50 protein-coding genes and 1 tRNA gene (1 of these 51 only partly in view) are annotated in these 57,205 nt (G+C 64.4%); 35 read left to right on the top strand and 16 right to left on the bottom strand.

The window, feature by feature from the left end; all coding sequences use genetic code 11:
- From E8E91_RS05220 to E8E91_RS05170, 11 genes are all read left to right on the top strand, one after another.
- On the top strand, positions 1-1,241 hold the 3' portion of the coding sequence (locus E8E91_RS05220) for a peptidylprolyl isomerase (RefSeq protein WP_280365848.1). The gene continues 52 nt to the left of window position 1, outside the view; the window shows 1,241 of its 1,293 coding nt (coding positions 53-1,293); its start codon lies off the left edge, out of view; it ends in the stop codon at positions 1,239-1,241.
- 73 nt (positions 1,242-1,314) lie between these two features.
- Positions 1,315-2,313, top strand: a complete 999-nt coding sequence (pdxA, locus tag E8E91_RS05215) for a 4-hydroxythreonine-4-phosphate dehydrogenase PdxA (RefSeq protein ID WP_280374891.1) — start codon at positions 1,315-1,317, stop codon at positions 2,311-2,313.
- A gap of 123 nt (positions 2,314-2,436) precedes the next feature.
- Entirely contained in the window at positions 2,437-3,243 is an 807-nt protein-coding gene (gene rsmA / locus E8E91_RS05210) for a 16S rRNA (adenine(1518)-N(6)/adenine(1519)-N(6))-dimethyltransferase RsmA (RefSeq protein ID WP_280365844.1), read from the top strand.
- Between the two features lie 31 nt (positions 3,244-3,274).
- A complete protein-coding gene (apaG, locus tag E8E91_RS05205; RefSeq protein ID WP_280374890.1) occupies positions 3,275-3,655 on the top strand; it encodes a Co2+/Mg2+ efflux protein ApaG in 381 nt (126 codons plus the stop codon).
- Between the two features lie 10 nt (positions 3,656-3,665).
- Positions 3,666-4,493, top strand: a complete 828-nt coding sequence (locus E8E91_RS05200) for a symmetrical bis(5'-nucleosyl)-tetraphosphatase (protein ID WP_280365840.1) — start codon at positions 3,666-3,668, stop codon at positions 4,491-4,493.
- Entirely contained in the window at positions 4,486-4,815 is a 330-nt protein-coding gene (gene glpE, locus E8E91_RS05195) for a thiosulfate sulfurtransferase GlpE (RefSeq protein ID WP_280374889.1), read from the top strand. Before E8E91_RS05200 ends, glpE begins: the two co-directional genes overlap by 8 nt.
- Before the next feature lie 287 nt (positions 4,816-5,102).
- Positions 5,103-7,025 carry a PrkA family serine protein kinase gene (locus E8E91_RS05190; RefSeq protein WP_280374888.1) on the top strand — a complete coding sequence of 641 codons (1,923 nt, stop codon included), beginning with the start codon at positions 5,103-5,105 and terminating at the stop codon, positions 7,023-7,025.
- A 98-nt stretch (positions 7,026-7,123) separates the two neighbouring features.
- Complete coding sequence (locus E8E91_RS05185) at positions 7,124-8,395, top strand: YeaH/YhbH family protein (protein WP_151131523.1); 1,272 nt, start codon at positions 7,124-7,126, stop codon at positions 8,393-8,395.
- A 13-nt stretch (positions 8,396-8,408) separates the two neighbouring features.
- Entirely contained in the window at positions 8,409-9,974 is a 1,566-nt protein-coding gene (locus E8E91_RS05180) for a SpoVR family protein (RefSeq protein ID WP_280374887.1), read from the top strand.
- 63 nt (positions 9,975-10,037) lie between these two features.
- Positions 10,038-10,547, top strand: a complete 510-nt coding sequence (locus tag E8E91_RS05175) for a DUF4136 domain-containing protein (RefSeq protein ID WP_280374886.1) — start codon at positions 10,038-10,040, stop codon at positions 10,545-10,547.
- 32 nt (positions 10,548-10,579) lie between these two features.
- Positions 10,580-11,812 (top strand): multifunctional CCA addition/repair protein, encoded by a 1,233-nt coding sequence (locus E8E91_RS05170; RefSeq protein ID WP_280374885.1) that lies wholly within the window; start codon positions 10,580-10,582, stop codon positions 11,810-11,812.
- Here E8E91_RS05170 and folK read toward each other — a convergent pair.
- Both folK and folB read right to left on the bottom strand, forming a co-directional pair.
- Positions 11,785-12,327 (bottom strand): 2-amino-4-hydroxy-6-hydroxymethyldihydropteridine diphosphokinase, encoded by a 543-nt coding sequence (gene folK / locus E8E91_RS05165; protein ID WP_190834502.1) that lies wholly within the window; start codon positions 12,325-12,327, stop codon positions 11,785-11,787. The genes E8E91_RS05170 and folK overlap by 28 nt on opposite strands.
- Positions 12,318-12,671, bottom strand: a complete 354-nt coding sequence (gene folB / locus E8E91_RS05160; protein ID WP_151131518.1) for a dihydroneopterin aldolase — start codon at positions 12,669-12,671, stop codon at positions 12,318-12,320. Before folB ends, folK begins: the two co-directional genes overlap by 10 nt.
- 51 nt (positions 12,672-12,722) lie before the next feature.
- Between folB and plsY the strand changes: the two genes are divergently transcribed.
- Positions 12,723-13,292, top strand: coding sequence for a glycerol-3-phosphate 1-O-acyltransferase PlsY (gene plsY, locus E8E91_RS05155; protein WP_280374884.1), 570 nt, complete (start codon positions 12,723-12,725; stop codon positions 13,290-13,292).
- Positions 13,293-13,322: 30 nt separating this feature from the next.
- Here the strand turns inward: plsY and tsaD are convergent, their stop codons facing one another.
- Positions 13,323-14,348 (bottom strand): tRNA (adenosine(37)-N6)-threonylcarbamoyltransferase complex transferase subunit TsaD, encoded by a 1,026-nt coding sequence (gene tsaD / locus E8E91_RS05150; protein WP_280365826.1) that lies wholly within the window; start codon positions 14,346-14,348, stop codon positions 13,323-13,325.
- Between the two features lie 206 nt (positions 14,349-14,554).
- Here tsaD and rpsU point away from each other — a divergent pair, with 206 nt between their 5' ends.
- From rpsU to E8E91_RS05115, 7 genes are all read left to right on the top strand, one after another.
- Positions 14,555-14,770 (top strand): 30S ribosomal protein S21, encoded by a 216-nt coding sequence (rpsU, locus tag E8E91_RS05145; protein WP_003085057.1) that lies wholly within the window; start codon positions 14,555-14,557, stop codon positions 14,768-14,770.
- 178 nt (positions 14,771-14,948) lie between these two features.
- On the top strand, positions 14,949-16,943 hold the full coding sequence (dnaG, locus tag E8E91_RS05140; protein ID WP_280374883.1) for a DNA primase: 1,995 nt from the start codon (positions 14,949-14,951) through the stop codon (positions 16,941-16,943).
- Between the two features lie 67 nt (positions 16,944-17,010).
- Positions 17,011-18,861, top strand: coding sequence for an RNA polymerase sigma factor RpoD (rpoD, locus tag E8E91_RS05135; protein WP_280374882.1), 1,851 nt, complete (start codon positions 17,011-17,013; stop codon positions 18,859-18,861).
- Positions 18,862-19,002: 141 nt separating this feature from the next.
- Positions 19,003-22,740: an EAL domain-containing protein gene (locus E8E91_RS05130; protein ID WP_280374881.1), complete on the top strand. Its 3,738-nt coding sequence runs from the start codon at positions 19,003-19,005 to the stop codon at positions 22,738-22,740.
- A gap of 15 nt (positions 22,741-22,755) precedes the next feature.
- Positions 22,756-22,832: transfer RNA gene (locus E8E91_RS05125), tRNA-Ile, on the top strand.
- 168 nt (positions 22,833-23,000) lie between these two features.
- Positions 23,001-24,176: a Fic family protein gene (locus E8E91_RS05120; RefSeq protein ID WP_280374880.1), complete on the top strand. Its 1,176-nt coding sequence runs from the start codon at positions 23,001-23,003 to the stop codon at positions 24,174-24,176.
- A gap of 435 nt (positions 24,177-24,611) precedes the next feature.
- The gene (locus tag E8E91_RS05115; RefSeq protein WP_280374879.1) at positions 24,612-25,082 is read left to right on the top strand and encodes a phage antirepressor; all 471 of its coding nucleotides are present in this window, start codon (positions 24,612-24,614) and stop codon (positions 25,080-25,082) included.
- Positions 25,083-25,208: 126 nt separating this feature from the next.
- Here E8E91_RS05115 and E8E91_RS05110 read toward each other — a convergent pair whose 3' ends face one another.
- On the bottom strand, positions 25,209-25,946 hold the full coding sequence (locus E8E91_RS05110) for an aspartate/glutamate racemase family protein (protein ID WP_280365808.1): 738 nt from the start codon (positions 25,944-25,946) through the stop codon (positions 25,209-25,211).
- A gap of 8 nt (positions 25,947-25,954) precedes the next feature.
- Positions 25,955-26,644 carry a GntR family transcriptional regulator gene (locus E8E91_RS05105; protein WP_179058096.1) on the bottom strand — a complete coding sequence of 230 codons (690 nt, stop codon included), beginning with the start codon at positions 26,642-26,644 and terminating at the stop codon, positions 25,955-25,957.
- Between the two features lie 142 nt (positions 26,645-26,786).
- On the opposite strand from E8E91_RS05105, the gene E8E91_RS05100 reads away from it, so the two are divergent.
- The 9 genes from E8E91_RS05100 (at position 26,787) to E8E91_RS05060 (ending at position 36,164) form a co-directional block, all read left to right on the top strand.
- Positions 26,787-27,875: an ABC transporter ATP-binding protein gene (locus E8E91_RS05100; protein WP_280365804.1), complete on the top strand. Its 1,089-nt coding sequence runs from the start codon at positions 26,787-26,789 to the stop codon at positions 27,873-27,875.
- Position 27,876: 1 nt separating this feature from the next.
- Positions 27,877-28,791, top strand: coding sequence for an ABC transporter permease (locus tag E8E91_RS05095; protein ID WP_179058094.1), 915 nt, complete (start codon positions 27,877-27,879; stop codon positions 28,789-28,791).
- A complete protein-coding gene (locus E8E91_RS05090; RefSeq protein WP_179058093.1) occupies positions 28,791-29,582 on the top strand; it encodes an ABC transporter permease in 792 nt (263 codons plus the stop codon). Before E8E91_RS05095 ends, E8E91_RS05090 begins: the two co-directional genes overlap by 1 nt.
- 48 nt (positions 29,583-29,630) lie before the next feature.
- Positions 29,631-30,683, top strand: a complete 1,053-nt coding sequence (locus E8E91_RS05085; protein WP_280374878.1) for an extracellular solute-binding protein — start codon at positions 29,631-29,633, stop codon at positions 30,681-30,683.
- Between the two features lie 100 nt (positions 30,684-30,783).
- Entirely contained in the window at positions 30,784-31,980 is a 1,197-nt protein-coding gene (locus tag E8E91_RS05080; RefSeq protein WP_280374877.1) for an amidohydrolase family protein, read from the top strand.
- Entirely contained in the window at positions 31,977-33,482 is a 1,506-nt protein-coding gene (locus E8E91_RS05075) for an amidohydrolase family protein (RefSeq protein ID WP_280374876.1), read from the top strand. Before E8E91_RS05080 ends, E8E91_RS05075 begins: the two co-directional genes overlap by 4 nt.
- Positions 33,483-33,486: 4 nt before the next feature.
- Positions 33,487-34,149 carry a flavin reductase family protein gene (locus tag E8E91_RS05070; protein WP_280365796.1) on the top strand — a complete coding sequence of 221 codons (663 nt, stop codon included), beginning with the start codon at positions 33,487-33,489 and terminating at the stop codon, positions 34,147-34,149.
- A 23-nt stretch (positions 34,150-34,172) separates the two neighbouring features.
- Positions 34,173-35,360, top strand: coding sequence for an amidohydrolase family protein (locus E8E91_RS05065; protein ID WP_280374875.1), 1,188 nt, complete (start codon positions 34,173-34,175; stop codon positions 35,358-35,360).
- Positions 35,361-35,384: 24 nt separating this feature from the next.
- Positions 35,385-36,164, top strand: a complete 780-nt coding sequence (locus tag E8E91_RS05060; RefSeq protein WP_280374874.1) for a lysine/arginine/ornithine ABC transporter substrate-binding protein — start codon at positions 35,385-35,387, stop codon at positions 36,162-36,164.
- A gap of 148 nt (positions 36,165-36,312) precedes the next feature.
- Here E8E91_RS05060 and E8E91_RS05055 read toward each other — a convergent pair whose 3' ends face one another.
- On the bottom strand, positions 36,313-37,191 hold the full coding sequence (locus E8E91_RS05055; RefSeq protein WP_280374873.1) for a LysR substrate-binding domain-containing protein: 879 nt from the start codon (positions 37,189-37,191) through the stop codon (positions 36,313-36,315).
- A 117-nt stretch (positions 37,192-37,308) separates the two neighbouring features.
- On the opposite strand from E8E91_RS05055, the gene E8E91_RS05050 reads away from it, so the two are divergent.
- Positions 37,309-38,157: an EamA family transporter gene (locus E8E91_RS05050; RefSeq protein WP_348532167.1), complete on the top strand. Its 849-nt coding sequence runs from the start codon at positions 37,309-37,311 to the stop codon at positions 38,155-38,157.
- 114 nt (positions 38,158-38,271) lie between these two features.
- Here the strand turns inward: E8E91_RS05050 and E8E91_RS05045 are convergent, their stop codons facing one another.
- Positions 38,272-38,430: a YqaE/Pmp3 family membrane protein gene (locus tag E8E91_RS05045; protein WP_003084988.1), complete on the bottom strand. Its 159-nt coding sequence runs from the start codon at positions 38,428-38,430 to the stop codon at positions 38,272-38,274.
- 117 nt (positions 38,431-38,547) lie between these two features.
- Here E8E91_RS05045 and E8E91_RS05040 point away from each other — a divergent pair, with 117 nt between their 5' ends.
- The 3 genes from E8E91_RS05040 to E8E91_RS05030 all read left to right on the top strand — a co-directional run bounded on the left by E8E91_RS05040 (position 38,548) and on the right by E8E91_RS05030 (position 43,456).
- On the top strand, positions 38,548-39,999 hold the full coding sequence (locus E8E91_RS05040) for a sigma 54-interacting transcriptional regulator (protein ID WP_280374872.1): 1,452 nt from the start codon (positions 38,548-38,550) through the stop codon (positions 39,997-39,999).
- Between the two features lie 347 nt (positions 40,000-40,346).
- Positions 40,347-41,735 (top strand): GntP family permease, encoded by a 1,389-nt coding sequence (locus E8E91_RS05035; protein WP_280374871.1) that lies wholly within the window; start codon positions 40,347-40,349, stop codon positions 41,733-41,735.
- Between the two features lie 164 nt (positions 41,736-41,899).
- The gene (locus E8E91_RS05030; RefSeq protein ID WP_280374870.1) at positions 41,900-43,456 is read left to right on the top strand and encodes an acyl CoA:acetate/3-ketoacid CoA transferase; all 1,557 of its coding nucleotides are present in this window, start codon (positions 41,900-41,902) and stop codon (positions 43,454-43,456) included.
- A 204-nt stretch (positions 43,457-43,660) separates the two neighbouring features.
- On the opposite strand, the gene speB is transcribed toward E8E91_RS05030, so the two are convergent.
- Both speB and E8E91_RS05020 read right to left on the bottom strand, forming a co-directional pair.
- Positions 43,661-44,623 (bottom strand): agmatinase, encoded by a 963-nt coding sequence (gene speB, locus E8E91_RS05025; RefSeq protein ID WP_280374869.1) that lies wholly within the window; start codon positions 44,621-44,623, stop codon positions 43,661-43,663.
- Between the two features lie 76 nt (positions 44,624-44,699).
- Positions 44,700-45,782 (bottom strand): polyamine ABC transporter substrate-binding protein, encoded by a 1,083-nt coding sequence (locus E8E91_RS05020; RefSeq protein WP_280374868.1) that lies wholly within the window; start codon positions 45,780-45,782, stop codon positions 44,700-44,702.
- 110 nt (positions 45,783-45,892) lie between these two features.
- Here E8E91_RS05020 and E8E91_RS05015 point away from each other — a divergent pair, with 110 nt between their 5' ends.
- Positions 45,893-46,792 (top strand): LysR family transcriptional regulator, encoded by a 900-nt coding sequence (locus E8E91_RS05015; protein ID WP_280374867.1) that lies wholly within the window; start codon positions 45,893-45,895, stop codon positions 46,790-46,792.
- 306 nt (positions 46,793-47,098) lie between these two features.
- Here the strand turns inward: E8E91_RS05015 and E8E91_RS05010 are convergent, their stop codons facing one another.
- The 4 genes from E8E91_RS05010 to E8E91_RS04995 form a co-directional block, all read right to left on the bottom strand.
- Positions 47,099-48,451, bottom strand: a complete 1,353-nt coding sequence (locus E8E91_RS05010; protein ID WP_280374866.1) for a glutamine synthetase family protein — start codon at positions 48,449-48,451, stop codon at positions 47,099-47,101.
- A 25-nt stretch (positions 48,452-48,476) separates the two neighbouring features.
- A complete protein-coding gene (locus E8E91_RS05005; RefSeq protein WP_280374865.1) occupies positions 48,477-49,034 on the bottom strand; it encodes an XRE family transcriptional regulator in 558 nt (185 codons plus the stop codon).
- A gap of 37 nt (positions 49,035-49,071) precedes the next feature.
- Positions 49,072-50,361 (bottom strand): FAD-binding oxidoreductase, encoded by a 1,290-nt coding sequence (locus E8E91_RS05000; RefSeq protein ID WP_280374864.1) that lies wholly within the window; start codon positions 50,359-50,361, stop codon positions 49,072-49,074.
- A gap of 252 nt (positions 50,362-50,613) precedes the next feature.
- Positions 50,614-51,522 (bottom strand): LysR family transcriptional regulator, encoded by a 909-nt coding sequence (locus E8E91_RS04995; protein WP_280374863.1) that lies wholly within the window; start codon positions 51,520-51,522, stop codon positions 50,614-50,616.
- Positions 51,523-51,728: 206 nt separating this feature from the next.
- On the opposite strand from E8E91_RS04995, the gene E8E91_RS04990 reads away from it, so the two are divergent.
- Entirely contained in the window at positions 51,729-52,298 is a 570-nt protein-coding gene (locus tag E8E91_RS04990; RefSeq protein WP_280374862.1) for a sel1 repeat family protein, read from the top strand.
- A 166-nt stretch (positions 52,299-52,464) separates the two neighbouring features.
- Here the strand turns inward: E8E91_RS04990 and E8E91_RS04985 are convergent, their stop codons facing one another.
- Together E8E91_RS04985 and E8E91_RS04980 are read right to left on the bottom strand one after the other, a co-directional pair.
- Complete coding sequence (locus E8E91_RS04985) at positions 52,465-54,636, bottom strand: TonB-dependent siderophore receptor (protein ID WP_280374861.1); 2,172 nt, start codon at positions 54,634-54,636, stop codon at positions 52,465-52,467.
- Between the two features lie 81 nt (positions 54,637-54,717).
- A complete protein-coding gene (locus tag E8E91_RS04980; RefSeq protein WP_280374860.1) occupies positions 54,718-55,743 on the bottom strand; it encodes an AraC family transcriptional regulator in 1,026 nt (341 codons plus the stop codon).
- Between the two features lie 103 nt (positions 55,744-55,846).
- On the opposite strand from E8E91_RS04980, the gene E8E91_RS04975 reads away from it, so the two are divergent.
- Positions 55,847-56,719: an NmrA family NAD(P)-binding protein gene (locus E8E91_RS04975; protein WP_280374859.1), complete on the top strand. Its 873-nt coding sequence runs from the start codon at positions 55,847-55,849 to the stop codon at positions 56,717-56,719.
- A 224-nt stretch (positions 56,720-56,943) separates the two neighbouring features.
- On the opposite strand, the gene E8E91_RS04970 is transcribed toward E8E91_RS04975, so the two are convergent.
- Positions 56,944-57,201, bottom strand: a complete 258-nt coding sequence (locus tag E8E91_RS04970; protein ID WP_280365771.1) for a DUF2790 domain-containing protein — start codon at positions 57,199-57,201, stop codon at positions 56,944-56,946.
- Between the last annotated feature and the right edge of the window lie 4 nt (positions 57,202-57,205).

The raw sequence follows: 57,205 nt of genomic DNA, 5'->3' as shown, positions 1-57,205 counted from the left end.
TCCTCGGCGGCCTCGCGCACGCCGAGGTCCGCTCCATCGACCGCGTGGTCGCCATTGTCGATAACGATGTGATCATGCAGAGCCAGCTGGACCAGCGTCTGCGTGAAGTGCAGCAGACCATCGCCAAGCGCGGTGCCTCGCTGCCGCCCGAGCATGTGCTGAGCCAGCAGGTGCTGGAACGCCTGATCATCGAGAACATTCAGCTGCAGATCGGCGACCGCTCCGGCATCCGTATCGCCGACGAAGAACTGAACCAGGCCATCGAAGCCATCGCCCAGCGCAATGGCATGACGGTCGACCAGTTCCGCAGCGCCCTTTCCCGCGATGGCCTGTCCTATGACGACGCCCGCGATCAGGTTCGCCGCGAAATGGTCATCAGCCGCGTCCGTCAGCGTCGTGTGGCCGAGCGTATCCAGGTCACCGACCAGGAAGTGCAGAACTTCCTCGCTTCCGACATGGGCAAGATCCAGCTGTCCGAGGAATTCCGCCTGGCCAACATCCTGATCCCGGTACCGGAAGGCTCCTCGCCGAGCACCATCCAGGCCGCCGAGCGCCAGGCCCAGGAGCTGTACCAGCAGCTGCAGCAAGGCGCCGACTTCGCCCAGCTGGCGATTTCCCGCTCCGCTGGCGAAACCGCGCTGGAAGGCGGCGAGATCGGCTGGCGCAAAGCCGCCCAGCTGCCGCCGCCCTTCGACGCCATGATCGGCGCCCTGCAGCCTGGACAGGTAACCGAACCGGTCCGCACCCCGGGCGGTTTCATCATCCTCAAGCTGATGGAAAAGCGCGGTGGCGACACCCTGGTTCGCGACGAAGTGCATGTCCGCCACATCCTGCTCAAGCCCAGCGAAATTCGCAGCGAAGCGGATACCCAGCGTCTGGCCGAGCGTCTGTACGAGCGCATCCAGGCCGGCGAAGACTTCGGCGAACTGGCCAAGAGCTTCTCGGAAGACCCGGGTTCGGCCCTCAACGGCGGCGACCTGAACTGGATCGACCCCAACGCCCTGGTTCCGGAATTCCGCGCGGTCATGGCCAAGACCCCTGCCGGCGAGCTCTCCAAGCCGTTCAAGAGCCCCTACGGCTGGCATGTCCTGGAAGTGCTGGGCCGCCGCGCCACCGACAGCAGCGAGAAATTCCGCGAACAGCAGGCCATCAACATCCTGCGCAACCGCAAGTACGACGAAGAACTGCAGGCCTGGCTGCGCCAGATCCGCGACGAAGCCTACGTCGAAACCAAGCTGTAAGTCGCTGGGTCCAGTCCAGCGCGCTGGCGGTACAATCACCGCCAACGCGCTGGACACCACGCAAGGACCCGCAATGAAACCTCTCCGCTTCGCCCTCACCCCAGGTGAACCCGCTGGCATCGGCCCCGACCTTTGCCTGCTACTCTCCCGCTCCGCCCAGCCCCACGCCCTGATTGCCATCGCCAGCCGCGACCTGCTCGAGCAGCGCGCCGCCGAACTGGGCCTGTCGGTCCAGTTGATCGAGACCGATCCATCCCGCCTGCCGGATACCCCGGCCCCCGCTGGCAGTCTCTACGTCTGGGACACGCCCCTGCGAATCATGGCCAAGCCAGGCCAACTGGAGACCGAGAACGCCGACTATGTGCTGGAAACCCTGACCCGCGCCGGCCAGGGCTGCCTTGACGGGCTGTTCGCCGGGATGATCACAGCCCCTGTGCACAAGGGCGTGATCAACGAGGCCGGCATTGCCTTCTCTGGCCACACCGAATTTCTCGCCGACCTGACCGCCACCCGGCAAGTGGTGATGATGCTGGCCACTCGTGGCCTGCGCGTGGCCCTGGTGACCACTCACCTGCCCCTCAAGGATGTCGCCGCCGCCATTACGCCCGACCGGCTCCAGCGCGTCAGCCGCATCCTTCATGCAGACCTGGTGAACAAGTTCGGCATCGCCCAACCGCGCATCCTGGTGTGCGGCCTCAATCCCCACGCCGGCGAAGGCGGCCACCTGGGCCGGGAGGAACTGGAAATCATTGAGCCGACGCTCGAAGGTCTGCGCGAAGAGGGGCTGAACCTGATCGGCCCGCTGCCCGCCGACACCCTGTTCACCCCCAAGCATCTGGAGCATTGCGATGCCGTGCTCGCCATGTACCACGACCAGGGGCTGCCCGTGCTCAAGTACAAGGGTTTCGGCGCGGCGGTGAACGTCACCCTGGGTCTGCCGATCATCCGCACCTCGGTGGATCATGGCACCGCCCTGGATCTGGCTGGCACCGGGCGCATCGACTGCGGCAGCCTGGAAGTCGCCCTGGAAACCGCCTATCAGATGGCCGCGGCGCAACAAGCCCTTCGATAAAGCGACCATCCCGCGCCGCTTTCGCGGCCAAGCCTTAGGCGGCGCGGGCTGGCGCCTGATAAACTGCGCGACTCAAGTTTCCACGCCAGGCTCCCAGCCTGGCCCCAAGGCCTGGAGCCTTCGATGTCCGAACACTACCAACACCGCGCGCGCAAGCGTTTCGGCCAGAACTTCCTGCATGACGCCGGCATCATCCACCGCATCCTGCGCAGCATTCATGCCCGCGCGGGCGAGCGCCTGCTGGAGATCGGGCCGGGCCAGGGCGCACTCACCGAAGGTCTGCTGGCCAGCGGCGCCCAGCTCGACGTCGTCGAGCTGGACCTGGACCTGATCCCCATCCTGAAGCACAAGTTCGGACTTCTGCCGAACTTCCGCCTCAACCAGGGCGATGCGCTGAAGTTCGACTTCCGCCAACTCGACGCCGAACCCCACAGCCTGCGGGTGGTGGGCAACCTGCCGTACAACATCTCCACGCCGCTGATCTTCCACCTGCTGAGCCATGCGGACCTGATCCGCGATATGCACTTCATGCTGCAGAAGGAAGTAGTGGAGCGCCTGGCCGCCGAACCCGGCGGCGGCGACTGGGGCCGGCTGTCGATCATGGTTCAGTACCACTGCCGCGTGGAACACCTGTTCAACGTCGGCCCGGGCGCCTTCAATCCGCCGCCCAAGGTAGATTCGGCCATCGTGCGCCTGGTCCCCCACGAAGTCCTGCCGCACCCGGCCAAGGATCCCGCCCTGCTGGAGCGCGTAGTCCGCGAGGCGTTCAACCAGCGCCGCAAGACCCTGCGCAATACGCTGAAGGGCCTGCTGGACGCTTCCGCCATCGAAGCCGCAGGCGTCGACGGCGGGCTGCGTCCCGAGCAACTCGACCTGGCTGCCTTTGTCCGCCTGGCCGATCAACTGGCTGCCTCCAGCGCGACCCCCTAGACTCCAATTCCAGCAATTCGAGAACTTTCGCGTGTCCGATCCCCGTTACAAGGTCGACGTCAGCGTCGCCACCCGCTTCCTCCCGGAACAATCGCAGCCGGACGAGAACCGCTTTGCCTTCGCCTACACCGTGACCATCCAGAACAATGGCGAGCTGCCAGCCCAACTGCTCACCCGCCACTGGGTGATCACCGATGGCGATGGCCATGTGCAGGAAGTACGCGGAGCCGGCGTGGTCGGACAGCAACCGCGAATCGACCCGGGCGCCAGCCACACCTACACCAGCGGTACCGTGATGGCCACGCGCGTCGGCAGCATGCAGGGCAGCTACCAGATGCTCGCTGACGACGGCAAACGCTTCGACGCCATCATCGCCCCCTTCCGCCTTGCCGTTCCCGGCTCGCTGCACTGAGGACACCGGCATGACGGCTTATGCGGTCGGCGACCTCCAGGGATGCCTCGATCAACTGAAGTGCCTGCTGGAACAGGTCCGCTTCGATCCGGCCAAGGATGAACTCTGGCTGGTGGGCGACCTGGTCAACCGGGGCCCCAAGTCCCTGGAGACCCTGCGCTTCCTTTATTCCATCCGCGAATCGGTGGTCTGCGTTCTCGGTAACCACGACCTGCACCTGCTGGCCGCGGCGAACAACATCGAACGACTGCGCAAGGCCGATACCCTGCGCGAGATCCTCGAAGCGCCGGACCGCGCCGAGTTGCTGGACTGGCTCCGCCGACAGAAGCTGCTGCACTACGACGAGCAGCGGGACATTGCCCTGGTCCACGCCGGGATTCCGCCCCAGTGGTCTCTGAAGAAGGCCCTCAAGCGCGCCGCCGAAGTCGAGGAAGCCCTGCAGGACGACGCCCGCCTGCCGCTGTTCCTCGATGGCATGTACGGCAACGAACCGGCCAAGTGGGACGGCGACCTGCACGGCGTCACGCGCCTGCGGGTCATCACCAACTACTTCACCCGCATGCGCTTCTGCCGCGCCGACGGCACCCTGGACCTCAAGTCCAAGGAGGGCCTGGATACCGCGCCCCCCGGTTTCGCCCCCTGGTTCAGCTACCCCGAGCGCAAGACCCGTGGGCAGAAGATCATCTTCGGCCACTGGGCGGCGCTGGAAGGCAATTGCAATGAACCCGGCCTATACGCCCTCGACACCGGCTGTGTCTGGGGCGGCACCATGACCCTACTGAATATCGACAGCGGCGAGCGCATCAGCTGCAGCTGTGAGGAGAACCGCCATGAGTGAATTCCAGCGCATCGCCCCCGAACAGGCCCAGCCCCTGCGCGAACAGGGCGCCGTGGTGGTGGACATCCGCGACCCGCAGAGCTTTGCCCTTGGGCACATCAGCGGAGCGCACCACCTGGACAACCACTCCCTGGCCGACTTCATCGCCAAAGCCGACTTCGACAAACCGCTGATCGTCGCCTGCTACCACGGCAACTCCAGCCAAGGCGCGGCCGCCTATCTCGCCCATCAGGGCTTCTCCGAGGTCTATAGCCTCGACGGCGGATTCGAACTGTGGCGCAGCGTCTATCCCGGGGAAGTCGCCCAGGGCAACGTCGAGTAAAATTTTTTCGGCGAGGCGCAACGCCGCGCTATCTCTGGCTTGGCGCCACTTCCCCGACGGACGGTAATCCCCTGTTATCGTTCCGTCACGCTTGACGTTGCCGATAACGAACTACTCTTAGCTCAGGCCATCCAAAAAAGGGGAGAGCCGGTACACCGGTTCCGGGCCATCGGCAGCGACCATTCAGGTGTTCTGGGGGACTTTCATCAGCCGGCCTTCTTCGGCTGACTGCCCGCACCCGCACAACCGACCCCGCGCCGGCTTCCTGATCCCAGCGAGGTGACGTCATGAGCATTTTCAGCCACTTCCAACAACGCTTCGAAGCGACTCGCCAGGAGGAATATTCCCTTCAGGAATACCTGGACCTGTGCAAGCAGGACCGCAGCGCCTACGCCACCGCCGCCGAACGTATGCTCATGGCCATCGGTGACCCGGAACTGCTCGACACCTCGGTCGACCCGAGGCTGTCGCGGATCTTCTCCAACAAGGTAATCCGCCGCTATCCGGCCTTCGCCGACTTCCACGGCATGGAAGAGTGCATCGACCAGATCGTGTCCTACTTCCGCCATGCTGCGCAGGGCCTGGAAGAGAAGAAACAGATCCTCTATCTGCTAGGCCCGGTGGGTGGCGGTAAATCGTCCCTGGCGGAAAAGCTGAAGCAGTTGATGGAGCGTGTGCCCTTCTATGCGATCAAGGGATCGCCGGTGTTCGAATCGCCCCTGGGGCTGTTCAACGCCGATGAGGATGGCGCCATTCTTGAAGAGGAATACGGCATTCCGCGGCGCTACCTGCGTACCGTGATGTCGCCCTGGGCCACCAAGCGTCTGAACGAACTGGGCGGGGACATCAGCAAGTTTCGTGTGGTGAAGCTGTATCCGTCGATCCTCAACCAGGTCGCCATTGCCAAGACCGAGCCGGGCGACGAGAACAACCAGGACATCTCCGCGCTGGTGGGCAAGGTGGATATCCGCAAGCTGGAGGAGTTCCCGCAGAACGACGCCGATGCCTACAGCTATTCGGGCGCTCTGTGCCGGTCCAACCAGGGCCTGATGGAATTCGTCGAGATGTTCAAGGCGCCGATCAAGGTCCTGCACCCGTTGCTGACCGCCACCCAGGAAGGCAACTACAACAGCACCGAGGGCCTGGGCGGACTGCCGTTCAACGGCATCATCCTGGCCCACTCCAACGAATCGGAATGGCACAGCTTCCGTAACAACAAGAACAACGAGGCCTTCATCGACCGGATCTACATCGTCAAGGTGCCCTACTGCCTGCGCGTCACCGACGAAATCAAGATCTACGACAAACTGCTGGTCAGCAGCTCCCTGGCCCACGCCCACTGCGCCCCGGACACCCTGCGCATGCTGGCGCAGTTCTCCGTACTGTCCCGCTTGAAGGAGCCGGAGAACTCCAACATCTACTCGAAGATGCGCGTCTACGACGGCGAAAACCTCAAGGACACCGATCCGAAGGCCAAGTCGATCCAGGAGTATCGCGACGCGGCAGGCGTGGACGAGGGCATGAACGGCCTGTCGACCCGCTTCGCCTTCAAGATCCTCTCCAAGGTGTTCAACTTCGACCCCCACGAAATCGCGGCCAACCCGGTGCACCTGCTCTATGTGCTGGAGCAGCAGATCGAGCAGGAACAGTTCCCCGCGGAAATGCGCGAGCGCTACCTGCGCTACATCAAGGAATACCTGGCGCCGCGCTACATCGAGTTCATCGGCAAGGAAATCCAGACCGCCTATCTGGAGTCCTACAGCGAATACGGCCAGAACATCTTCGACCGCTACGTGCTCTACGCGGACTTCTGGATCCAGGACCAGGAATACCGCGACCCGGAAACCGGCGAGATCCTCAACCGTGTGGCCCTGAACGAGGAACTGGAGAAGATCGAGAAACCGGCCGGCATCAGCAACCCGAAGGACTTCCGCAACGAGATCGTCAACTTCGTGCTGCGCGCCCGGGCCAACAACAACGGCAAGAACCCGAGCTGGCTCAGCTACGAGAAGCTGCGCGTGGTCATCGAGAAGAAGATGTTCTCCAACACCGAGGACCTTCTGCCGGTCATCAGCTTCAATGCCAAGGGCAGCAAGGAGGAGCAACAGAAACACAACGACTTCGTCAAACGCATGGTCGAGCGCGGCTATACGGAGAAACAGGTACGCCTGCTGTCCGAATGGTACCTGCGGGTACGCAAGTCGCAGTAAAACAGTCTCAAGCTGCAAGCCTGGAACATGCACGCCGGAGGCGCCGTTACACGCGGCGTCCTCCGTGCCTTGCAGCCTGAAGCTCCCCGGAGGGGTATATGAGCTACGTCATCGACAGGCGTTTGAACGGCAAGAACAAGAGCACGGTGAACCGCCAGCGGTTCCTGCGCCGCTACCGCGACCACATCAAGAAGGCCGTGGAGGAGGCCGTCAGTCGCCGATCCATCACCGACATGGAGCATGGCGAACAGATCAGCATCCCCGGCCGCGATATCGACGAACCCGTCCTGCACCATGGTCGTGGTGGCCGGCAGACCATCGTCCACCCCGGCAACAAGGAATTCACCACCGGTGACCGCATCCCCCGTCCCCAGGGCGGCGGCGGTGGACGTGGTGGCGGCAAGGCCAGCAACCAGGGCGAGGGGATGGACGACTTCGTCTTCCAGATCACGCAGGAAGAATTCCTCGACTTCATGTTCGAGGACCTGGAACTGCCCAACCTGGTCAAACGTCACCTCACCGGCGCCGACACCTTCAAGACCGTGCGCGCCGGCATCAGTAACGAAGGCAACCCGTCGCGGATCAATATCGTCCGCACCCTGCGCTCGGCCCATGCGCGGCGCATCGCCCTGTCGGGCAGCAGCCGCGGCAAGCTGAAGGAAGCGAAGGAGGAACTGGAGCGCCTGAAGCGCGAGGAGCCGGACAATTTCGGCGATATCCAGGAACTTGAAGCGGAAATCGCGAGGCTTCGCGCCAGAATCGAACGCGTTCCTTTCCTCGACACCTTCGACCTCAAGTACAACCTGCTGGTCAAGCAACCCAATCCGTCCTCCAAGGCGGTGATGTTCTGCCTGATGGACGTCTCCGGCTCCATGACCCAGGCCACCAAGGACATCGCCAAGCGCTTCTTCATCCTCCTGTACCTGTTCCTCAAGCGGAACTACGACAAGATCGAGGTCGTGTTCATCCGCCACCACACCAGCGCACGCGAAGTGGACGAGGAGGAATTCTTCTACTCCCGGGAAACCGGCGGCACCATCGTCTCCAGCGCGCTGAAGCTGATGCAGGAGATCATGGCCGAGCGCTACCCCATCAACGAATGGAACATCTACGCCGCCCAGGCCTCGGACGGCGACAACTGGAACGACGATTCACCCATCTGCCGGGATATCCTGATCAAGCAGATCATGCCGTTCGTGCAGTACTACACCTACGTCGAGATCACCCCGCGCGAGCACCAGGCGCTGTGGTACGAGTACGAACAGGTCTGCGATACGTTCGCCGACACCTTCGCCCAGCAGCAGATCGTCTCGGCGGCGGATATCTACCCGGTGTTCCGCGAGCTGTTCCAGCGCAGGCTCGTGACCTGAGGGGAGGCGTGAAATGACTGCCAGCAAGAAGGAACGCAAGCCCATTTCAACAGGGTCGGAATGGACCTTCGACCTGATCCGCACCTATGACCGCGAGATCAGCCGGATCGCCGAGCGCTACGCGCTGGACACCTACCCGAACCAGATCGAAGTGATCAGCGCCGAGCAGATGATGGATGCCTACGCTTCGGTCGGCATGCCCATCGGCTATCACCATTGGTCCTACGGCAAGCACTTCCTCGCCACCGAAAAGGGCTATTCGCGGGGTCAGATGGGCCTGGCCTACGAGATCGTGATCAACTCCGATCCCTGCATCGCCTACCTGATGGAGGAAAACACCATCACCATGCAGGCGCTGGTGATCGCCCACGCCTGCTACGGCCATAACAGCTTCTTCAAGGGCAACTACCTGTTCCGCACCTGGACCGACGCCAGCTCGATCATCGACTACCTGGTGTTCGCCAAGCAGTACATCGCCCAGTGCGAGGAGCGCCATGGCATCGACGCCGTGGAAGACTTGCTGGACTCCTGCCACGCCCTGATGAACTACGGCGTGGACCGCTACAAGCGCCCCTACCCCATTTCAGCCGAGGAAGAGCGGCGCCGGCAGAAGGAACGCGAGGAGCATCTGCAGAAACAGATCAACGACCTCTGGCGCACCATTCCCAAGGGCAGCGGCAAGGGCGGCGAGAAAGACAACCAGCGCTTCCCCGCCGAACCGCAGGAAAACATCCTCTACTTCATCGAGAAGCACGCGCCGCTGCTGGAACCCTGGCAACGGGAAGTGGTGCGCATCGTGCGCAAGATCGCCCAGTACTTCTACCCACAGCGCCAGACCCAGGTGATGAACGAAGGCTGGGCCACCTTCTGGCACTACACCATCCTCAACGACCTGTACAACGAGGGCCTGGTCACCGACGGCTTCATGATGGAGTTCCTGCAGTCGCACACCAGCGTGGTCTACCAGCCGCCCTTCGACAGCCCCTATTACAGCGGCATCAACCCCTACGCCCTGGGTTTTGCCATGTACCGCGACATCCGCCGCATCTGCGAGGAGCCCACGGATGAGGATCGGTACTGGTTCCCGGACATCGCCGGCAGCGACTGGCTGTCCACCCTCAAGTTCGCCATGAACAGCTTCAAGGATGAGAGCTTCATCCTGCAGTTCCTCTCGCCCAAGGTGATCCGCGACTTCAAGCTGTTCAGCATCCTCGACGACGACCAGAAGGACGAGCTGTACGTCCCGGCCATCCATGACGAACAGGGCTACCGGTTGATCCGCGAGACCCTGGCGGCCCAGTACAACCTCGGCAACCGCGAACCCAACGTGCAGATCTGGAGCGTAGACCGCCGCGGCGACCGCTCGTTGACCCTGCGTCACCAGCAGCACGACCGCAAGCCACTGGGTGAGTCGACCGATGAAGTGCTCAAGCACCTGCATCGCCTCTGGGGCTTCGATATCCACCTGGAAACCCGCTACGGCGAGCAGATAACAGGGAGCCATCATGTCCCCCCAAAGGGGGAGCGCACTGAGGACGGGGAATACCCGCGCCTGGACCTGATCATTCCACCCATTTGATCGGTTGACCGCATGCCCGGCCCGCGCCGAGCATGCGGTTCCCCCAATGGGAGCCGCCCTCAGATGCGCCTGTTCCTCGTCCTGCTGCTGTGCCTGGCCCTGGCCACCTGCTCCACGCCCATTCCGCAGGTCCGCATCCTGCAACCCGCCACGGCCGAACTGGCAGGGCGCAACAGCTTCCAGCTGGTCTCGCCGGAACAGGCGGTAGATGGCCAACTACCCTACCCGGAGCGCTACGCCCAGCTCGGCCCACTGATCCGCCAGGCCTTGGAAGGACGCGGATATCGCGACTCCAATGACGCCCAGGTGCGCGTCTACTACTGGCTGGCGGTGAATGACCAGCCGCTGGAATTCAAGGTCAACCAGGCGCCGCCCAGCCCCCTCGGCCCGTACCAGGCCATCCACCGGCTGCACGACGAAACCGGCACCTTGCGCCTGCGCCTGACCGACCCCGCCGGCCAAGTACTCTGGGAAGGCCTGGCCAGCACCGGCCTCAGCCCCTCCTGGGACAGCGCCGAGCTGCTGGAAAGCGCCGTGCGCGCGCTGGTCGCCCAGGTCCCTGCCGCTCGCTAGGCTGCTATCCTCCGCAGCCACGGAGGCAAGCCATGCAGATATACAGAGTGGGCGGTGCGGTACGCGACCGTCTGTTGGGCCGCGAGGCGATCGAAAACGACTGGGTAGTGGTCGGCGCCACGGCCGAAGAAATGCTGGAGCAGGGTTACCGCCCGGTGGGTGCGGACTTCCCGGTGTTCCTGCACCCCCAGAGCGGCGAGGAATATGCCCTCGCGCGCACCGAGCGCAAGAGCGGCCGCGGCTACGGTGGCTTCACCTTCTACGCCAGCCCGGATGTGACCCTGGAACAGGACCTGATCCGCCGCGACCTCACCGTCAACGCCATGGCCGAGGACGACCACGGCAACCTGATCGACCCCTACGGCGGCCGGAAGGACCTCGCAGCCCGCGTGCTGCGCCATGTCTCCCCCGCGTTCGCTGAAGACCCCCTGCGCGTACTGCGCGTGGCGCGCTTCGCCGCGCGTTATGCGCCGCTGGGCTTCACGGTCGCCGAGGAAACCATGGTGTTGATGCGACAGATTGCCGAATCTGGCGAACTGGACGCCCTGACACCTGAACGCAGTTGGAAGGAAGTTTCCCGCGCCCTGATGGAACCGCGCCCGGATGTGTTCATCCAGGTGCTGCGCGACTGCGGCGCCCTCGCCGCCTGGTTGCCCGAGGTGGACCGTCTGTTCGGCGTGCCACAGCCGGAGAAACACCATCCCGAGGTGGATTCCGGCATCCATGTGCTGGCGGTGCTACGCCAATGTGCGGAACACCAGCAGCCGCTCGCCGTGCGCTGGGCCTGTCTGCTGCATGACCTGGGCAAGGGCCTGACCCCGGAAGATGAGTGGCCGCAGCACATCGCCCACGAAAAGCGCGGCCTGAAGCTGATCAAGGCGGTGAACGAGCGCTGCAAGGTACCCCGGGATTGCCAGGAACTGGCACTGCTGGTGGGCGAGTACCACACCCATGCCCATCGCGCGCTGGAACTCCGTCCGACCACCCTGCTGGAGTTGCTGCAGAGCTTCGATGTTTACCGCCGGCCGCAGCGCTTCGAAGAGTTCGTCGCCGCCAGCGAAATGGATGCCCGCGGCCGCACCGGCCTGGAACAGCGCGACTATCCCCAGGCCGCGTACCTGCTAGGCGCAGCTGCGGCCGCCCGCGCGGTGACGGTGCAGCCGCTGCTGGAGAAGGGATTGAAGGGCGCCGAACTGGGCGAAGCGCTCAAGGGTGAGCGCCTCAAGGCCCTGAAGGCTTACAAGGAAGGCTGCGGGAAGGCCTGAATCAGCTCGGCGGGCGTCAAATCGGCGCCCCGCCACGAGAACGAAGCCGGCCAGAGCATTTGCTGGATGGAGGCACCCTGCCACAGCTCAGCGAAGGAGCGGTGCTCTCCCGGATGCAGCACCTCGGGAGCCAGAAGCGCCAGGGGCCAGAGCACGAAGGCGTTCTTCAACACCTCGGGACGCGGCAGGATCAGGCCATCGAAATTGCCCACGCGGTCGCCATACAGCAGCACATCGATGTCCAGCGGCAGGCCCTTGCGGCCCGGCGCGTAGCGGCCGTTGTCAGCCTCGATTTCCTTGAGCCGGCGATCCAGCTCGTGGAGCGACAGGTCAGTGCGGGCGACCACCACGAAATTGAAGAAATTCCCGCTCTTGATACCAACGGGCAGGCTCTCGAACACCGCCGAACAGCGTATGTCCTGAAGGAAGCCGGCCAGGGCTTCGAGCCCGGCGGTGAGATTGCGCTCGCGCTCGATGTTGCTGCCGAGGCCGAGGTAGATAGTAGTCAGCGACATCCGCGCTCGATCTCCACGCCAACGCTGCTGGCCGCGGCGACTGCGCCAGGCTTGTGCAACTTCAGGCGGACCCAGGGGATGTTGAATTCGGCCATCAGTACGGCCACCAGGCGCTCAGCGAAGGTTTCCACCAGGAGGAACTGTGCTTCGGCAGCGAAGGCCTGAATGCGCTGGGATACGGCGGCGTAATCGAGCGCCTTGTCCAGGTCATCGCCCTCGGCGGCCGGGCGGTTGTCCCAGCCCAGTTGCAGGTCCAGGCGCAGGCACTGGCGAATGCTGCGCTCCCAGTCATAGGCACCGATTACGGTGTCGACTTCCAGACCCTCGATGAAAACCGTGTCCACGTCAGTGCTGCCCCGCTAGAATCGGGACTTCCTCGCCCCGGAATGGATACCATGTTTTGGCTGCTGGCGACTCTCGCCTACCTGCTCGGATCGTTGTCCTTCGCCATTCTGCTCAGCCGTCTGTTCGGCACGGGCGACCCGCGTGCCCAGGGCTCCGGCAACCCTGGCGCCACCAACATGCTGCGGGTGGCAGGAAAGAAGCTGGCGATCCTGACCTTGCTCGGCGACCTGTTCAAAGGCCTGCTGCCGGTGCTGGTCGCCCGCTACTGCGGCTTCGACATCCAGCAACAGGCCTGGATCGGCCTTGCCGCGGTGCTCGGGCACCTCTATCCCCTGTACTTCCGCTTCCGTGGCGGCAAGGGCGTCGCCACCGCCGCCGGCATGCTGCTGGGGCTCTATCCCCCGGCCGCGCTGCTGGCCATCTGCGTCTGGCTGCTGACCTTCCACCTGACCCGCACCAGCTCACTGGCAGCGCTGATTGCCACGCCGCTGACCCTGCCACTACTGGCCTGGCAGCAACCCGGCGCGCTCCTGCCGATGACCGTGCTGACCGGGCTCATCGTCTGGCGCCATCGCGGCAATCTACGCGACCTTTTCGCTGGACGCGAACGGCATTTCTGATCGACTGAATGAAATCGGCCCAACCCGCCGTCAGACAGCGGGAAGCTGCTCCATCGGCCAGCGCGCCTGCACACCAATCGCCGGACCATCCTGCTGCCCCGCCAGCAAACGCTGGCAGCCGGCATAAGCGATCATCGCGCCGTTATCGGTGCAGAAACGCGGCCGCGCATAGAACACATCGCCGTTCATATCGCCGAGCATCTTGCCCAACGACTGGCGCAGCGACTGATTGGCACTGACGCCGCCGGCGATCACCAGACGCTTCAGGCCGGTCTGCTTGAGGGCGCGCTTGCACTTGATGGTGAGAGTGTCCACGACCGCCTGTTCGAAGGCCAGAGCGATGTCGCAACGGGTTTGCTCGCCGTCGTCCCCAGCATTGCGGCACTGCTGCCAGGTGTTGAGGGCAAAGGTCTTGAGGCCGCTGAAGGAGAAATCCAGACCGGGACGATCAGTCATCGGCCGCGGGAAGGTGAAGCGACCGGGCGTGCCGCTCTGGGCCAGGCGGGCGATCTCCGGACCACCGGGGTAGCCGAGGCCGATCAGCTTGGCGGTCTTGTCGAAGGCTTCGCCAGCGGCGTCGTCCACCGACTCACCAAGCAACTGGTAACGACCGATGCCATCCACCCGCACCAACTGGGTGTGGCCGCCGGACACCAACAAGGCGACGAACGGGAACTGCGGCGGCTGCTCTTCCAGCATGGGGGCCAGCAAGTGGCCTTCCATATGGTGCACGCCGAGTGCCGGCACACCCCAGGCGAAGGCCAGGGCCTGGGCGCAGGAAGCCCCCACCAGCAGCGCGCCTACCAGGCCGGGGCCGGCGGTATAGGCGATGCCATCGATGTCTTCGGGTTTGCGACCGGCCTCTTCCAGCACCTCGCGCAGCAGCGGCAGCAGGCGCTTGACGTGATCGCGGGAGGCCAACTCGGGTACGACGCCGCCGTAGACCCGGTGCAGGTCGATCTGACTGAACAGCGCGTCGGCCAACAGGCCACGCTCACTGTCGTAAAGGGCGACGCCGGTTTCGTCGCAGGAAGTTTCCAACCCCAGCACTAGCATGGGTACGAGCCTTTCTGGCCTGGTAAAAGAAGAAGGCGCGAATCATAATCGCCGCCCCTTGTGCCGACTAGCGGTTTTCGACTGAAGGCTTTGCATTCCGTGCCTTGAGGCGTTAATATCCGCAGCCCTTGAAATCCGACGCGCCACCGAGCCAACTTTTGCCGGAATGCGTCGACCATTCGGTAATTGATGAAGGTACGACCTGGATGCCAGCCGTCAAAGTTAAAGAGAACGAACCCTTCGACGTAGCTCTGCGTCGTTTCAAGCGCTCCTGCGAAAAAGCCGGCGTACTGGCCGAAGTTCGCAGCCGTGAGTTCTACGAGAAGCCCACTGCTGAGCGCAAGCGCAAAGCCGCCGCCGCGGTCAAGCGTCACGCCAAGAAAGTGCAGCGCGAGCAGCGCCGCCGCGAGCGCCTGTACTGAGTTAACAGGCTCCGCAGCACGCTCAAGCGTCGCCCGGCTCCGGCCGGGCGAGTGCATGTTGGGCACACAAGAGACTCCGCTTCGCCTAGGCGAATGGCGGAGTTTTTTGCTTTCCAGCTCAAGACTCTCGCCTCTGGGCGCGAGTATGCTTTGAGCCTCCCTGCGTCCCGAGCACCCTATGGCTGGCCTGATCCCCCAAGGCTTCATCGACGACCTGCTGAACCGCACCGACATTGTCGAAGTGGTCGGCGCGCGCGTGCAGCTGAAAAAGGCCGGCAAGAACTTCAGCGCACGCTGCCCCTTCCATAACGAAAAGACCCCCTCCTTCAGCGTCAGTCCGGACAAGCAGTTCTATTACTGCTTCGGCTGCGGCGCCGGTGGCAACGCCCTCGGCTTCATCATGGACCACGACCACCTGGACTTTCCCCAGGCGGTCGAGGAACTGGCCAAACGCGCCGGCCTGGATGTTCCGAGAGAAGAAGGTGGACGCAGCAGCGGCCCTCGCCAGCCAACTGACTCCCCGCTCTACGCACTGCTCACCGCCGCTTCGGATTACTACCGCCACGCGCTGAAACAGCACCCGACCCGCAAGGCCGCCGTCGAATACCTGAAAGGACGCGGCCTGACCGGCGAAATCGCTCGCGACTTCGGCCTCGGCTTCGCCCCGCCCGGCTGGGACAACCTGCTCAAGCACATGGGCGGCGACAGCCTGCAGCAAAAGCACATGATCGATGCTGGCCTGCTGATCGAAAACAGCGATTCCGGCAAGCGCTACGACCGCTTCCGCGACCGGGTGATGTTCCCTATCCGCGACAGCCGCGGACGCATCATCGCCTTTGGCGGCCGCGTGCTCGGCGACGACAAGCCGAAGTACCTGAACTCCCCGGAGACCCCGGTTTTCCACAAGGGCCAGGAACTCTACGGACTGTTCGAGGCGCGCAAACACAACCGAAACCTCGACGAAATCATGGTGGTCGAGGGCTATATGGACGTCATCGCCCTGGCCCAGCAAGGCCTGCGCAATGCCGTCGCCACCCTGGGCACCGCCACCAGCGAAGAGCACATCCGCCGCCTGTTCCGCCTGGTGCCGAACATTCTCTTCTGTTTCGACGGCGACCAGGCTGGACGCAAGGCCGCCTGGCGCGCCCTGGAAGCCACCCTGCCGGGGCTGGAAGACGGCCGCCGCGCGCGCTTCCTCTTCCTGCCCGAAGGCGAAGACCCGGATAGTCTGGTCCGCAAGGAAGGCACTGACGCCTTCCGCGCCCGCATTACCCAGCACGCCCAGCCGCTGGCCGATTACTTCTTCCAGCAATTGACCCAGGAAGCCGATCCGACCTCCCTGGAAGGCAAGGCCCACCTGGCCACCCTGGCCGCACCGCTGATCGAGCGAATCCCAGGTGCCAACCTGAAGGTGCTGATGCGCCAGCGACTGGCCGAAATCACCGGCCTCAACGGCGAAGCCCTCGGCCAGTTCGCCCGCAGCGCCGCCCCGAGCGTCAGCCACGATAACCAAGGCTACCCGGAAGATTCCTACTACGAAGGCTTCTCCGGCTACGACGACCAGCAGTACGAGCCTGACCACTCGCAATACTTCGCACAGCCGGCCGCGCAGCAAGGCAACTGGCAGAAGGACGAGAAGCGCAAGGAAGGCTGGAAAAAGGAAAACTGGAAGAAAGACGGCAAAAAGTGGAACAAGCAGGGGCGCGATGATTTCAATCGCCCGCCTCGCACCGAAGTGAAGGTGGAATCCCCCACGCTCACCGCGCTACGGACCTTGCTCCACCATCCTTCACTTGCGCAGAAAGTGGAAGATGCCAGCCATTTCGCCGCTGAAGACGACACCTACGCGCAGCTCATGGTGTCGCTGGTGGAAGCCGTGCAGAAGAATCCGAAACTGCGTTCGCTGCAGTTGATCGCCCGCTGGCACGGCACCGATCAGGGCCGTCTGCTACGAGCTCTGGCGGAGAAGGAATGGCTGATTTCCGATGACAACCTTGAACAACAGTTTTTCGACACTATAACTAGGTTGTCGGCTCGCCAGCGGGAACGCCGCCTGGAAAATCTGCTGCGGAAAGCACGGCAAAGCGAACTCAGCGCAGAGGAAAAAGATCAGCTGCGCGACCTTCTCAGCCGCAACACGTCTCCACTGACTCCGACCTCAACTGGCGCGTGAGGCCCCGGATCAGGTATAATCCTCGGCTTGTTTTCAGCCCGCCAAGACCTTAAGTGGATAGGGTGCTATGTCCGGAAAAGCGCAACAGCAGTCTCGCCTCAAAGAGTTGATCGCCCGTGGCCGTGAGCAGGGATACCTGACTTACGCGGAGGTCAACGACCACCTGCCGGAGGATATTTCCGATCCGGAACAGGTGGAAGACATCATCCGCATGATCAACGACATGGGGATCAACGTATTCGAGAGTGCCCCGGATGCGGATGCCCTGTTGCTGGCCGAAGCCGACACCGACGAAGCCGCAGCTGAAGAAGCCGCCGCCGCTCTGGCTGCCGTGGAAACCGATATCGGCCGCACCACCGACCCTGTGCGCATGTACATGCGTGAAATGGGTACCGTGGAGCTGCTGACCCGCGAAGGCGAAATCGAAATCGCCAAGCGTATCGAGGAAGGCATCCGCGAAGTGATGAGCGCCATCGCCCACTTCCCCGGCGCTGTCGACGGCATCCTCGCCGAATACCAGCGGATCACCAGCGAAGGTGGCCGCCTGTCCGACGTTCTCAGCGGTTACATCGACCCGGATGACGGCACCCTGCCGGCCGAGGAAGTCGAACCCGTTGAGCTGAAGGACGATTCCGCTTCGGCCAAGGACAAGGACGAAGACGAGGACGAAGAAAGCGAAAGCGACGAAGAGGAAGAAGGCGACGGCGGTCCGGATCCGGAAGAGGCACTGCGCCGCTTCACCGCGGTTTCCGATCAGCTCGACAAGGCCAAGAAGGCCCTGAAGAAGCACGGCCGCGACAGCAAGCAGGCTACCGAGGAGCTGCTGGCCCTGGCCGAGCTCTTCATGCCGATCAAGCTGGTGCCGAAGCAGTTCGACGTCCTCGTGGAAAAAGTTCGCAGCGCCCTGGACCGCGTCCGCGGCCAGGAACGCGCCATCATGCAGCTCTGCGTGCGTGACGCCCGCATGCCGCGTGCCGACTTCCTGCGCCTGTTCCCGGGCAACGAAGTCGACCTCGACTGGGCCGACGGCCTGGCCAAGGGCAAGGCGAAGTACGCCGAAGCCATCGGCAAGCTGGTGGACGACATCAAGCGCAACCAGCAGAAGCTGGTGGATCTCGAGAACGAGGTCGAACTGACCGTCAACGAGATCAAGGACGTCAACCGCCGCATGTCCATCGGTGAAGCCAAGGCTCGCCGGGCGAAGAAAGAGATGGTCGAGGCCAACCTGCGTCTCGTGATCTCCATCGCCAAGAAGTACACCAACCGCGGTCTGCAGTTCCTCGACCTGATCCAGGAAGGCAACATCGGCCTGATGAAGGCGGTGGACAAGTTCGAATACCGTCGCGGCTACAAGTTCTCGACCTACGCCACCTGGTGGATCCGTCAGGCGATCACTCGCTCGATCGCCGACCAGGCACGCACCATCCGTATTCCGGTGCACATGATCGAGACCATCAACAAGCTCAACCGCATCTCCCGTCAGATGCTGCAGGAAATGGGCCGCGAGCCCACTCCGGAAGAGCTTGGCGAGCGCATGGAAATGCCTGAGGACAAGATCCGCAAGGTACTGAAGATCGCCAAAGAGCCGATCTCCATGGAAACCCCGATCGGCGACGACGAAGACTCGCATCTGGGCGACTTCATCGAGGACAGCACCATGCAGTCCCCGATCGACGTGGCCACCGTGGAAAGCCTCAAGGAAGCCACCCGCGAAGTCCTGGCCGGCCTCACTGCCCGTGAAGCCAAGGTCCTGCGCATGCGCTTCGGCATCGACATGAATACCGACCACACCCTCGAGGAAGTCGGCAAACAGTTCGATGTGACCCGCGAGCGTATCCGCCAGATCGAAGCCAAGGCGCTGCGCAAGCTGCGTCACCCGTCGCGAAGCGAGCACCTGCGCTCCTTCCTCGACGAGTAAAGCGATACGAGAACCCCCGGCCAGCCCGGGGGTTTTCTTTTGTCCGCGAACCAGATCGCAGCTGCGTTCTTTCCCCTTCCAGATGCCAACCGGCCACGTCTACACTTCCGTCTGACATCCCATCAAGGAATGAGGCCGCCAATGGCGCGAGTGCGGGCCCTACTGATGTTCTGGCTGGCACTCTGGACCATTCCGGCCGGAGCCTTGACGCTCACCCCGGACGAACAGGCCTGGCTCGACCAGCATGGCGAACTGCAGCTGGGCATAGATGCCTCTTGGCCCCCCTTCGAATTCCGGGATGCCCAGGGCCGCCATCAGGGCCTGGCCGCCGACTACGTCGAGCTGATCCGCCGGCGACTGAACGTGAAGGTCACCCCCATCGAGTCCAGCAATTGGGGGGATGTGCTCAAGCGGGCCCGCGCAGGCGAGCTGGATATCCTGCCGGGCATCATGTCCACCCCCGAACGCCAGCAGTACCTGAACTTCACGCGGCCCTACCTCGATTTCCCCATCGTCATCCTTTCCCAGACCAAGGGCCACCAACCTTCGAATATCCAGGGTCTCTACGGCCTGCGCGTCGGCATCGTGTCCGACTACGCCCCCCATGAGCTGCTGCGTAACCAGCACCCCGACCTCAGCCTGCAGGGCTACCCCACCGTCGCAGCCGCACTCCAGGCATTGGCTACCGGCGAAGTAGATGCCTTCGTCGGCGACCTCGCCTCCAGCGTCTGGAGCCTGCGCCAGCTCAAGCTCAACGGCATCAGCATCAGCGGCGAAACGCCTTATCGTTACCAACTGGCCATGGCGACACCAAAGATCCACCCGCTGCTGGCCGGTATCCTCGACAGGGTCTTCGCCGAGATCACCCCGGAAGAAACCGCGACCATCCAGGAGCGTTGGGTGGGCGACGCCCTCTACCAGCGGACCGACTGGAAGCGCATCCTCCTCTACGGACTTCCTGCGCTATTGCTGGTGGCCGGCGCCCTGACCTTCGTCCTGCGCGTCAACCGCCGCCTGAGCAACGAAATGGCCGGTCGCGCTGCTCTTCAGGACGAACTGCGCAGCAGCGAGCAGCACTACCGCGGCCTGGTAGAAAGCCTGAACGCCATCGCCTGGGAAATGCGCGTCGACGACTACTGCTACACCTACGTCTCGCCCCACGCCGAACGCCTGCTGGGCTACCCCTTGAGCACCTGGCTGGAACCCGGTTTCTGGCGTCGCACCTTGCACCCCGACGATGCAGGATGGGCCAACACCTTCTGTGGAACCGAAACCGCCGCGGGCCGCGACCACAGCCTCGACTACCGCATGATCGCAGCCGACGGCCGGGTACTCTGGGTACGCGACATCATCACCCTCATCCCCCACGGTGAGACCCAGATGATGCGCGGGCTGATGATCGACATCACCGAGGCCAAGCAGACCGAGCAAGCCCTGCGCCTGTCCGAACAGAAGTTCGCCTCGGTGTTCCACAACTGCCCCGACATCATCGTCATCGCCCGTCGTACCGACGGCAGCCTGCTGGCCATCAACCACACCTTCGAGCAGCAGATCGGCCTCAAAGCCAGCGAAGTCCTCGGTCGCACCGCCACCGAACTCGACATCTGGGGCATCCCCGGCATTGGCCCGAAACTCCTCCAGCGCCTGCAACAGGGCAACCCGCTGCACAACCTGGAAATGCCCTTCCGTCGCGCCAACGGCGAAACCTTCATCGGCCTGATCTCCGCCCAGGCCATTGACCTTGACGACACCCCCGCCCTGGTGGTCGTGGTGCGTGATATCACCCAGGTAAAGGAAACCCAGCGCTTACTGCAGGTTTCCGAAGAGAAGTTCGCCAGCGCCTTCCATGCCTCCCCCGACGGCCTGCTCATCACCCGCATCAGCGATGGCCTGCTACTGGAGGCGAACGACGGTTTCAGCCGCATTACCGGCTACAGCCCGCAGGAGATCGCCGAACGCTCCACCCTGGACCTTGGTCTCTGGGCCGACCCGACGGAGCGCGAGCGCATGATCCAGCTCGTCCGCGAGCAGGGCAGCCTGCACAACTTCAGCACCGCCGTGCGCACCAAGCGCGGCCAGGTGCGCATCTGCGAACTCTCCGCCCAGCCGATTCCCATCGGCGGCGAGCCCTGCATGCTGACCATTGCCCGCGACATCACCGAGCGCCAGCAAATGCAGGAAAAACTGCTGCAGGCCGCCACCGTCTTCGAAAGCACCGCCGAAGGCGTGATGATCACCGACACCAAACAGCGCATCACCGCGGTCAACCGCGCCTTCAGCGAAATCACCGGCTACAGCGAAGCAGAAGCCCTCGGCCAATCACCGCACATGCTCGCCTCCGGTCAGCACGACAGCGCCTTCTACGCCGCCATGTGGCACCAGTTGGAACGTGAAGGACACTGGCAAGGCGAGATCTGGAACCGCCGCAAGAACGGCGAACCCTACCCCGAATGGCTCACCATCAGCGCCGTACGCGACCGCCACCAGCAGGTTACCCACTACGTCGGCGTGTTCGCCGACATCTCGCCGCTCAAGCACGCCCAGGCGCGGCTCGACTACCAGGCCCACCATGACCCGCTCACCGGCCTGCCCAACCGCCTGCTGTTCGAGAGCCGCCTGCAACTGGCCCTGGTCGAGGCTGCCAACGACGACCTCCACGGCGCCGTCCTCTTCATCGACCTCGACCGCTTCAAGCACATCAACGACAGCCTCGGCCACCCGGTGGGCGACCTGCTGCTCAAGGGAATCGCCCATCGCCTGCGCGAACAGCTGCGCGACATCGACACCGTGGCCCGCCTGGGCGGCGACGAATTCATCATCCTGCTGCCCGGCCTGCACGGCCCCGATGACGCCCAAGCCGTCGCCCACAAGCTGCTGGCCTGTTTCGAAGCGCCACTCCCCGCCGGCCAGCACGAGTTCTTCATGAGCGCCAGCATCGGCATCAGCCTGTTCCCGGAGCACGGGCTGGACGTCGCCACCCTGGTGAAGAATGCCGATGCCGCCATGTACCGGGCCAAGGCCCGTGGCCGCAACCGCATCGAGTTCTACACCCGCGACCTCACCAGCCAGGCCACCGAACGTATGGCGTTGGAAACCGAACTGCGCCGCGCTCTGGAACGCAACGAGCTGTCCGTCTCCTACCAGCCCAAGCTCAGCCTGCAGAACCAGGCCCTGGTGGGCGCCGAAGCCCTGGTGCGCTGGTACCACCCGAAGCTCGGCGAGATTCCACCAGAGCGCTTCATCCCGCTCGCGGAAGAAAGTGGCCTCATCCTCCCGCTGGGCGACTGGGTGCTGGACCACGCCTGCCGGCAGATGCAGCGCTGGCAGGAAGCCCACGCACCGTTCGGCCCACTTTCCATCAACCTCGCCGGTGCCCAACTGCGCCAACCGCTGCTGGTGGAACGCCTGCAACGCCTCATCGACAGCCTTGGCCTGGAACCCCAGCGCCTGCAGTTGGAGATCACCGAAGGCTTCATCATGAGCCAGGCCGAAGAAGCCCTCAGCGTGCTCCACAACCTCAAGGCCCTCGGCGTACAGCTGGCCATCGACGACTTCGGCACCGGCTATTCCTCCCTCAGCTACCTCAAGCGCCTGCCGCTGGATGTGCTGAAGATCGACAAGTCCTTCGTGCGCGGCCTGCCCGACGATCCCAACGACGCCGCCATCAGCCGCGCCATCATCGCCCTCGGCCGCAGCATGCAACTCACCGTGATCGCCGAAGGCGTCGAAACCAAGGCCCAGGAATACTTCCTCGCCGCCGAAGGATGCCAACAGATTCAAGGCTTTATCGTCAGCACTCCCCTGCCGCCGGAGGCCTTCGAGCACAAATTCCTGAGCCCCCTCCCCACGATTGGCACCCAGCAAAAGGCGCCTGTATAATCCGCCGGCCTTCTGGGGCCTATAGCTCAGTCGGTTAGAGCAGAGGACTCATAATCCTTTGGTCCACGGTTCGAGTCCGTGTGGGCCCACCAAATCAAAAGCCGCGCATTGCGCGGCTTTTGCGTTTCTGACTCGCCAATTTCTGCATCTCCCTCACACGCCTCCAACGCGACAATGAGCCAAATGGCGCGCATAATCGGCTCGCCAAATGAGCCGAATAAGCCAACCTATTCGGCTCGCACCTTTACGAGGACAGGTGAGTGCCCCCAATCCACTGGATCTGGCAGCAGCCGGACTGGCCCGAATTCCGCTGGCAAGCTGACAAGCTCGCACCATTGATTCGCCAATGCGTGCGGGAACAGGGGCGGCTACTGGGCAGATTGGGGACCATTGATGACCAGGCGGGCCGAGAGGACGTCCTGGATACGCTGTTGCAGAACATCGTCACGTCTTCGGCTATCGAAGGTGAGCGGCTCAATGTCGGCTCGGTGCGATCCTCCCTGGCGCGCCGACTGGGTCTGGCCACCGAAGGCAAACCCAGTCCACGCAGTGAAGGCCTGGCCGAACTCCAACTGGATGCCACCGGCCGCCACGATCAGCCGCTGACCGTCGAGCGTCTGTTTACCTGGCACCGCTGGCTTTTCCCCCAGGACGATTTCCCCCTCACTACCCGCATTCGAGTTGGCGCGCTGCGCGGCGAAGAACCCATGCAGGTTGTCTCCGGCCGCCTGGATCGGCCCACCGTGCATTTCGAAGCGCCGCCGCGCCTGGGGTTGGAATCGCAGCTCGATACGTTTCTCAGCTGGTTTGAACGCAGCCTCACGGATGCCGGCATCGACCCACTGCTGCGCGCCGGCATCGCCCATTTCTGGTTCGTGACCCTGCACCCCTTCGACGATGGCAATGGCCGTCTGACCCGGGCCATCACCGACCTCGCCCTGACCCAGGCCGAACAGCAGTCCATTCGTTTCTACGCCTTGTCGGCGAGCATCCTCGACGACCGCGCGAGCTACTACCGCATCCTCGAAACCAGCCAGAAAGACGGCCTCGACATCACCGCCTGGCTAGAGTGGTTCCTCACGACCCTGCTGCGCAGCCTGGATCAGGCCCTGGCAAGAATCGACCGCGTGCTTGCCAAGGCAAGCTTCTGGCAGGCCCACCGCGCAGCGACGCTGTCCGCCGAGCAGGTCAAGGTGCTCAACCGCCTGCTAGATGGCGGCGAAAAGGGCTTCGAGGAGGGCATCAGCGCAGCCCAGTACCAAGCCGTGGCCCAAGTCTCAAAGGCCACCGCAACCCGTCATTTGGTAGATCTTCTGGAAAAGGGCTGCATCAAGCGCCTGCCCGGAGGCGGTCGCAGCACCCGTTATCAGATCGACCAGCCCGCAGCCCTTCCCGGAGGCGGCCGATCTGAGTGGCCGGAGGACCGCCGCGAGTAAGCCATGGCTCCTACCGGCACCGTCCAGAATCCCAGCTGAACAAAAGCCGCGCAGTGCGCGGCTTTTGCGTTTCCAGTGGCTCTCATTCCCTGCTGCTACGTAGCCACCGCAAGCAGAAGATTCGGCTCCAACCTTCTTCCGAGCTTTCCTACCCGAGTTCGCCATTGTCGGCCTACAAGGGGCATCGGTAGCGTCCTCCCCCGTCGCAGCCTTGGCTGTGGCCGGGAGTGGAATCCCGATGTAGCAGGACAAGCACAAGCGCCATAAGCAGGGTCAGCGGTTGGACGTTTCATTCGATGACTCTGGCGGTCTATGGCGGACCGTGCGAGGGGGGCAGTAGCCCACCGGTTTCCTGCTGCGCCGGTATTCCACACCTCGTACGGTCCGCCACCCTCTCAAGTGGTGGACTCTTCGATATCAGAAAGGAGTCTGCTCATGTCCCACGACTATTTCGTCCCCAGCACTTTCCATCGCCATCGCCGCCCACTCCGTGCCCTGCTGATCGACGATCAAGCCTGGGTCGTGGCCCGCGACCTCGGCGCTCTGACCAACTGCCATTTCAACGAACGCCTCGCCGAGAAACTCGACCGCGACCAGTGGCGCATCGCAACCCTGCAAAAGCCGAAGGGCGATTTCGAGAAGCAGTTGTTGATCAGCGAAAGCGCCGTGTGCGAAGTGCTCAGGACGAACTACTACCACCCGGAAAACCGCAGCCTGCGGCAGTGGTTCACCGGTGAGGTGGTACCCGTCCTGCGTTCAGCGGCTCATCCGCAGCTGCCCCAGCATCGCCGGGTAGAGTGGCAGGGCAAGGAGTACAGCCTGATGGAATGGCAAGGGCGTAGCTGGGTGCGGATGGTGGATGTGGCGGAGTTGTTCGAGGGGAAGGCTCTCACCCAAATTTCATAGGCAGGACACCTTGTAGGGGCGATTTCAATCGCCAAGCAGGCCGCAGGTCTGCCCTTGAGGACATCAAGGGGGGCAGCTGTGCTGCCCTCGGCGAATGAATTCGCCCCTACAGATTCATGCGCCTCCTCAAGCCCCGACCGCGAAGCCGCGCAAGAACCCCGCATAAGGCTTGGGCAGAGGGAAATCCAGGTCGCCGCGCTTGCTGGTGGAAAGCCGCAGTTCACCCAGCAGTTCCACCATCTTCAACGCAGCGCTGACGCCATCGATCACCGGCACGCCGATCTCTTCCTGCAGCGCCGCGGCCAGGTGGCTCATGCCGGCGCAGCCGAGGACGATGGCGCCCGACTCATCTCGCTCCAGCGCTTCCAGGCAGGCCGCACGCATGATGCGGAACAGTCCGTCCGGGTCTTCATCCAGCGCCAGCACCGGAATCTCCACGGCATGGATGCCTCGGCAGTGCTGGTGAAAACCGTAGCGTTCCACCAGGTGACGGGCGATGACCTTGGTGCGGCCAAGCGTGGTGACGACGCTGAAGCCGGTGGCGACCCAGGTGGCCAGGTGCATGGCCGCTTCGGCGATGCCGATCACCGGGTACCGCGCGATCTCCCGCGCTGCCAGCAGACCGGGGTCGCCGAAGCAGGCGATCACGTGTCCCTCGGCGCCGTCCCGTTCACCGTCGCGTATGGCCTGAAGCAACCCGGGCACGGCAAGCGCTTCGTCGTAATGCCCCTCGATGGAAGCCGGACCTGCGCTGTTGGTCACGGCCAGCAACTGATTGCCGGGGCGCAGCAGGTGGCTGGCGGCTTCGGCAATACCGGAGGTCATCGCCACGCTGGTGTTCGGGTTGATCAGCTGGATTTTCATGGCCGAGGTCAGGTCTCGATCAGGTGTTTCAGCGGGTGGTAGTTGGCCTTGAGCTTGCCGGCCGACTCGACGATGGCGTTCTCGATGGCCCCCAGGTGGAAGCAGGTCAGCTCGATGGCGGCGTTCTGGTTGCCGGCCTCGATGAACTCGATCAGGCGCAGGTGCTCGTCGTCGCGGCAGGCGTCATGGCGCTCGTCATCCAGGGCGGCGACATAGAGCGAGGCGCGCGAGATGAGCTTGCGGAACCAGTCCAGCAGCACCGGGTTGTTCAGCGCCTCGGCCAGCTTTATGTGGAACTCGCCAAGCAGGTAGATCAGGCGCTCGTGGTCATGGTTGCGCCGGGCTTCCTCTTCCAGCAGCAGGTGCTCGCGCAGGTCGAGCATGGCCGCGCTGTCGCGACGCCGGCACAGCTCGGTGACGACGCCGATCTCGATCAGACGCCGCGTTTCGAACAGCAAACGGATTTCATCATCGCTGGGCAGTGACACCCAGCAGCCCTTGTTGGGTTCGGAGGAGACCAGGCCGTCGGCCTCCAGCTGCTTCAACGCGGCCCGGACCGAGGTGCGGCTCACATTGAACAGCTCCGCCAGGGAGGCTTCCCCCAGTTTCATACCAGGCCGTAGCGAGCGGTTGCTGATGGCCTGGTAAACCCCCTGGTAGACGCGGTCCACCGTGGTTTCCAGTTTCTTGTCTGCCATTCGTGACTCCGTAAGTGCGTGTGCAACCCGGCTCCTGCAGGAAACAAGCAGGCAGAAAAACCCGGTTGCGTTGTCAGCATAATCCGAGTATTTCTAGATTGCATTCAATTTTTGCATACAAAAACAAGAGGAATGCACCATTATGAAGCACACGTCCTCCATCGAGGTGCAACGCGTCAGCAAGCGCTACACCGATGACCCCGAAGTGGCTCCCGCGCTCGACGATGTTTCGGTCAGCATCCGCCACAACGAGTTCTTCACCCTCCTCGGCCCGTCGGGCTGCGGCAAGACCACCCTGCTGCGCTCCATCGCCGGTTTCGAGCAGGTCACGTCCGGCTCCATCCAGATCGGCGGCCAGCGCGTGGACCAGCTCCCGCCCTACAAGCGCCGGGTCAATACCGTGTTCCAGAACTACGCGCTCTTCCCGCATATGAGCGTGGCCGAGAATATCGCCTTCGGCCTGGAGATGCAGGGGCTGGAGCGCAACGCCATTCCCGGTCGGGTCAAGGAAATGCTGGCCCTGGTGCAGATGGAGCACCTGGCCCGCCGTCGCCCCGCCGAGCTTTCTGGCGGTCAGCAGCAGCGGGTGGCCCTGGCCCGCGCCCTGGCGCCGCGCCCTGATGTGCTGCTGCTCGACGAACCGCTCTCCGCGCTGGACCTGAAGCTGCGCAAGGAGATGCAGGTAGAGCTCAAGCGCGTGCAGCAGGAAGCCGGGATCACCTTCATCTTCGTCACACACGACCAGGAAGAAGCGCTGACCCTCTCCGACCGCATCGCCGTGATGTCCAGCGGCAAGATCCTGCAGATCGGCACCCCCAACGACATCTACGAACGTCCGCAGCACCGCTTCGTCGCCCACTTCATCGGCGACATCAACTTCCTCCCCGGCAACCTCAAGCGCTGCGCCCAGAACGGCAGCCTGTTCCAGCCTGAAGGACTGCCGGTGGAAATCCCCTGCGCTTCCGCCAACGGACTGGACAGCGGCAAGGCGCAACTGGCCTTCCGCCCGGAGCGCTCGAAGCTGGTGGACCCGTCCGAGCCGCACCACCTGCGCGGCGTGGTCGAAGCCGTGCTCTACGTCGGTACCGCCACGCTCTACCAGTGCCGGCTGGCCAACGACCTCAAGGTGATGCTGCGCGAGAGCAATGAAGGCGCCACCAGCTCCCGCCCCGTGGGTTCACCGGTGGCAGTGCACCTGCCGCCCCACGCCTGCCTGCTGATGGAGGCCTGAGATGAGCGTCAGCGCCACCTCCCCCAGCCTCAACCGGCTGTTGCTGCTGTCGCCGGTGCTGCTCACCCTCCTCTGCCTGATCGCCATTCCGCTGGGCATCATGGGCTACATCAGCCTGCTGCCACGCAACCTCTACGGCGGAGTCGACTGGAGCGCCAACTGGCAGTGGCAGAGCTACATCCAGCTGTTCTTCCAGGAAGACTTCGACGGCAACCTGGAGCTGAACTGGGTCTACGCCCAGGCCCTGCTGCGCTCGGTGCTGCAGGCCGGCGGCACGACCCTGCTGTGCTTTATCGTCGGTTTCCCCGTGGCCCTGTGGATGAGCAGCCTCAGCGAGCGCTCGCGCAACATCATGGTGCTGCTGATCACCATCCCCTTCTGGACCAACCTGCTGATCCGCAACTACGCCTGGCTGATCATCCTGCGCGAACACGGCTGGCTGGCCCAGAGCATCAACGCGCTGTTCCCGCAGGCCGGCGGCATCACCCTGCTGTACAACGATTTCGCCGTGGTGGTCGGGCTGGTCTACAGCTTCCTGCCGTTCATGATCCTGCCGATCTACTCCACCCTGGAGAAGCTCGACTGGCGCCTGGTGGAAGCCGCCTATGACCTCGGCGCCAACCGCTGGAAAGCCCTGCGCCGGGTGATCCTGCCGCTGTCCATGCCGGGCGTGGTGGCCGGATCCCTGCTGGTGTTCGTGCCGAGCCTCGGCGCCTTCATCACCCCCGCCATCCTCGGCGGCGGCAAGACACTGATGATCGGCAACCTGATCCAGCAGCAGTTCGGCACTGCCCGCAACTGGCCGCTGGGCAGCTCGCTGTCCTTCCTCCTGCTCGGGCTGATGCTGCTGGCCCTGGTGCTTTACGCCCTCTACGCCAAGAAGGCCGCCAAGGCCGTTCGCCAGGGAGCCCGCTGATGATCGCCTCGCACTTGAAGAAACTGCCACTGACCCGCGAAACCAGCCTGCTGGTACTGGCCTACCTGTACCTGCCGATCCTGGTGTTGATCGCCTACAGCTTCAACGCCAACCGCACCGCCACCGTGTGGACCGAGTTCTCCTTCGCCTGGTACGGGCGCATCCTCGCCAACCCATCGATCCAGGCGGCGGCGCTGAACTCGGTGATCGTCGCCGGCATCGCAACCGTCTGCGCCACCGCCATCGCGCTGCTGGCGGCGCTGGCCACCTACAAGCCGTTCTACGGACAGAAGATGGTGGAAGGCGGGATCAACCTGCCGCTGATCCTGCCGGAGATCGTCACCGCCGTGGCCACGCTGCTGCTGTTCATGGCGCTCGGTATCAAGCTCGGTCTGCTGACAGTGATCGTCGCCCACATCGGCTTCTGCATCCCCTTCGCCTACCTGCCGATCCGCGCCCGCCTGAACGATCTCGACAAGAGCCTGCTGGAGGCGGCCAACGACCTCTACGCCAACCCCTTCCACACCTTCCGCCGCGTCACCCTGCCGTTGCTGTTCCCGGCGGTGCTGTCCGGCGCGGTGCTGGCGTTCGTGGTCAGCCTGGACGACTTCATCATGACCTTCTTCGTCGCCGGCCCCGGCTCGACGACGCTGCCGGTCTACATCTTCTCGGCCATCAAGGCCGGGGTAACCCCGGAGATCAACGCGATTTCCACTTTGATGCTGGTGATCTCCATCGTCCTGGTGGTGCTCTCGTACTGGCTCGGCCAGCGAGGCAAACCAGCCGCCTGAACCTTGTTCCACCTCTGCCCAACCTGTTCTTCAACCCGGAGAAAAACAATGAAGTTGAAAGCATTGCGTCATGGGGTAGCCGGATTCGCCCTCAGCTGTTTCGCCGCCACCGTCGCCCAGGCGGACGAGCCCAAGGAGCTGTTCTTCTACAACTGGACCGACTACTACCCGGTGGAACTGCTGGCCAAGTTCGAAAAGGAAACCGGCATCAAGGTCACCATGGACGGCTACGACAGCAACGAAACCCTGCTGGCCAAGCTGCAGGCCGGCGGCGCCGCCTACGACGTCATCGTGCCGTCGCACTCCATCATGCGCACCCTGATCGAGCAGAACCTGCTGCAGGAAATCGACTCCCCCAGCCTGCCGAACTTCGCCCACGTGAAGCCGGCCTTCCGCAACCCGGACTTCGACCCCGGCCGCAAGTACTCGGCGCCCTACCTCTGGGGCACCACCGGCTTCTCGTACGACAGCGCTCGGGTGCCGGGCGGCAAGCTGGATGACTCCTGGAAGGAGTTCTTCGAGCCGCGTCCCGAACTGCAGGGCCAGGTGGCCGCACTGGACACCCCGAGCAGCGTGATCAACGCCGCCAGCCACTACCTGGGCGTGGACGAGTGCACCGAAAACCCGCAGGACGCCAAGCGCATCCTCGAACTGCTGCAGAGGCAGAAACCCTTCCTGAAGATGTACAGCTCCGACAACACCGTGGACCGCATGGCCTCGGGCGAAGTGATCATGATGCAGAACTGGAACGGCTCCACCGCCCGCGCCACCCTGCAGAAGAACACCATCAAGTACGTCTACCCGCGTGAAGGCGTGGCCATGTTCCAGGACAACTTCGCCGTGCCGAAGAGCGCGCCGCACCCGGGCAACGCCAAGGTGTTCATCGACTGGATGATGAAGCCCGAGAACGCCGCCGCCGTGTCCAACTCCATCGCCTACGCCAACGGCGTCGACAGCGATGCGCTGCTGGACAAAAAGTGGAAGGTGATGGACGCCATCAACATGCCCGACGAGTTCGCCGAACGCCTGCGCCCGGAGAAGGAATGCAGCAACCAGGCCCGCGAGCTGCAGGACCGCATCTGGTCCAAGCTCAAGGGCTGATATCGAGCACATCGTCCCCTTGTAGGGGCGAATTCATTCGCCAAGGACCGCGCAGCGGTCCTACGGGAACTCCATCTGTAGCACTACCCACGAGGTCCCCATGACCGACACCTATTGGCTGCGCAACGTCCGCCCCTTCGGCGGCGCGGCTGAAGACTTCCTCATCCAGAACGGCCGCTTCGCAGAACGCCGCCCCGCCAGCGATGCGCCGCTCGCCGCCGCTGACATCGACGGCGCCGGCCAACTGATGACCTGCGCCCTGGTGGAAAGCCACATCCACCTCGACAAGACCCTCTGGGGCCAGCCCTGGCGTCCCAACAGCGCCGGCCCGACGCTGAAGGACTACATCGCCAACGAGCGCCGTGTGCTGCGCGAGGTCACCGCGCCCATTGCCGAGCGCGCTGGCGCACTGCTGGAAAACTGCATCGCCCGTGGCTCGCTGACCATGCGCTGCCACGTGGACATCGACCCCGAATTCGGCCTGCGCCACGTGGAGGCCATGCAAGCCCTGCGCGAGCGCTACCGCGACCTGATCGACCTGGAGCTGGTGGTGTTCCCACAGACCGGCCTGGTCAGCCGTCCCAGCACCGCCGAGCTGATGCGCGAGGCCATGAGCCTGGGCGTCGAGAACGTCGGCGGCCTCGACCCCTGCGGCATCGACAACGACCCCATCGCCCAGCTCGACATCGTCTTCGGCCTGGCCAGCGAGTTCGACCGGGGCGTCGACATCCACCTGCACGACAAGGGCGAGCTGGGCCTCTGGCAGATCGCCCGCATCGCCGACTACACCGAGCGGTTCAACCGCCAGGGGCGCGTGATGATCAGCCACGCCTACTGCCTGGGCATGGCGCCCTGGAGCCAGGTGAAGCCCCTGGCCGAACGCCTCGCCGCGCTGAACATATCGCTGATGAGTTCGGCGCCCGCCGACTGCTCCGTGCCGCCCTTCCTCGCCCTGCACGAGGCCGGCGTGAACCTCTGCCTGGGCTCGGACGGCATCCGCGACGCCTGGTCCCCCATGGGCAATGGCGACATGCTCGAACGCGCCATGCTCCTGGCCTTCCGCTTTGACCTCGCCAAGGACGAAGAACTGGCCACCGCCTTCGACGCCGCCAGCCAGCACGGCGCCAAGGCCCTCGGCCTCGCGGAACACGGTCTCACCCTCGGCGCCCGCGCAGACTTCCTGCTGCTGGACGCGCAAAGCCTGGGTGAAGCCGTGGTCGCACGCCCGCAGCGGCAGGTCTATCGCGCCGGCAAGCTGATCGCCGCCCAGGGCCGCCTGCTGGAGAGCCGTCTGTGAACGCACCGCGCATCGGCCTGAAAGCCAGCTGTGTGGTCGGCTTCGACGGTACGCGCCATGTGCTCTGGCGCGACGGCGAAGTGGTGATCGAAGGCTCGCGCGTGCTCTTCGTCGGCCGGGACTTTCCCGGCCCGGTGGACCAGTGGATCGACTATGGCAACGCCCTGCTCGGTCCCGGCTTCATCGACCTCGACGCCCTCGGCGACCTCGACTCCACCGTGCTCTGCCTGGACAACGGCGACGAGAACGCCATGGGCCGCATGTGGTCGGCGGAGTACCTCGCCCGTGGGCCGAAGGAGAGCTACAGCTTCGACGAAGAAGTCTTCAAATACCGCTACGCCTTCACCCAGCTGATCCGCAATGGCATCACCACCGCCATGCCGATCACCTCCATGTACTACCGGGAGTGGGCGGAAACCTACGACGAATTCGCCGCCGTGGCCGGCGTCGCCGCCGAGCTGGGCCTGCGCACCTACCTCGGCCCCTGCTACATGAGCGGCATGCAGTACCTGCAGGCGGACGGCAGCCGCGCCGAACACTGGGACGAAGCACGCGGCCTGGCCGGGCTGGACGCCGCCGGGCGTTTCTTCCGCGATTTCGACGGCACCCAGGGCGGACTGATCCGTGGCGCCCTGCTGCCCGACCGCATCCAGACCTGCACCCCGGCGCTGCTGCAACGCACCGCCGCCCTCAGCCGCGAACTGGCCGCACCGGTGCGCCTGCATTGCTGCCAGGGCCCCGGCGAAGTCGCGTTGGTGAAGGCGCTGCGCGGCAAAGCGCCGCTGGCCTGGCTGGAGGAACTGGACCTGCTCGGCCCGCGCGCCGTGCTGCCTCATGGCATCTACATCGAAGGCGACGACGACCTCTCACGCCTGGCGAACAGCGGCGCCAGCCTGGTGCACTGCCCGGTAGTGTTCGCCCGCGACGGCGAGGCACTCGATTCCTTTGGCCGCTACCGCGCCCACGGCGTCAACTTCGCCCTCGGCACCGATACCTGGCCGGCGGACCTGCTGGACAACATGCGCCAGGGCCTGAACATCGCGCGACTCAAGGAAGGCGGCAGCGCCGGCACCAGCGCCCTCGACCTCTACAACGCCGCCACCCTCGGCGGCGCCAAGGCCCTGGGGCGCGACGACCTCGGCCGGCTGGCCCCCGGCGCCAAGGCCGACATCACCGCGTTCAGCCTCGACGGCCTGCACCTGGGCCCGCTGTTCGACCCGCTGAAGAACCTGATCCTCGCCGGCCGCGGCGACGACTGCATCGCCAGCTGGATCGACGGCCGCTGCGTGATGCAGGACGGCCAGGTCAAGGGCGTCGACTACGCCAGCCTCCAGCAACAAGCCCAGCGGCAGTTCCACAGGCTGATGCAAAGCCATGCCAACCGGGCATTCGGCCAACCCGACTGGCGTTCCCTGTTCCAGCCGGCGATTCCCTTCGCCGACGCCTGGAGCGCGGAACGCCCGCTCTGCACTCTCGCCAGCCCGAACGACGACAAGAGATGACGCCATGCTGAGCTTCGACTTCGCCAAACTGAGCCCCCGCGAGAAATACAAGATCCTCATTGGCAGCGTGGTGCCCCGGCCCATCGCCCTGGTGACCACGGTGGATGCCGAAGGCCGCGCCAACGCGGCGCCCTTCAGCTTCTTCAACGCCCTCTCCGCCGACCCGCCGATCCTCGCCCTGGGGGTGGAAAACCACGCCGACCTCACCCCCAAGGACACCACGCGCAACGCCCAGATGAACCAGGAGTTCACCGTGAACATCGTCAACGATGCCCTGGTGGAAGCCATGAACGTCTGCGCCGTGCCCTTCGAACCGGGCTTCGACGAACTGGTGGCAGCAGGACTCACCGCACTGCCAGGCAGCCGTGTCGGGTGCCCCTACATCGCCGAAGCCCCGGTCGCCCTGGAGTGCCGGCGGATGATGGGCCTGTCCATCGGCCAGTCGCGGGAAATCATCCTCGGTGAAGTGCTGATGGTTCACGTGCGCGACGACCTGATCGACCCGGCCACCCTCTACATCGACCAGCTCGGCCTCGATGCCATCGGCCGCATGGGCGGCCACGGCTATGCGCGGACGCGGGAGTATTTCGATCTGCCGACCCGTTCCCTGCAGGCCTGGCGCGACGATCCCCACGGCGGTGAACGCCAGTGGCCGCCAGCCCGCTGACCCTATTGTTCGAGAACACCCAGATGACCCAATGGATTACCCAGGTCCGCCCATGGGGCGGCGCAGCGGTGGATATCGCCGTCGTCAATGGCCGCATCGCTGCGCTGAGCCCACCGTCGCCACGCGCTCCCGAATCGGTGCTGCTGGAAGGCAACGGGCAGATCATGCTGCCGCCGCTGGTGGAGGCCCACGCCCACTTTGACAAGACCCTCTGGGGTGAGGACTGGCACAGCCACGCCGCTGGCGACAGCCTGAGCCAGCGCATCGCCAACGAACGCAGCCTGTTGCGCAGCATCGACACACCGATCGAGGAACGTGCCAGTGCGCTGATCCGCGAATGCATCACCCACGGCTCGCTGCATTTCCGCTGCCATGTCGACGTCGACGCCCAACTCGGCAGCCGTCACCTGGACGCCATGGTGCGGGTACGCGAGCACTTCGGCGACCTGATCGACATGGAGTTCGTGGCCTTCCCGCAAACCGGGCTGCTGCGCGATCCGGGCACCGTAGACGCCCTTGAACACGCCCTGCTCATGGGGGCGGAAAACGTCGGTGGGCTCGACCCCTGCGGCATCGACAACGACCCCATTGCACACCTCACTCGGGTGTTCGAACTGGCCGCCACTCACCAGCGCGGCGTCGACATCCACCTGCATGACGAAGGCGAACTGGGCCTCTGGCAGATCGAGCGCATCATCGATTTCACCGAACACTATCAGTTGCAGGGCCGGGTCGCGATCAGCCACGCCTTCTGCCTGGGCCAGGCCCGGCCGGCGCGTCTCAGCGCCATTGCCGAACGCCTGGCGGCGCAGCGCATTTCCATCATCAGCACCGCGCCGGCAGATATCGAAGTGCCGCCTTACCTGGAACTGGACGCGCGCGGCGTGAACCTGTGCCTCGGCTCCGATGGCATCCGCGACGCCTGGTCCCCCATGGGCAACGGCGACATGCTCGAACGCGCCATGTTCCTGGCCTTCCGCTTCAACCTGCGCCGCGACGAAGAAATCGCCGCCTGCCTACGCGCGGCCACGGTCAACGGCGCCCGCGCACTGGGGCTTGAGCACTACGGACTGGAGCCGGGCTGCCACGCCAGCGGCGTCCTGTTGCCGGTGCGCAACGTCGCCGAAGCCGTGGTGTCCCGAACCCACCGCCGCAGCGTGATCAGCAAGGGCCGATTGATTGCCCGCGACGGTCAATTCCTCGCTCACTGAACCTACCCACCCGAGATCATCCACATGAAAAAGCACCTTCTCGTCGGCGCCCTCGCCCTGCTCGCCGGTACCCAGGCCATGGCCCAGGACAGCCTGCGCATCGGCGTCGAAGCCAGCTACCCGCCCTTCTCCTACAAGAAAGCCGACGGCAGCCTGGCCGGCTTCGAGATCGAAGTCGGCAACGCGCTCTGCGCGGAGATGAAAGTCACCTGCACCTGGGTCGAGCAGCCCTTCGATGGCCTCATCCCGGCGCTGCGGGTGAAGAAGATCGACGCCATCATGTCGTCGATGACCGTCACCGAAGCCCGCCTCAAAGTGGTCGATTTCAGCCAGAGCTACTACAAGACCCCAGCCCGCTTCGTCACCCGCAAGGACCGCCCCGAAATCACTGCCGAAGGTCGCCTCGACGGCCTGCGCGTGGCCGTGTTGCGCGGCAGCGTGCATGCCCGTTACGTGCAGGACAAACTCGTGCCGCGCGGTGTGCAGATGGTGCAGTACGGCTCACAGCAGGAAGCCGACCTGGACCTGATCTCCGGCCGCGTCGACGCCATGATGGCCGACGCCATCAACCTCAAGGAAAACTTCCTGCAGAGCGAAGGCGGCAAGGGCTTCGCCTTCAACGGCCCGAGCTACGACGAAGAGGAATACTTCGGCAAGGGCGCCGGCATCGCCTTCCGCAAAGGCAACGAAGCCCTGCGTGACCGCTTCAACCAGTCTCTGGTCAATATCGGCCGCGACGGCACCTACCAGAAGATCTACGACAGCTACTTTCCCCAGGGCGAGGTCAGCAAGCTGATTCAGTGAGGCGCGGGCTCATGCCCCGCACGCCATCCCGACCGTAGGGTGCGCCGCGCGCACCGGTGCGGAATCGCCACCGCGCGACAGTCGACACTGGTGCGCACGGCGCACCCTACCTCGTGCCATGGAGCCACATAGCACACAAACTCCGAGCCTACCGGCTCGGATATCCCACATCCTCGGCCACCTCGAAGAACGCCTTCACCGCCCGCAGCTCCGCATGGCGCTGCTGGCAGGCGAGGAAGTGGCGGCTCACCATCCCTTCGCCCTTGAGCGGAAGCACCTTCACCCGGGGGTCCTTGGGAACCTCCTGATCGTAGAGGATGCTTACCCCGATCCCGGCGGCTACCGCCTCGATCATCGCTTCGCGGCTGTTCAGCTCCAGGTCTGCCGGCAACTCCAGCTCCTGGCTGGCGCAGGCCCGCTCGAAGGTGCGCCGGGTCAGTGAACCAGGCTCTCGTTGCAGCAGGACCTGGCCCCGCAGTTCGTTCAGCGCCACTGCATCGCGGCGGTCAACCCAGGGATGCGCCGCCGGCAGCAGCAGGCAGAGCCGCGCCTCCCCCAGCGGCAGCAGGTACAGGCCGGCACGCGGGGCGATATCGCTGACCAGGGCCAGGTCCACCCGCTCGCCATACAGCGCCGTCAGGGTTTCCTGAGTGTTGCCCAGGCGCAGGTTGATGCGCACGCCGGGGTAGCGCTCGCGCATCCGCGCCAGCAGGGGCATGACCAGGTGCGGGCTGTCGGCCGCGAGATCGAGGCGTCCCGATGTCAGCGCATGGCTGCTGTCCAGCAGGTCTTCGGCGCGGTCCGCCAGGGCGAATAGCTGGTGGCTGATGGCAGCCAGGCGCCGGCCCAGTTCGGTGGGCTCCACCTGCCGCGCAGTGCGTCGCAAGAGCTGCACCTGGTAATGCTCCTCCAGCGCCTTCACGTGCCCGGTCACCGCCGGCTGGCTGATGCACAGGCGCTCGGCCGCGCGGGTGAAGCTGCCCTCGCGGACCACCGCATCGAAGGCGCGGAGCTGGAACAGGTTCATGACCACCCCATCAACAGGACTTATTCGACGGATAACGATAAACGATTTGAATGATAGATCGATGAACCCGCACGCTACGCCGCATCGCCACTTTCATCTCGCCGCTGGAGTTATTCCGTGCTCGCCACTCACGACCTCGCCACGCTGGTGGTGCTGCTTTCCGCGCTGATGCACGCGAGCTGGAACGCGGTGATCAAGGCCGGCAGCGACCGGCTGTCCTCCATGGCGCTGGTGGATGGCGTGGCCTTCTGCTTCAGCATCTCCCTGCTCCCCCTCGTGAGCCCACCGCCGCTGGTGGTCTGGGGGCTGATCGGCCTGTCGGTGGTGGTGAACACGCTCTATCGCCTGCTGCTGATCCGCGCCTACCACTACGGCGACTTCGGCCAGGTCTACCCGGTGGTGCGCGGCCTGCCGCCGCTACTGGTGGCGCTCTCTGCGGGGCTGGTGTTCGGCGAGCACCTGTCGAGCGCCATGCTGCTGGGCATCGTCCTGATTTCCCTCGGCATCCTCAGCCTGCTCTCCACCCGCCTGGAATCCAATGCGCTGAAAGCCTTGGGCTGCGCCGCGCTGGCGGGAGCCGGGGTGGCGCTCTACACGTTGATCGACGCCCAGGGCGTGCGCCGTGCCGACAGCGTCCTGCAGTTCGTGGTCTACCTGACGCTGATGCAGAGCATGACCATTCCGGTGGTGGCCTGGATGCGGCGTGGTCCGCTGGTACTGCGCTTCGCCCGCGACAACTGGCGCATCGGCCTGTTCGGCGGCTTCAACTATTGCGTGGCGTACGGCCTGGTGCTGTTCGCCATGACCCTGGACAACGTGGCCAAGGTCGCCGCCCTGCGCGAAAGCAGCGTGATCATCGCCGCCATCATCGCCAGCCTGGTGTTCAAGGAACCATTCGGCATCCGCCGCATCCTCGCCGCCTGCGTGGTCACCGCCGGCATCCTGCTGATCAAGATGGTGGATTGACGCCGCTCGATGGGTTTCGCTCCGCTCTACACCATCCTATGAAGAGCTCTGAGCTTCAGTGCGTAGGATGGGTAGAGCTTGCGAAACCCATCAATGGTGATCCGCCTGCCCCTCCTACCGCTTGGCGATGATGTACACCGCGTGGACGATGCCGGGGATGTAGCCCAGCAGGGTCAGGAGGATGTTCAGCCAGAAGGCGCCGCCAAAGCCTACCTGCAGGAATACGCCGAGGGGCGGCAGGAGGATGGCGATGAGGATGCGGATAAGGTCCATGTAGTTGCTCCTTGTGTGAAAAACCGTACGCCTGGATACCGACCTTAGTACAGGCTAGGCGTTCATCACGGCACACCCCCATAATCGCTGCCTGATGTTTCAGCCGGATGCCCTGCCATGCCCATCGCCAGCGAAGACATCGACCACAACGGTCTGGTCATCGGCGTCTCTCCCGAACGCTTCCGCGAAGTGGCGATGCCACTGTTGTTCGACCACCTCAATGCCCAGTGCGAAGGCACCATCGCGGTGAATCGCCAGGCACGAATCGTCTGGATCAACGACAAGTACGCCGAGAAGGTCGGCATCCGCGACCCGCGCAGCGTGCTCGGCAAGGAAATCGAGGAAGTGCTGCCCGCCAGCCGCCTCCGCGAAGTGGTGCAGAACGGCCAGCCGAGCATGCTCGACCTGATGGCCTTCGGCGACGAGCACTTCGTGGTCACCCGCATTCCCCTGCGCGACGAAGACGGCACGTTAGTCGGCGCGCTCGGCTTCGTGCTCTTCGACCGCGCCCGTCACCTGCAGCCGGTCATGGCCAAGTACAACCAGTTGCAGACCCAGCTCGCCGCCGCGCAGCGCGAACTGGCCAAGGCCCGTCGCGCCCGCTACACCATCGCCGGATTCATCGGCAGCAGCGCCGCTGCTGCCGAGGTCAAGCGCCAGGCCCGTCGCGCCGCACAGCTGGACGCCACCGTGCTGCTGCGTGGCGAAACCGGTACCGGCAAGGAGCTGCTGGCCCAGGGCATCCACAACCAGTCTCTGCGCGCCAACGGGCCCTTCGTGGCGGTGAACGTGGCGGCGATTCCGGAATCCCTGGTGGAAGCCGAACTCTTCGGCACCGCCCCCGGCGCCTTTACCGGGGCCGACCGCCGTGCCCGCGCCGGCAAGTTCGAATTGGCCGATGGCGGCACCCTGTTCCTCGACGAGATCGGCGACCTGCCGCTGCCCCTGCAGGCCAAGATGCTCCGCGTGCTGCAGGAACAGGAGGTGGAGCCGCTGGGCTCGAACCAGGTGAAAGCACTGAACGTTCGGGTGATCGCTGCCACCCATGTGGACCTGGAAGCCAAGGTGGCCGCCGGGCAGTTCCGCGAAGACCTCTACTACCGCCTCAACGTCCTCGCCCTGCGCCTGCCGCCCCTGCGCGAACGCCGCGAGGATCTGCCGGTACTGATCGAGCACCTGCTGGACGACATCGCCAGCCGCTCCGGCCAGCCTCCCCTGGAACTGGCCGAAGGCGCCCAGCAACTGCTCCAGGCCCAGCCCTGGCCGGGCAATGTGCGCGAACTGCGCAACCTGCTGGAGCGCGCGCAGATGCTCAGTGAAGCCGGACCGCTCAGTGCCGAGTCCCTGCGCACTCTGCTGGTGAATCCGCTGCCAGCGGCCGTCCCCGCATCTACTCCCGCCCCCATGACAGGCGATGTCCGAGCCCTGGCCGACAGCATGGCCGCCGCCGAACGCCAGGCCATCCTCACCGCCCTGGCAGCCTGTAACGGCAATCGCACCCAGGCCGCCGAACGCCTCGGCATCGCCCGGGCGAGCCTGTACAACAAGTTGCAGGTGCATGGGTTGTAGCCACGGATTACCAGGGAATCGTGGGAGCGAATTCATTCGCGAATGCAGGTCGCAGACCTGCCCTGAATGATTGGGTCCGCTTCGCGGCCCTTCGCGAATGAATTCGCTCCCACAACAGTACGTCTTCCCTGACCGTCCAGTTTCATAGACATATCGCATGCCCAATAATCTGGACACCGCCCAAAGAAATGGACAGTCCATTACCCTGCCAAACGCCACCATTACGCTGTAAACCCCATCCCAGAGCCATCCAGCCCCTTCCCTCCGCACTTGGCACAGCTTTCGCTCTAACGCCTCCCACACGCTGCCCCGACGCAGCGGAAAACAACAACAAGAAGGAAGTCCCCATGGGCACCCTAGGCATCCTGCTTTCTCTCGCTCTGCTGATGTACCTCGCCTACCGAGGCATCAACGTCCTGCTTCTCGCGCCCCTGCTGGCCCTGCTCGCGGTGTTGTTCGCCGGCGACGCGGCGCTGCTGCTGCCGACCTACACCCAGGTCTTCATGAAGGCGCTCGGCGGCTACCTGATCCAGTTCTTCCCGCTGTTCATGCTCGGCGCCATCTTCGGCAAGCTGATGGACGACTCCGGCTCCGCCCGCGCCATCGCCCACGGCATCGTCAGCAAGATCGGCAGCTCCCGCGCCGTGCTGGCCATCGTCATCGCCTGCGGCATCCTCACCTACGGTGGTGTCTCGCTGTTCGTGGTGGCCTTCGCGGTCTACCCCATCGGCGCGGCGCTGTTCCGCGAGGCGGGCATTCCCAAGCGCATCCTGCCGGGCGCCATCGCCCTGGGTTCCTTCACCTTCACCATGACCGCGCTGCCCGGCACCCCGGCCATCACCAACGCCATCCCGATCCCCTTCTTCGGCACCGATACCTTCGCCGCCCCGGGCCTGGGCCTGCTGGCCGGCGTGGTGATCTTCGCCCTGGGTTCCTGGTGGTTGAGCAATGAGGCGCGCAAGCTGATCGCCGCCGGCGAAGGCTACGGCGAGCACGCCGACGACCCGCACGGCCAGGACAACCAGCCGAGCGCCGGCTTCTGGGTGGCGCTGCTGCCGATCCTGGTGGTGATCGTGCTGAACTTCCTGATGGCCAAGGTCTACCTGCCCGGCCTCGACACCAGCTACCTGGCCAAACCGGAATTCGGCGGCCTGCAGGACGCCCGTTCGGTGATCGGTATCTGGGCCATCATCATCGCCCTCACCGCCGCCATTCTGCTGCTGGTGGTGCTGCACTGGCGGCGCTGGACCAACCTGAAGAAGAGCGTCAACGACGGCACCTTCGGCGCCATGCTGCCGGTGCTAAATACCGCCTCCGAAGTGGGCTACGGCAGCGTGATCGCCTCACTGGCCGGCTTCGTGGTAATCCGCGACGTCCTGCTCAACATGGCGCCGGGCAACCCGCTGGTGTCCGAGGCCCTGACTGTAAGCGCCCTGGCCGGCATCACCGGCTCGGCCTCCGGAGGCATGTCCATCGCCCTCAAGGCCCTCGGCGCCCAGTACCTGGAAATGGCCAACGCCGCCGGCATCAGCCCCGAGCTGCTGCACCGCGTCGCCGCCCTGGCCTCCGGCAGCCTCGACACCCTGCCGCACAACGGCGCGGTGATCACCCTGCTGGCCATCTGCAAGCTGACCCACCGCGATTCCTACAAATACGTGTTCATGACCAGCGCCCTGCTGCCGGTGGTGCCGCTGGTGTTGGTGATCGTGCTGGGGACCGCGTTTGGCAGTTTCTGATGGACACGCTGGAGCCTGCACATGGCACTGCTGTGGGAGCGAATTCATTCGCGAAGCGAGCCTCAAGCCCGCACCATGGGGACCGCTACGCGGCCCTTCGCGACTGAAGTCGCTCCCACAAGAAAGCAGCAGACCGCAACCCGTTTCAACGCTCGAGGAACCCCATGAGCAAAGTGATGAGCGCCGCCGAAGCGGTGGCCAGGATTCCGGACAGCGCCAACCTGGCCACGGGAGGCTTCGTCGGCATCGGTTTCGCCGAGGAAATCGCCATCGCCCTGGAACAGCGCTTCGCCGCAGAACAGGCGCCGCAAGGACTGACCCTGGTGTATGCGGCCGGGCAAGGCGACGGCAAGGGCCGCGGCCTAAACCATCTGGCCCATGAGGGTCTGGTGCGCCGGGTGATCGGCGGCCACTGGGGTCTGGTGCCGGGCTTGCAGAAGCTCGCCGTGGAAAACCGCATCGAGGCCTACAACCTGCCCCAGGGGGTGATCTCCCAGCTGTTCCGCGACATCGCCGCTGGCAAGCCCGGGCAGCTGTCGCGAGTTGGCCTGGGCACCTTCGTCGACCCCGAGTTCGGCGGCGGCAAGCTGAATGCGCGGACCACCGAGGAACTGGTGCGGCGCATGCCCATCGAGGGCGAGGACTACCTGTTCTACAAGGCCTTCCCGATCAACGTCGGGGTGATCCGCGCCACCAGCGCCGATGAAGACGGCAACCTGTCCATGGAGCGCGAGGCGCTGACCATCGAGAGCCTGGCCATCGCCATGGCCGCACGTAACTCCGGCGGTCTGGTGATCGCCCAGGTGGAGCGCGTGGTGTCGCGCGGTTCGCTGAATCCACGTGAGGTGAAGATCCCCGGCATCCTCGTGGATTGCGTGGTGGTGGCCCAACCGGAAAACCACCAGCAGACCTTCGCCACCCACTACAACCCGGCCTTTGCCGCCGAGGTGCGGGTCCCGGTGGACAGCCTGGCGCCGATGCCGCTGGACCTGCGCAAGCTGATCGCCCGCCGAGCCGCACTGGAGCTGCCGCCGGGAGCGGTGGTCAATCTGGGCATCGGCATGCCGGAGGGAGTAGCAGCTGTCGCAGCCGAGGAAGGGGTGATCGACCTGCTGACCTTGACCGCCGAACCTGGCGTCATCGGCGGCGTGCCCGCCTCAGGCCTGGACTTCGGCGCGGCGAGCAACCACAGCGCGCTGATCGACCAGCCCTACCAGTTCGACTTCTACGACGGCGGCGGCCTGGACATCGCCTTCCTCGGCCTCGCCCAGGCGGACGCCGAAGGCAACCTCAACGTCTCCCGATTCGGCAGCCGATTGGCCGGTGCCGGCGGCTTCATCAACATCAGCCAGAACGCCAAGGCGGTGGTCTTCGTCGGCACCTTCAGCGCCGGGACACAGGACATCCGCATCGAAGACGGTGAACTGCGCATCGTGAAGGACGGCGACGTGCGCAAGTTCGTCCGCGAGGTGGAACACCGTACCTTCGCCGGTCGCCTGGCTGCGGAATCCGGAAAGCCGGTGCTCTATGTCACCGAGCGCTGCGTGTTTCGCCTGACGACCGAAGGCTTGGAGTTGATCGAGATCGCGCCGGGCGTGGAGCTGGAGCGGGACATCCTGCAACGCATGGACTTCCGCCCCATCGTGCGCGAGCCGAAGTTGATGGATGCTCGGTTGTTTCGCGAGGCGCGCATTGGATTGCGCGAGCTGATCAGCCGATAGGTTTCGTGCGTGAAAACGCGGGCTCGTCTTGAGCCCGCGTCTTTTTTGGAGCACAGAGTGCCTTTGTAGGAGCGAGCTCTGCTCGCGAAGCTTTTGCGCAGGCTCGTTCGCGAGCAGAGCTCGCTCCTACAGGCCCACCATTCGCGGCACGGCCGGACGTCGATTGGTGGAAATAAAAAGCGATTTCCACCCTTCACAACCCGACTACTTCATCCCCAACTTATGCCGCGCCGCATACAGGCAGACCATCTCCATCGCCAGGGTCGCGCCGGCCAGGGCGGTGACTTCGGCGTTGTCGTAGGGCGGTGCCACTTCCACCACATCCATGCCCACCAGGTTGATGCCGCGCAGGCCGCGGAGGATTTCCAGCGCCTGATGGCTGGACAGCCCGCCGCAGACCGGCGTGCCGGTGCCGGGTGCGAAGGCCGGGTCGAGGCAGTCGATGTCGAAGGTCAGGTACACCGGGTTGTCACCCACCTGTGCGCGGATGCGTTCGGCGATCTGTTCCGGCGTGTGGCGATGCACCTCGCGGGCGTCCAGCACCTGGAAGCCCATCACGTCGTCGTTGGTGGTGCGCAGACCTACTTGCACCGAGCGCGCCGGGTCCACCAGGCCCTCGCGGGCGGCGTGATAGAACATGGTGCCGTGGTCGATGCGCTTCACCTCTTCGTCCGGCCAGGTGTCGCTGTGGGCGTCGAAGTGGATCAGCGACAGCGGGCCATGCTTCGCCGCGTGAGCCTTCAGCAGCGGGTAGCTGATGAAGTGGTCACCGCCCAGGGTGAGCATGGCAGCACCGGATTCGAGGATGCGCGCCGCATGCGCCTGGATAGTTTCCGGGGTGTCCTGCGGGGTGCCGTGGTCGAAGGCGCAGTCGCCGTAGTCGATCACCGCCAGGTGGTCGAAGGGGTCGAACTCCCAGGGGAAATGCCGGGCCCAGGCCATCTGCACCGAGGCGGCGCGGATGGCGCGCGGTCCGAAGCGGCTGCCGGGGCGGTTGGTGGTGGCGGTGTCGAAGGGCACTCCGCTCACCACCAGGTCCACACCGCGCAGGTCGCGGCTGTAGCGGCGGCGCATGAAGCTGGTGATGCCGGCATAGGTGGATTCGGCAGCGGTGCCATAAAGGCTGTCGCGGGTAATGGCCTGGTCGTTGTCGAAGGCGTGGTCCATCTCATCGGGCTCCCATTGGTTCTTCTCCCCTCTCCCTCTGGGAGAGGGGCCGGGGGTGAGGGTGGTTGAAGGTGGTTCAGTACTGGGTACGGAAACTGGTCCAGAGGCGGGTGCGGGCGCGCTGGTCCTTGAGCGTCTGGATCTGCTCGCCGAACAGGCGGTCACGCACCTCCTTGCTCGGGTAGATATCCGGGTCGCCCGCTACTTCCGGCGTTACCAGCGCGGTAGCCGCCTTGTTGGCGTTGGCGAAGAACTGGCTGTTGGTCAGCTCGGCGATGGCCTCGGGACGCAGCATGTAGTCGATGAAGGCGTGGGCGGCCTGGGGATGCGGGGCGTCGGCAGGAATGACCATGGTGTCGAACCAGATCAGCGTGCCCTCGCGGGGAATGCGGTAGATCACCTCGAAGGGCATCTTCGCCTGGCGGGCCTGGTCGGCGGCGATGGCGGCATCGCCGTTGTAGGTCAGGGCCAGGCAGATCTCGCCCTTGGCCAGGTCGTTGATGTGCTTGCCGGCGCCGACGTAGCGCACGTTGGGCTGCAACTGCGCGAACAACTCCTGCACGGCTTTCAGATCGGCCTTGTCGGTGCTGTAGGGGGCCTTGCCGAGGTAATGCAGGGCAACGCTGATCACCTCTTGCGGCGAGTCGATCACGGCGATGCCGCAATCTTTCAGACGGCTGGCGTACTCGGGCTTGAACAGCAGGTCGAGGCTATTCAGCGGCGCATCGGGGATGCGCTTGGTGACGGCTTCCTTGTTGATGCCCAGCCCGACGGTGCCCCAGGTGTAAGGCACGCCGAAACGGTTGTCGGGGTCGACGGTGGCGAGCTTCGCCAGCAGTTCCGGGTCAAGGTTGGCGAAGTTCTTCAGGCGATCGCGCTGCAGCGGTTGCACCGCCTTGGCCTGGATGGCGCGGGCCAGGCCGCTGCTGGCGGGGAAGACGACGTCATAGCCGCTACCGCCGGTCATCAGCTTGGCGTCGAGGGCTTCGGCGCTGTCGAAGATGTCGTATTTGACCTCGATGCCGCTTTCGTCCTTGAAGCCTTGCAGGGCCTTTTCCGGGATGTAGGCCGACCAGCTGTAGAGGTTCAGCGCCTTGTCTTCGGCATGCACCGGCAAGGCGCAGGCGAACAGGGCGGCAAGCAACAAGGGACAACGCATGATGGACTCCTGGGGGATTGCAGGTGGGGCCATGCTGCGCCGGGCTTTGCTTCGAATAAATATGAAGTGTTCTACTTTGGCATCTATAGCTATCAATGTTTGGTGCCGCCATGCTCAGCCAGCTCCATGACCTCGACCTGCAACTGCTGCGCATCTTCATCACGGTGGTGGAGAGCGGCGGCTTCAGTGCAGCCCAGGGCGAGCTGGGGATTGGCCAATCCACCATCAGCACGCAGATGGCCAAGCTGGAAACGCGCCTGGGATTTCGTCTCTGCGAACGCGGCAAGGCAGGGTTTCGCCTGACGCCCAAGGGCGAGCAGGTACTGGCCGCCACTCGAAAGCTGTTCGGCGCTATCGAGACCTTCAAGGGCGAGGCTCGGGGCATGGCCGACATGCTCCTGGGCGAGCTGCGCATCGGCTTGTCCGAATCCCTCGACAGCCAGGTGCTGCAGCGCCTGGGCGCGGCCATTGGGCGCTTCCGCCAGCGCAATCAGGCCGTGCAGTTCGAGCTGATCAGCGCCATGCCCGCCGAGCTGGAGCGGCGCCTGCTGCAGGACCAGTTGCATCTCGCGATCGGCTACTTCTCCAGGACCCAGGCCGCGCTGGACCATCAGCCCCTGTTCGGCGAGCAGGAACGCCTTTACTGTGCCGTGGGACACCCGCTGTTCCACCGCGACCCGATCAGCCTCGATGACCTTTCGCGCTGCGACCTGGTGCAGCACCCCTATCGCTTCGGCGAGGCGATGGAGCCCTTCCAGAGCGGCCCGAGTAGCGCCCGCACCGAACAGGTCGAGTGCAGCCTGGCGTTCATCCTTTCAGGCGCGCATATCGGCTACCTGCCGGAACACATCGCCGCGCCCTGGGAGGCCAACGGGCAGTTGCGAGCGTTGCTGCCGGAGCAGACCAGCTACCGCGTCAACTTCCACCTCAGCAGCCATCGCGGACGACAACCGAGTGAGGCGCAGGTGGCGTTCGTGGAGGATTTGTTGGCTGCGTTCGGGGATGTGTAGGGGCGAATTCATTCGTCAAGCAGGCCGAAGGTCTGCCCTGTAGGAGCGAATTCATTCGCGAAATGGACTGGCGCTGAGCTGGCCGGAAAATGCCCTCACCCCAACCCTCTCCCAGAGGGAGAGGGGGCCGTCTGTACCTGGGTCGATCCCGGAGCAATCCTGTAGGGGCGATTTCAATCGCCAAGCAGGTCGAAGACCTGCCCTGTAGGAGCGAATTCATTCGCGAATCGCAACGGCACCGAGCCAACCGGAAAATACCCTCACCCCAACCCTCTCCCAGAGGGAGAGGGGTGACGCTCCAGGCAATCACATGTACCAACGATATTCCCGCGCACTGACCTCGTTCATGAAGTCCAGGTACTCCTGCCGCTTGTTCTCGCAATAGACCATCACGAACTCGCTGCCCAGCCCTTCATTCACCACGGCGTGGCTGCGCATGGCGGTCACGGCGGTGAGCATGTCCTTGGGGAAATCGATGCCGCTTTCACGGTCTTCGTTAAGCGGGGCGATGGGTTCGCGGGCGGCGTCGAGGCCGTGTTCCATTCCGCTGAGGATCGCAGCCAGCACCAGGTAGGGGTTGGCGTCGGCGCCGGCCAGGCGGTGCTCGATGCGCAGGTTGCGGCCGTCGGATTCGGGGATGCGGATGCACGCATCGCGGTCCTCGAAGCCCCAGCTCGCGCGGCTGGCGGCGTTGACCATGGCGCCGTAGCGGCGGAAGGCGTTGTGGTTGGCGGCGAAGATCGGCATGCAGTGGGGCAGCAGGTCCAGGCAGCCGGCTACGGCGTGGCGCAGCGGGCGCTGGTCGTCGGCAGCCAGCAGGTTGTTGCCGTCGCGGTCGTAGAGGCTGACATGCACGTGCATGCCGCTGCCCGGCGCATTCAGGTAGGGCTTGCTCATGAAGCTGGCACGATGGCCGTGCTTCATCGCCACGCCACGGGTGCTGCGGCAGAACAGGGCGGCCCAGTCGGCGGCCTTGAGGCCGTCGTCGCAGTGGCCGAAGTTGATTTCGAACTGGCCCGGGCCGAGCTCGGCGGTGATGACGTTGGCGGCGACGCCCTGCTCGTTGGCAGCATCGACCATCTCATGCAGCACGCTGGAGAAGCGCGACAGGCGCTCGATGTGCATGTTCGGCTGGTCGTCCTCGTCCTCGCAGAGCGGGTCACGAGGGAATTGCGGCAGGCCTTCCTTGAGCTTGCGGTCGAACAGGTAGAACTCCAGTTCGAAGGCCACCACCGGATGGATGCCACGTTTTTCCAGACGCTTGATGACCTGTGCCAGCACCTCGCGGGGCTCGAACTCGATGGGGGCGTCGGTCCCGTCGGAGGTGATGAGCATCTGCCCCAGGGGCTCCTTCTCCCAACGCACCGGGACCAGGGTGCCCGGCACCAGGCGGCGCGGTGCATCCGGGTCGCCGTCGGCGAAGCAGTAATCGCCAATGGGATAGAGCCCGCCCTGGGTGCCCAGCAGTACGCAGTTCTGCGGCACTTTCAGCGGGCCGCCAGCAGCCACCTTTTCCACCATCTCGATGGGATAACGCTTGCCGTAGAAGTGGCCGGGGATATCCAGGCAGATCAGGTCGACGTAGCGGATTTCCGGGTACTTGCCACGGAAGGCACGCACTTCGCTGAGCAGGTCGGGGTACTGGTTTGTTGTTGTCATCACTGCGGTCCTGCGAGCTGGGGCTTCAGGTGAAGACCCACAATACTCGCGTCGGTTTGTCGGAAAGATTGGCGTAGCGGAACTGAGCATGGGGCGGCAGCTGGAAGCTGTCGTTGGGGTAAAGCGTGACCGGCGCAGCGTCGTCGCCGTACCAGACCGTCAATTCGCCCTCGAGGACGAAGCCGCCCTGCTCGGAACTGTCATCCAGGTGGCCCTCGCCGCTGGTGGCGCCGGGTTCCAGGTGGCTTTCCAGCATGGAAAAGCCGCCGGACATGGTCGGCGAGGCCAGCACGTCGGTAATGCCACCGGCGTAGTAGAGCGTGCGACGCTCGCCCGGGCGGGTGACCCAGGGCGTCTCGCGAGGCTTGCTCAGGCTGTAGAAGTAGGTCGTGGGTACGCCCAACGCCTCGCTGATGGCGGTCAGGTCGGCCACCGTCGGGCGCGACAGCCCCCGCTCCACCTGGGAGAGGAAGCCCACCGAGCGATCGATACGCGTGGCGAGGTCCCCGAGGGTCACGTTCTTGTGCTTGCGCAGGTCGCGAATCAGGATCGCGAGGCTTTCGATTTCGTCTTGCTTGTCCATGTGGGAACTCCGGCTGCCGGACTCGAAAGGCGCGACCTTAAATCACATCCCTCAAGCGGTAATAGGCTTTACCCGCAGCCTCCAGCGGCGCCGCCAGCAGGGAGCCACCCGGGAAGCGCGGGTTGCCGATGGCCTGGTAGAGGTCGAGCAGGTCGTCGTTGCCGAGGATGGCGTCGCTCACCGCCTTGGCGCCGGCCAGGGTGGGCAGGATTCCGTGGCCGGAGAAGCCCTGCAGCCAATAGCGCGAGCCTTCGCGGCCGATGTCCGGGGTGCGTTTCATGCTGACGTCGATATGGCCGCCCCAGCCGAACTCGATCTCCACGCCCTTGAGTTGCGGGAAGACGCGCTCCAGGTAAGGACGCGTTGCCGCCGGCACATCCTTGGGCAGGCCGCCGAGGTAAGTGCAGCCGCCGCCGAACAGCAGGCGGTGGTCAGGGGTGAGGCGGAAGTAATCGGGCACGAACTGGTTGTCGATCACACAGCTGTTCTTCGGCAACAGCGACTGCGCGAGCTCCGGGTCCAGAGGCGCGGTGGCCACCTGGTAGGAACCCACTGGCAGCAAGCGGCTGGAGAGTTGCTGGTCGAGGCGGTCGACATAGGCGTTGCACGCCATCACCAGGATGCTGCCGCGCACTTCGCCCTGGGCGGTGCGGGCCACATAGCCGGAGGGCGTTTCGCGGTATTCCAGCACCTTGCTCTGTTCGTAGATGCGTCCGCCCCGGGCTTCGATCGCGGCGGCCAGGCCCTGGGCCAGCTTGAGCGGGTTGAGGTGGGCGGCTTCCGGGTCGTACAGCGCAGCCTGATAACGCGGGCTGTTGATCCACTCGGCGAGTTCGTCGCGGCGGATCAGGCGCATACGGTCATAGCCCCATTTGTGGATCGCATCTTCCTGGGCTTCTTCGAGGAGCTTCACCCGGCGCTCCATTACGGCAGTCCACAGGCTGCCGACGCGGTAGTCCACATCGAAGCCGTGGCGCACCGGCAGCGCGCGCATCTCGTCGGCAGCCCAGCGCATGCTGTCCCACAGCCGGCGGGTGCGTTCCAGCCCCAGCGCCTTCTCCAGCGGTGGCATATCGCAGGACCAGCCCAGCAATGCCTGCCCGCCATTGCGGCCTGAGGCGGCCCAGGCCACGCGACTGGCTTCCAGCAGGGTCACGCGCTTGCCGGCCTCAGCCAGACGCAGAGCGGTGTGCAGACCGCTGAAACCGGCACCGATGATCAGGACATCGGTTTCTTCGCTACCGGACTGGGTCGGACGCAGGGGAATGCTGCCGGGGTAGGTCTGGGCGTAGTAGGTGCCGACATGCTGGGCGGACTGCTTGAACATGGGTGCCTCGTGAATTTTTGTTTTAAGAATTTCATGAAAATCTACACAAATATATTCACAAGGCCAAGATATTTGTTCGAAATAAAAAACACACAAAAATCAACCATCGCTTAAACCCAGAATAATCAAGGCCTGGACGAGGGTTTTGATTTTCAGCATGAATGAAATAACGGACAGACGGTGAAGCTTCAGCGCACCGGCCGTGAGCACGCAGTGCCCAGGAACGCCCTAGTTAATGTCGAAGACGCAAGCTCAACTCCGCTTCACCCAAGCCTCCCTGCCAAGCCATTCGCTCACATAGTCGAGAAAGCAGCTGATACGCGAGGCCAAGGCCGTGTTGCGGTAGTAGACGGCATGGATCGGTTGACGTACTTCCAGGGTGTCGGCGGCGAGTACCTGCACCAGGTTTCCGGCAGCGCGGTCAACCTGGGTCATGAAATCGGACAGGCAGACGATACCGGCATCCGCCAGGGCCAGCTGGCGCAGGGTTTCGCCGCTGGATGCCTTGATCACCGGCTCGATCTGCAGGCTGTCACCCAAGGTATGGCGCAGGGGCCAGAGGTTCAGGCTTTCCGGCTGGGTGAAGCCAATCAGACCGTGGCGTTGCAAGTCTTCAACCTTCTTCGGCGTGCCATGAGCCTTCAGGTAGGCCGGACTCGCCAGCACGCGGATTCGACTGCTACCCAGCGGACGAGCGTGCAAGGTGGAGTCGCGCAGATTGCCAATGCGAATGGCGATGTCGGTGCGGTGCTCGATCAGGTCGATGATCTGGTCGCTGCTGTGCAGTTCCAGTTCGATTTCCGGAAAGCGCTCACGAAAGCCCGCCACCAACGGCACCAGCACATGGAGCATGAACGGCGAAGCGGCATTGATCCGCAGGCGGCCGGCCGGCTTCTGCCGACGCAGGGTCATCTGCTCTTCCGCTTCTTCGACCTGGGCGAGGATCCGTCGCGCCTGGCCCAGGAACACTTCGCCCTCCTCGGTCAGTTCCAGTCGGCGGGTGGTGCGCCGCAGCAGGGTGACATCGAGCTTGTCTTCCAGGCGGCTGAGCGCGCGGCTGACGCCGGATGCAGTCTGCGCCAGCTGCTCGGCGGCGGCGGTGATGGAGCCGGTATCGACCACGGCGGTGAAGGCTTGGAGTTCGTCCAGGGTGGTTTTCATTCGTGATCTCTCAGCAAATATCCCGCCCTTGATAGCCGGGATTTCTGCATGAGTCGAGTGACGGAAATGGTGGATGTAAAAAGCGACATCCATCCTACTTACCGGCTACCTCCGCTGCGTACGGCCCTGCGCCATCAACGTGCCGGGTGACGGGGTTGGCGGATGCAACTACCCTCCTCCCTGATCTGCCAGGGAGACCTCCGCCCATGTCCACCCAACGCGCCCTGCCGCGCCTCTTCTGCATCGCCGCGCTGGCCCTGCTCGGGGCCTGCGTCCAGCAAACGCAGCAACCGCAACAGCAACCCACCAAACCGCCCGCCGGCCAGCCCCAAGCTCCGGCTACCGCACCGCAAGACCAGCAGGCCGCCGAGTTCGAGCGCATTCGCCAGCAGGCCATGCGTGGCGACCTCGACAGCCAGTACCAACTCGGCAGCCTCTACTTCGTCGGCAAGCCGCAGAAAGACCTCAAGCAGGCCGAGTACTGGTGGAAGCAGGCCGCCGACAAGGGGCATTCGCAATCGGCCTTCAGCCTGGCCTTTCTCTACACCGGCCGTGCCGACCCCGCCTTCGCCGACCAGCGCGCCATGCACAAGTACCTCAACCAGGCTTCCGCCGCCGGCAACGCCATGGCCCAGCACGTGCTCGGCAGCATGTATGCCCAGGGCGCTGAAGGCCTGAAGCGCGACCCTTACCAGGCCCGCGCGCTGTTTCAGAGTGCCTGCGACAAGCAATACGCACCGAGCTGCGAGGCTCTGAAGAAGTTGCAGGCGAATTGAGCGCTTGCCGGCTTGCCGGGAGCGTTGGGCTTCGCATAGCTCAGCCACAACCTACGGCACCGAACCGGCTCTTGTAGGTTGGGCAGAGCGCAGCGAAGCCAAACAGTTCGCTGACTCATAAACGAAAACGCCCGGCATGAGCCGGGCGTTTTCTTTCGCACGTCGATCAGAACCGGTAGTTGGCGCTGAGCTCCAGGGTGCGGGGGGCACCGGGGGTGATCAGGTCAACCGAGCCGTGGGCCGAGGCGTAGTAGTCCTTGTCGAAGACGTTCTTCAGACGCAAGGCCATGTCCCATTGCGGCACGTTGTAGAACAGCGCCGCGTCGTAGGTGGTGTAGCTGGGCATCACGACGTTGTTCTCGAGGGAAGTGAACTGGTCGTCCACATAGTTGGCGCCCACGCCGATACGCCATTCCGGGGTCAGGGAACGGACCACCCAGAGGTTGGCGCTGTTGCGCGGGGTCAGGGTGGGGGTCTGGCCTTCGTTGGCGACGCCGTTGGTCTTGCTGTTGGACTTGGTGATTTCTGCGTCCAGGTAGGCGTAGCCACCGTACACGTTCCACTTGTCGGTGATCTGGCCGCTGAAGGTGGCCTCGAAACCATCGGTGCGCTGCTCACCCGCGAGGATGGTGAGAGCGGGGTTCGTCGGGTCGGTGGTCTTCATGTTGGTGCGTTCCAGACGGAACACTGCTGCGGTCACCGAGAGGCGGTTGTCCAGCAGATCCCACTTGGCGCCCACCTCGTAGTTGGTGGTTTCTTCCGGTTCCAGGTTCTCGTTCGCGGGACTCAGCTGGAAGACTTCGGCCGAGGGTTGGTAGCTGCGGCTGACGGAGACGTAGTAGGACTGGATCTGGTCCGGCTGATACACCAGGCCAGCGCGCGGGCTCCAGGTCTTGTCGGTACGGTCGAGATCGACATTCTGCACGCGTTTGTCGTCGAACTCCTGGCCGAAGATGTCGTAACGCACGCCGAGCAGCGCCTTCCACTGGGAAGTCAGCTCGATCATGTCCTGCACGTAGAAACCGGCGGTTTCCTGGTAGTTGGTGCCCTTGGCGGACAGGGCATTGGCGTGCTCCGGTACCGGCACCAGGGCATCGCGGAATACCGGCACCTGGGCCACGTTGTTCTGGTTGAACGTCCGCTGGGACTTGTCCTGGTAACCCACTTCCACGCCATAGAGCAGGCTGTGCTGCATGCCGGCCAGTTGGAGTTGTTGCTTCAAGTCGGTCTGGTTGAACACACCGTACTCGTCGCGGGCAACATTGCCGCGGTTCAGCTTCACCAGCAGTTCGCCATTGGGCGCGGTGACGAAGCGATTCGCGCTGCTGTCGGCAAGCGTGTTATTGCGATCCAGGTCGTAGTGGTAGTAGCGAGTGGCGTTGGTCAGGGTCAGGTCGTCGTTGATCCGGTAATCCACGCTGGCGTTGAAGGAGAACACCTCGCTGCGCGCGTAGTCCTGGTCCGGGTCCCCGGAGCCAAAGCGCTTGTCGCGGTCGACGTTCACCGGGCGATTGCCAACCGCCGATGCCGGCAGACTGGCCGCCGCCGGTTGGTAGGCAGCGAGCTGACCCGGAATACCGAAATCGATCAGGCGCTTGTCGTAGAGGTAGGTGGCGCCGAGGTTCAGCTCCAGATCGTCGGACAGCCTGAAGTAGGCCGAAGGCGCGATGGCCTTGCGGTCGATATAGCCGTCGTCGCGGAAGGTGTCGCTGTCTTCATAGGCGCCGGTGATGCGGAAGGCCTTGTCGCGCTGTTGCTGGTCGGCCCAGCCAGTGTCGAACTGGGTGCGGCGCTTGCCTTCGCTGTCGAAGGTGACGCCGACTTCCTGCTTGGGATCGAAGCCCGGTTTCTTGCTCACACTGTTGATCAAGCCGCCGGAGGAGCCACGGCCATAGAGCACGGCAGCCGGGCCCTTGATCACTTCAACGCGCTCGATGTTGGAGAGGTCGCGGAAGTAGAGGGCGTCGTCACGCATGCCATCGATGAACATGTCGCCGATGGCGCTGAAACCGCGAATGGTGACCTGGTCGCGTTGGCCATCGCCGTTGGAGAGACCGACGCCGGGGACGTTCTTCAGCACGTCTTCCAGGGACTGGGCACCCTTGTCCTTGATCACGCTCTCGGGCACGACGTTGACGGTCTGAGGGATATCGCGCAGCGGCGCGTCGATCTTCAGGGCGCTACGGCTCTCGGTGGCCTTGTAGCTCTGTTGCTCGTAGGCACTGGTTACCGAAGTGGCCGGAATGGCCAGTGCTTCCTTGGTTTCAGCCTGAACAACGGGAATTGCCAGCAGGCCCAGCATCGGCAGAGATACCGGGGCAATACGCTTCTTCGCCACCACGAGTTCCTTGTTCTCATGAAAAGAACAAATGGTAACAATTAGCATTTGTAAATCAAATGTAAATAATTCGGTTTTCTATTAAAAATTTCCAGCCGAGGATCGTGCAACGCGGCGGACAGCCCCTGGCGCCACGCCGTGGCATCGCTTGAAGGCCCGACTGAAGGCGGCTTCGGACTGATAGCCGAGGCGCTCTGCCAGGGTCGCGATGGCCACCTCCCCTTCCTGTAGCCAGCCCAGCGCCAGGTTCATGCGCCAGCGGGTCAGGTACTGCATGGCCGGCTCGCCCACCAGCGCGGTAAAGCGCGCCGCGAAGGCAGAGCGGGACATCGCGGCGGCCTTGGCCAGGGACACCAGGCTCCAGTCTTGCGCGGGGTCGCGGTAGATCAGGCCGATAGCGCGGCCGATCTGGCGGTCCTGCAGGGCACCGAGCCAGCCGGTCTGGGCGGCCGGGTCGCGTTCGATCCAGGCGCGAATGGCCTGGATCACCAGGATGTCCGCCAAGCGCGTCACCACCGTCTCTCCGCCAGGGCGCATCGCCCGTGCCTCGTCGCGCATGAAGCGCAAGTTGCCCTGCAGCCAGTCGGCATGCTCGGCGCTGGCCGCTTCCACGTGCAGCACCGGCGGCAATAGGCGCACCAATTGCCGCGCCACCGGGTGGTCGAAACGCACCGCGCCGCACACCAGGCTCACCGGCGCGCCTCCGCCGCCATGGCGGATGATCTCGTAGCGCTCGCTGAGGCATTCCCGCGGCAAATCGAACAGCGGCACTGCCGTCACCTCCTTGGCACTCAGCAGGCTGTGTCCGTGACCATGGGGCACCAGCGCGAGGTCGCCGCCGCGCAGCAACAGGGGTTCGTGCCCACCCACCTCCAGCCAGCACTCGCCGGCGGTCACCACATGGAACATCAGGCAGTCTTCCATCGGCGGCAGGCCCAGGCCCCAGGGCGCGGTGAATTCCGAGGCGCAATAGAGGGTGCCGCTCATGCGCAGCAGGTGCAGCGCTTCGCCGAGCGGGTCGCGGGAAAGCCAGGCGTTGTTCGGGTCCACGTTGCGCACCTCGCGGCATGAGCACTGTTCGTCCAGAAATCCTGGACGATTGATCATGAACTGTCGACTTCCAATCATTGTTCGTCCAGGGCCTCCAGGCAAAACTGGACCCAAGCGCGCAGGCATGTGCCGGACAGACAAGCGCGACCAGGAGGACGAGATGATCACGGTAATGGGCGCCACCGGGCACACTGGTAAACGCATCGTCGAGCAACTGCTGAAGGCGGGTGAATCTGTACGCGCGCTGGGACGTTCCGCTGAACGCCTGGCCGATCTGCAGAAGGCCGGCGCCGAGGTGATGGCGGGAGAACCTTCCGATGCCGCCTACCTGACCGAAGCCTTTCGCGGCGCGAAGGCGATCTACACCCTGCTGCCCTACGACCCGACGGTAAGCGACTACCCGGCACAGCAGGCGGCGGTGGGCGAGGCCATAGTCCAGGCCATCCGTGCCAGTGGCGTGCGCAAGGTGGTGGCACTCTCCAGCGTCGGTGCCGATCTGGCCTCGGGCAACGGCCCCATCGCCAGCATGCACGACCAGGAACTGCGGCTGCGCGGGCTGACGGGTGTGGACGTGCTGATCCTGCGGGCCGGTGCATTCATGGAGAACCTGCTGCCGATGCTCTACGTGATCGAGCAACACGGCCTGGTGGCCGATGGCATGGAAGCGGACGTGCCGGTGCCGATGATCGCCGCCAAGGACATCGCCGACGCCGCCATCGATGCCCTGCTCGCCCGCAACTGGCATGGCGTGCAAGTGCGCGAGCTGCTGGGGCAGCGGGATATCAGCTACGGCGAATGCACGCGCATCCTCGGCCAACACCTGGGCCGGCCGGACCTGCCCTATGTGCAGGTGCCCTATGACGAGATGGCGGGGATGCTGCAGGAGGCCGGCTTCTCCACCAACCTGGCCGGGCTCTATGCCGAGCTGGCTCGCGGCATCAATGAACAGGCGGTGAAGTCCCTGGAAGGCCGGCGACCGGAGAACACCACGGCGACGTCGTTCGAGGCGTTCGTGGCGGAGATGGTGGGGTAATTCTTGGGCCACCCGCAGCGCAATCCTGCTCACATCGCTGTAGGGGCGAATTCATTCGCCAAGGGGGTCGCTCGGAGCTGGCCGCCCCCCTCACCCCCGGCCCCTCTCCCTGAAATGGAGAGGGGTGACTCCCGGCTCACCCACAGCGCAGTTCTGCTCGTTTCTCTGTAGGGGCGAATTCATTCGCCAAGCAGGCCGAAGGGCTGCCAATTCAGGGCCTGGCATCAGCTATTGGCGCAGGCGCTGGACTCTTTCAGGTAGGTCACGGACTTCTCTTCACCCTGGGAATCGACGTAGGTCATCTTCGCCTGGATGGTTTCGCAGGTCAGCGAGTTCGGTTCGTCGATGGAGATGACGCGGGCGACGTCCAGCGGCATGCCGTAGCTGTAGGGCACGGCGTCGGCGGACTCGGCGGCGAAGACGCTGCCACTGGCCAGAAGGGCGAGCAGCAGGCTGGTACTGGTGGAGATTGCGCGGTTCATGATG

This window comes from Pseudomonas sp. BN515 (assembly GCF_029873155.1).
Lineage (GTDB): Bacteria > Pseudomonadota > Gammaproteobacteria > Pseudomonadales > Pseudomonadaceae > Metapseudomonas.
Note: the sequence above shows the minus strand (reverse complement) of the source record. Positions and strands in the feature narration are given on the sequence as shown.

Bases quoted from the DNA above. Each gene is read 5' to 3' on its own strand.
- pdxA (WP_280374891.1), top strand. From the start codon at position 1,315: ATGAAACCTCTCCGCTTCGCCCTCACCCCAGGTGAACCCGCTGGCATC.
- rsmA (WP_280365844.1), top strand. From the start codon at position 2,437: ATGTCCGAACACTACCAACACCGCGCGCGCAAGCGTTTCGGCCAGAAC.
- E8E91_RS05200 (WP_280365840.1), top strand. From the start codon at position 3,666: ATGACGGCTTATGCGGTCGGCGACCTCCAGGGATGCCTCGATCAACTG.
- glpE (WP_280374889.1), top strand. From the start codon at position 4,486: ATGAGTGAATTCCAGCGCATCGCCCCCGAACAGGCCCAGCCCCTGCGC.
- E8E91_RS05190 (WP_280374888.1), top strand. From the start codon at position 5,103: ATGAGCATTTTCAGCCACTTCCAACAACGCTTCGAAGCGACTCGCCAG.
- E8E91_RS05185 (WP_151131523.1), top strand. From the start codon at position 7,124: ATGAGCTACGTCATCGACAGGCGTTTGAACGGCAAGAACAAGAGCACG.
- E8E91_RS05180 (WP_280374887.1), top strand. From the start codon at position 8,409: ATGACTGCCAGCAAGAAGGAACGCAAGCCCATTTCAACAGGGTCGGAA.
- E8E91_RS05175 (WP_280374886.1), top strand. From the start codon at position 10,038: ATGCGCCTGTTCCTCGTCCTGCTGCTGTGCCTGGCCCTGGCCACCTGC.
- E8E91_RS05170 (WP_280374885.1), top strand. From the start codon at position 10,580: ATGCAGATATACAGAGTGGGCGGTGCGGTACGCGACCGTCTGTTGGGC.
- folK (WP_190834502.1), bottom strand. From the start codon at position 12,327: ATGTCGCTGACTACTATCTACCTCGGCCTCGGCAGCAACATCGAGCGC.
- plsY (WP_280374884.1), top strand. From the start codon at position 12,723: ATGTTTTGGCTGCTGGCGACTCTCGCCTACCTGCTCGGATCGTTGTCC.
- tsaD (WP_280365826.1), bottom strand. From the start codon at position 14,348: ATGCTAGTGCTGGGGTTGGAAACTTCCTGCGACGAAACCGGCGTCGCC.
- rpsU (WP_003085057.1), top strand. From the start codon at position 14,555: ATGCCAGCCGTCAAAGTTAAAGAGAACGAACCCTTCGACGTAGCTCTG.
- dnaG (WP_280374883.1), top strand. From the start codon at position 14,949: ATGGCTGGCCTGATCCCCCAAGGCTTCATCGACGACCTGCTGAACCGC.
- rpoD (WP_280374882.1), top strand. From the start codon at position 17,011: ATGTCCGGAAAAGCGCAACAGCAGTCTCGCCTCAAAGAGTTGATCGCC.
- E8E91_RS05130 (WP_280374881.1), top strand. From the start codon at position 19,003: ATGGCGCGAGTGCGGGCCCTACTGATGTTCTGGCTGGCACTCTGGACC.
- E8E91_RS05115 (WP_280374879.1), top strand. From the start codon at position 24,612: ATGTCCCACGACTATTTCGTCCCCAGCACTTTCCATCGCCATCGCCGC.
- E8E91_RS05110 (WP_280365808.1), bottom strand. From the start codon at position 25,946: ATGAAAATCCAGCTGATCAACCCGAACACCAGCGTGGCGATGACCTCC.
- E8E91_RS05105 (WP_179058096.1), bottom strand. From the start codon at position 26,644: ATGGCAGACAAGAAACTGGAAACCACGGTGGACCGCGTCTACCAGGGG.
- E8E91_RS05100 (WP_280365804.1), top strand. From the start codon at position 26,787: ATGAAGCACACGTCCTCCATCGAGGTGCAACGCGTCAGCAAGCGCTAC.
- E8E91_RS05095 (WP_179058094.1), top strand. From the start codon at position 27,877: ATGAGCGTCAGCGCCACCTCCCCCAGCCTCAACCGGCTGTTGCTGCTG.
- E8E91_RS05090 (WP_179058093.1), top strand. From the start codon at position 28,791: ATGATCGCCTCGCACTTGAAGAAACTGCCACTGACCCGCGAAACCAGC.
- E8E91_RS05085 (WP_280374878.1), top strand. From the start codon at position 29,631: ATGAAGTTGAAAGCATTGCGTCATGGGGTAGCCGGATTCGCCCTCAGC.
- E8E91_RS05080 (WP_280374877.1), top strand. From the start codon at position 30,784: ATGACCGACACCTATTGGCTGCGCAACGTCCGCCCCTTCGGCGGCGCG.
- E8E91_RS05070 (WP_280365796.1), top strand. From the start codon at position 33,487: ATGCTGAGCTTCGACTTCGCCAAACTGAGCCCCCGCGAGAAATACAAG.
- E8E91_RS05065 (WP_280374875.1), top strand. From the start codon at position 34,173: ATGACCCAATGGATTACCCAGGTCCGCCCATGGGGCGGCGCAGCGGTG.
- E8E91_RS05060 (WP_280374874.1), top strand. From the start codon at position 35,385: ATGAAAAAGCACCTTCTCGTCGGCGCCCTCGCCCTGCTCGCCGGTACC.
- E8E91_RS05055 (WP_280374873.1), bottom strand. From the start codon at position 37,191: ATGAACCTGTTCCAGCTCCGCGCCTTCGATGCGGTGGTCCGCGAGGGC.
- E8E91_RS05045 (WP_003084988.1), bottom strand. From the start codon at position 38,430: ATGGACCTTATCCGCATCCTCATCGCCATCCTCCTGCCGCCCCTCGGC.
- E8E91_RS05040 (WP_280374872.1), top strand. From the start codon at position 38,548: ATGCCCATCGCCAGCGAAGACATCGACCACAACGGTCTGGTCATCGGC.
- E8E91_RS05035 (WP_280374871.1), top strand. From the start codon at position 40,347: ATGGGCACCCTAGGCATCCTGCTTTCTCTCGCTCTGCTGATGTACCTC.
- E8E91_RS05030 (WP_280374870.1), top strand. From the start codon at position 41,900: ATGAGCAAAGTGATGAGCGCCGCCGAAGCGGTGGCCAGGATTCCGGAC.
- speB (WP_280374869.1), bottom strand. From the start codon at position 44,623: ATGGACCACGCCTTCGACAACGACCAGGCCATTACCCGCGACAGCCTT.
- E8E91_RS05020 (WP_280374868.1), bottom strand. From the start codon at position 45,782: ATGCGTTGTCCCTTGTTGCTTGCCGCCCTGTTCGCCTGCGCCTTGCCG.
- E8E91_RS05015 (WP_280374867.1), top strand. From the start codon at position 45,893: ATGCTCAGCCAGCTCCATGACCTCGACCTGCAACTGCTGCGCATCTTC.
- E8E91_RS05010 (WP_280374866.1), bottom strand. From the start codon at position 48,451: ATGACAACAACAAACCAGTACCCCGACCTGCTCAGCGAAGTGCGTGCC.
- E8E91_RS05005 (WP_280374865.1), bottom strand. From the start codon at position 49,034: ATGGACAAGCAAGACGAAATCGAAAGCCTCGCGATCCTGATTCGCGAC.
- E8E91_RS05000 (WP_280374864.1), bottom strand. From the start codon at position 50,361: ATGTTCAAGCAGTCCGCCCAGCATGTCGGCACCTACTACGCCCAGACC.
- E8E91_RS04995 (WP_280374863.1), bottom strand. From the start codon at position 51,522: ATGAAAACCACCCTGGACGAACTCCAAGCCTTCACCGCCGTGGTCGAT.
- E8E91_RS04990 (WP_280374862.1), top strand. From the start codon at position 51,729: ATGTCCACCCAACGCGCCCTGCCGCGCCTCTTCTGCATCGCCGCGCTG.
- E8E91_RS04980 (WP_280374860.1), bottom strand. From the start codon at position 55,743: ATGATCAATCGTCCAGGATTTCTGGACGAACAGTGCTCATGCCGCGAG.
- E8E91_RS04975 (WP_280374859.1), top strand. From the start codon at position 55,847: ATGATCACGGTAATGGGCGCCACCGGGCACACTGGTAAACGCATCGTC.
- E8E91_RS04970 (WP_280365771.1), bottom strand. From the start codon at position 57,201: ATGAACCGCGCAATCTCCACCAGTACCAGCCTGCTGCTCGCCCTTCTG.